Origin of the sequence: Mycobacterium palustre, from assembly GCF_002101785.1 — a bacterium.
Taxonomy (GTDB): domain Bacteria; phylum Actinomycetota; class Actinomycetes; order Mycobacteriales; family Mycobacteriaceae; genus Mycobacterium; species Mycobacterium palustre.
Genome location: NZ_LQPJ01000144.1, coordinates 1 through 55,132, shown reverse-complemented (window position 1 = coordinate 55,132; position 55,132 = coordinate 1). Strand labels below are relative to the sequence as shown.

57 protein-coding genes and 1 pseudogene (1 of these 58 cut by a window edge) are annotated in these 55,132 nt (G+C 70.5%); 25 read left to right on the top strand and 33 right to left on the bottom strand.

From position 1 onward, the window contains the following. The 3 genes in view from AWC19_RS26040 to msrB are tightly spaced (at most 19 nt apart) and all read left to right on the top strand, a layout consistent with a single transcriptional unit that may run on beyond the window. Nucleotides 1-453 carry the 3' portion of an alpha/beta hydrolase gene (locus tag AWC19_RS26040; protein WP_142281425.1) on the top strand. 1,125 nt of this gene lie to the left of the window's left edge, so only the last 453 of its 1,578 coding nucleotides appear in the window; the start codon falls outside the window, past its left edge; the stop codon is at nt 451-453. Between the two features lie 19 nt (nt 454-472). After that, entirely contained in the window at nt 473-1,759 is a 1,287-nt protein-coding gene (aftC, locus tag AWC19_RS26035; RefSeq protein ID WP_372508547.1) for an arabinofuranan 3-O-arabinosyltransferase, read from the top strand. Beyond that, complete coding sequence (gene msrB / locus AWC19_RS26030; RefSeq protein WP_085080969.1) at nt 1,756-2,166, top strand: peptide-methionine (R)-S-oxide reductase MsrB; 411 nt, start codon at nt 1,756-1,758, stop codon at nt 2,164-2,166. Before aftC ends, msrB begins: the two co-directional genes overlap by 4 nt. Before the next feature lie 23 nt (nt 2,167-2,189). Here msrB and AWC19_RS26025 read toward each other — a convergent pair whose 3' ends face one another. The 4 genes from AWC19_RS26025 to hemE are packed head-to-tail and all read right to left on the bottom strand — an operon-like array spanning nt 2,190 to nt 6,070. Further along, nucleotides 2,190-2,897, bottom strand: a complete 708-nt coding sequence (locus AWC19_RS26025; protein WP_142281428.1) for a class I SAM-dependent methyltransferase — start codon at nt 2,895-2,897, stop codon at nt 2,190-2,192. Nucleotides 2,898-2,935: 38 nt separating this feature from the next. Beyond that, nucleotides 2,936-3,631 carry a hydrogen peroxide-dependent heme synthase gene (gene hemQ, locus AWC19_RS26020; protein ID WP_085080967.1) on the bottom strand — a complete coding sequence of 232 codons (696 nt, stop codon included), beginning with the start codon at nt 3,629-3,631 and terminating at the stop codon, nt 2,936-2,938. 4 nt (nt 3,632-3,635) lie between these two features. Continuing rightward, a complete protein-coding gene (locus tag AWC19_RS26015; RefSeq protein ID WP_085080966.1) occupies nt 3,636-4,997 on the bottom strand; it encodes a protoporphyrinogen oxidase in 1,362 nt (453 codons plus the stop codon). After that, a complete protein-coding gene (gene hemE / locus AWC19_RS26010; RefSeq protein WP_085080965.1) occupies nt 4,994-6,070 on the bottom strand; it encodes a uroporphyrinogen decarboxylase in 1,077 nt (358 codons plus the stop codon). Before hemE ends, AWC19_RS26015 begins: the two co-directional genes overlap by 4 nt. Nucleotides 6,071-6,122: 52 nt before the next feature. Here hemE and AWC19_RS26005 point away from each other — a divergent pair, with 52 nt between their 5' ends. From AWC19_RS26005 to AWC19_RS25995, 3 genes are all read left to right on the top strand, one after another. Further along, the gene (locus AWC19_RS26005; RefSeq protein WP_085080992.1) at nt 6,123-6,929 is read left to right on the top strand and encodes an enoyl-CoA hydratase/isomerase family protein; all 807 of its coding nucleotides are present in this window, start codon (nt 6,123-6,125) and stop codon (nt 6,927-6,929) included. Between the two features lie 98 nt (nt 6,930-7,027). Further along, complete coding sequence (locus AWC19_RS26000; protein ID WP_085080964.1) at nt 7,028-7,633, top strand: DUF3000 domain-containing protein; 606 nt, start codon at nt 7,028-7,030, stop codon at nt 7,631-7,633. Nucleotide 7,634: 1 nt separating this feature from the next. Beyond that, nucleotides 7,635-8,903, top strand: a complete 1,269-nt coding sequence (locus AWC19_RS25995) for an HRDC domain-containing protein (protein WP_085080963.1) — start codon at nt 7,635-7,637, stop codon at nt 8,901-8,903. Here the strand turns inward: AWC19_RS25995 and dxs are convergent. From dxs to AWC19_RS25975, 4 genes are all read right to left on the bottom strand, one after another. Further along, nucleotides 8,900-10,813, bottom strand: coding sequence for a 1-deoxy-D-xylulose-5-phosphate synthase (gene dxs, locus AWC19_RS25990; RefSeq protein ID WP_085080962.1), 1,914 nt, complete (start codon nt 10,811-10,813; stop codon nt 8,900-8,902). The two genes, AWC19_RS25995 and dxs, sit on opposite strands and share 4 nt — an antisense overlap. Nucleotides 10,814-10,872: 59 nt before the next feature. Beyond that, nucleotides 10,873-12,336: a cation:proton antiporter domain-containing protein gene (locus tag AWC19_RS25985; protein WP_211285003.1), complete on the bottom strand. Its 1,464-nt coding sequence runs from the start codon at nt 12,334-12,336 to the stop codon at nt 10,873-10,875. A gap of 152 nt (nt 12,337-12,488) precedes the next feature. Further along, complete coding sequence (locus AWC19_RS25980) at nt 12,489-13,694, bottom strand: class I SAM-dependent RNA methyltransferase (protein WP_085080960.1); 1,206 nt, start codon at nt 13,692-13,694, stop codon at nt 12,489-12,491. Beyond that, complete coding sequence (locus tag AWC19_RS25975; RefSeq protein WP_085080959.1) at nt 13,691-15,685, bottom strand: APC family permease; 1,995 nt, start codon at nt 15,683-15,685, stop codon at nt 13,691-13,693. The genes AWC19_RS25980 and AWC19_RS25975 overlap by 4 nt, the downstream gene beginning before the upstream one ends. A 130-nt stretch (nt 15,686-15,815) precedes the next feature. On the opposite strand from AWC19_RS25975, the gene AWC19_RS25970 reads away from it, so the two are divergent. Next, nucleotides 15,816-16,487 (top strand): potassium channel family protein, encoded by a 672-nt coding sequence (locus AWC19_RS25970; protein WP_085080958.1) that lies wholly within the window; start codon nt 15,816-15,818, stop codon nt 16,485-16,487. Nucleotides 16,488-16,575: 88 nt separating this feature from the next. Then, nucleotides 16,576-17,259 carry a potassium channel family protein gene (locus AWC19_RS25965; protein WP_085080957.1) on the top strand — a complete coding sequence of 228 codons (684 nt, stop codon included), beginning with the start codon at nt 16,576-16,578 and terminating at the stop codon, nt 17,257-17,259. On the opposite strand, the gene AWC19_RS25960 is transcribed toward AWC19_RS25965, so the two are convergent. Beyond that, the gene (locus AWC19_RS25960) at nt 17,256-17,909 is read right to left on the bottom strand and encodes a DUF3159 domain-containing protein (RefSeq protein ID WP_085080956.1); all 654 of its coding nucleotides are present in this window, start codon (nt 17,907-17,909) and stop codon (nt 17,256-17,258) included. The genes AWC19_RS25965 and AWC19_RS25960 overlap by 4 nt on opposite strands. Then, nucleotides 17,906-18,274, bottom strand: a complete 369-nt coding sequence (locus AWC19_RS25955) for an OB-fold nucleic acid binding domain-containing protein (protein ID WP_085080955.1) — start codon at nt 18,272-18,274, stop codon at nt 17,906-17,908. The genes AWC19_RS25960 and AWC19_RS25955 overlap by 4 nt, the downstream gene beginning before the upstream one ends. Nucleotides 18,275-18,412: 138 nt before the next feature. On the opposite strand from AWC19_RS25955, the gene AWC19_RS25950 reads away from it, so the two are divergent. Further along, the gene (locus tag AWC19_RS25950) at nt 18,413-19,111 is read left to right on the top strand and encodes a hypothetical protein (RefSeq protein ID WP_085080954.1); all 699 of its coding nucleotides are present in this window, start codon (nt 18,413-18,415) and stop codon (nt 19,109-19,111) included. On the opposite strand, the gene AWC19_RS25945 is transcribed toward AWC19_RS25950, so the two are convergent. Both AWC19_RS25945 and dut read right to left on the bottom strand, forming a co-directional pair. Continuing rightward, nucleotides 19,108-19,842, bottom strand: a complete 735-nt coding sequence (locus AWC19_RS25945) for a DUF3710 domain-containing protein (RefSeq protein WP_085080953.1) — start codon at nt 19,840-19,842, stop codon at nt 19,108-19,110. The two genes, AWC19_RS25950 and AWC19_RS25945, sit on opposite strands and share 4 nt — an antisense overlap. Before the next feature lie 50 nt (nt 19,843-19,892). Beyond that, complete coding sequence (gene dut / locus AWC19_RS25940) at nt 19,893-20,357, bottom strand: dUTP diphosphatase (RefSeq protein WP_085080952.1); 465 nt, start codon at nt 20,355-20,357, stop codon at nt 19,893-19,895. Nucleotides 20,358-20,382: 25 nt separating this feature from the next. Between dut and AWC19_RS25935 the strand changes: the two genes are divergently transcribed. Then, nucleotides 20,383-20,868, top strand: a complete 486-nt coding sequence (locus AWC19_RS25935; RefSeq protein WP_085080951.1) for a DUF3093 domain-containing protein — start codon at nt 20,383-20,385, stop codon at nt 20,866-20,868. 9 nt (nt 20,869-20,877) lie between these two features. Here AWC19_RS25935 and AWC19_RS25930 read toward each other — a convergent pair whose 3' ends face one another. Beyond that, complete coding sequence (locus AWC19_RS25930) at nt 20,878-21,180, bottom strand: DUF4193 domain-containing protein (protein WP_003919098.1); 303 nt, start codon at nt 21,178-21,180, stop codon at nt 20,878-20,880. A gap of 177 nt (nt 21,181-21,357) precedes the next feature. On the opposite strand from AWC19_RS25930, the gene cei reads away from it, so the two are divergent. Then, on the top strand, nt 21,358-22,011 hold the full coding sequence (cei, locus tag AWC19_RS25925; protein WP_085080950.1) for an envelope integrity protein Cei: 654 nt from the start codon (nt 21,358-21,360) through the stop codon (nt 22,009-22,011). A gap of 18 nt (nt 22,012-22,029) precedes the next feature. Here the strand turns inward: cei and AWC19_RS25920 are convergent, their stop codons facing one another. After that, the gene (locus tag AWC19_RS25920; RefSeq protein ID WP_245849340.1) at nt 22,030-22,908 is read right to left on the bottom strand and encodes an inositol monophosphatase family protein; all 879 of its coding nucleotides are present in this window, start codon (nt 22,906-22,908) and stop codon (nt 22,030-22,032) included. A 213-nt stretch (nt 22,909-23,121) separates the two neighbouring features. Between AWC19_RS25920 and ppgK the strand changes: the two genes are divergently transcribed. From ppgK to AWC19_RS25905, 3 genes are all read left to right on the top strand, one after another. Beyond that, on the top strand, nt 23,122-23,931 hold the full coding sequence (gene ppgK, locus AWC19_RS25915; RefSeq protein ID WP_085080949.1) for a polyphosphate--glucose phosphotransferase: 810 nt from the start codon (nt 23,122-23,124) through the stop codon (nt 23,929-23,931). A gap of 177 nt (nt 23,932-24,108) precedes the next feature. Then, entirely contained in the window at nt 24,109-25,668 is a 1,560-nt protein-coding gene (locus AWC19_RS25910; protein WP_085080948.1) for an RNA polymerase sigma factor, read from the top strand. A gap of 107 nt (nt 25,669-25,775) precedes the next feature. Then, nucleotides 25,776-26,183, top strand: a complete 408-nt coding sequence (locus tag AWC19_RS25905; protein WP_085080947.1) for a RidA family protein — start codon at nt 25,776-25,778, stop codon at nt 26,181-26,183. Here the strand turns inward: AWC19_RS25905 and AWC19_RS25900 are convergent. Beyond that, complete coding sequence (locus tag AWC19_RS25900; RefSeq protein ID WP_085080990.1) at nt 26,138-26,461, bottom strand: DUF952 domain-containing protein; 324 nt, start codon at nt 26,459-26,461, stop codon at nt 26,138-26,140. The two genes, AWC19_RS25905 and AWC19_RS25900, sit on opposite strands and share 46 nt — an antisense overlap. A gap of 163 nt (nt 26,462-26,624) precedes the next feature. Between AWC19_RS25900 and AWC19_RS25895 the strand changes: the two genes are divergently transcribed. Next, nucleotides 26,625-26,810 (top strand): DUF7455 domain-containing protein, encoded by a 186-nt coding sequence (locus AWC19_RS25895; RefSeq protein ID WP_085080946.1) that lies wholly within the window; start codon nt 26,625-26,627, stop codon nt 26,808-26,810. An 83-nt stretch (nt 26,811-26,893) separates the two neighbouring features. Continuing rightward, nucleotides 26,894-27,856 (top strand): YihY/virulence factor BrkB family protein, encoded by a 963-nt coding sequence (locus AWC19_RS25890; RefSeq protein ID WP_085080945.1) that lies wholly within the window; start codon nt 26,894-26,896, stop codon nt 27,854-27,856. Here the strand turns inward: AWC19_RS25890 and AWC19_RS25885 are convergent. After that, complete coding sequence (locus tag AWC19_RS25885) at nt 27,843-28,082, bottom strand: DUF3039 domain-containing protein (RefSeq protein WP_085080989.1); 240 nt, start codon at nt 28,080-28,082, stop codon at nt 27,843-27,845. The genes AWC19_RS25890 and AWC19_RS25885 overlap by 14 nt on opposite strands. A 76-nt stretch (nt 28,083-28,158) precedes the next feature. Between AWC19_RS25885 and AWC19_RS25880 the strand changes: the two genes are divergently transcribed. The 3 genes from AWC19_RS25880 (at nt 28,159) to AWC19_RS25870 (ending at nt 30,536) form a co-directional block, all read left to right on the top strand. Continuing rightward, nucleotides 28,159-28,593: a DUF3099 domain-containing protein gene (locus AWC19_RS25880; protein WP_372508592.1), complete on the top strand. Its 435-nt coding sequence runs from the start codon at nt 28,159-28,161 to the stop codon at nt 28,591-28,593. Between the two features lie 118 nt (nt 28,594-28,711). Then, nucleotides 28,712-29,701 carry a sigma-70 family RNA polymerase sigma factor SigB gene (gene sigB / locus AWC19_RS25875; protein ID WP_085080988.1) on the top strand — a complete coding sequence of 330 codons (990 nt, stop codon included), beginning with the start codon at nt 28,712-28,714 and terminating at the stop codon, nt 29,699-29,701. 145 nt (nt 29,702-29,846) lie between these two features. Continuing rightward, on the top strand, nt 29,847-30,536 hold the full coding sequence (locus tag AWC19_RS25870; RefSeq protein WP_085080943.1) for an iron-dependent transcriptional repressor DtxR: 690 nt from the start codon (nt 29,847-29,849) through the stop codon (nt 30,534-30,536). 14 nt (nt 30,537-30,550) lie between these two features. Here AWC19_RS25870 and AWC19_RS25865 read toward each other — a convergent pair whose 3' ends face one another. Beyond that, on the bottom strand, nt 30,551-31,609 hold the full coding sequence (locus AWC19_RS25865; protein ID WP_085080942.1) for a DUF4192 domain-containing protein: 1,059 nt from the start codon (nt 31,607-31,609) through the stop codon (nt 30,551-30,553). A 114-nt stretch (nt 31,610-31,723) separates the two neighbouring features. Here AWC19_RS25865 and sthA point away from each other — a divergent pair, with 114 nt between their 5' ends. Continuing rightward, nucleotides 31,724-33,130 (top strand): Si-specific NAD(P)(+) transhydrogenase, encoded by a 1,407-nt coding sequence (sthA, locus tag AWC19_RS25860; protein WP_142281426.1) that lies wholly within the window; start codon nt 31,724-31,726, stop codon nt 33,128-33,130. On the opposite strand, the gene AWC19_RS25855 is transcribed toward sthA, so the two are convergent. Next, nucleotides 33,131-33,958 (bottom strand): trypsin-like serine peptidase, encoded by an 828-nt coding sequence (locus tag AWC19_RS25855; protein ID WP_085080941.1) that lies wholly within the window; start codon nt 33,956-33,958, stop codon nt 33,131-33,133. Between the two features lie 167 nt (nt 33,959-34,125). On the opposite strand from AWC19_RS25855, the gene AWC19_RS25850 reads away from it, so the two are divergent. From AWC19_RS25850 to AWC19_RS25840, 3 genes are all read left to right on the top strand, one after another. Beyond that, a complete protein-coding gene (locus tag AWC19_RS25850; protein ID WP_085080940.1) occupies nt 34,126-35,100 on the top strand; it encodes a proteasome assembly chaperone family protein in 975 nt (324 codons plus the stop codon). Between the two features lie 69 nt (nt 35,101-35,169). Further along, entirely contained in the window at nt 35,170-36,201 is a 1,032-nt protein-coding gene (locus tag AWC19_RS25845; protein ID WP_085080986.1) for an alpha/beta fold hydrolase, read from the top strand. A 3-nt stretch (nt 36,202-36,204) separates the two neighbouring features. Continuing rightward, on the top strand, nt 36,205-36,891 hold the full coding sequence (locus AWC19_RS25840) for a PhzF family phenazine biosynthesis protein (protein WP_085080939.1): 687 nt from the start codon (nt 36,205-36,207) through the stop codon (nt 36,889-36,891). Between the two features lie 5 nt (nt 36,892-36,896). On the opposite strand, the gene AWC19_RS25835 is transcribed toward AWC19_RS25840, so the two are convergent. The 3 genes from AWC19_RS25835 to AWC19_RS25825 all read right to left on the bottom strand — a co-directional run bounded on the left by AWC19_RS25835 (nt 36,897) and on the right by AWC19_RS25825 (nt 38,450). After that, nucleotides 36,897-37,379, bottom strand: a complete 483-nt coding sequence (locus AWC19_RS25835; protein WP_085080938.1) for a peroxynitrite isomerase — start codon at nt 37,377-37,379, stop codon at nt 36,897-36,899. A gap of 25 nt (nt 37,380-37,404) precedes the next feature. Then, complete coding sequence (gene nrdR / locus AWC19_RS25830; RefSeq protein WP_085080937.1) at nt 37,405-37,869, bottom strand: transcriptional regulator NrdR; 465 nt, start codon at nt 37,867-37,869, stop codon at nt 37,405-37,407. Nucleotides 37,870-37,943: 74 nt separating this feature from the next. Continuing rightward, nucleotides 37,944-38,450 (bottom strand): LysM peptidoglycan-binding domain-containing protein, encoded by a 507-nt coding sequence (locus AWC19_RS25825; RefSeq protein WP_085080936.1) that lies wholly within the window; start codon nt 38,448-38,450, stop codon nt 37,944-37,946. Between the two features lie 290 nt (nt 38,451-38,740). Between AWC19_RS25825 and lexA the strand changes: the two genes are divergently transcribed. Beyond that, the gene (gene lexA / locus AWC19_RS25820) at nt 38,741-39,445 is read left to right on the top strand and encodes a transcriptional repressor LexA (RefSeq protein WP_085080935.1); all 705 of its coding nucleotides are present in this window, start codon (nt 38,741-38,743) and stop codon (nt 39,443-39,445) included. Between the two features lie 6 nt (nt 39,446-39,451). On the opposite strand, the gene AWC19_RS25815 is transcribed toward lexA, so the two are convergent. From AWC19_RS25815 to AWC19_RS25785, 7 genes are all read right to left on the bottom strand, one after another. Continuing rightward, nucleotides 39,452-41,635: an LGFP repeat-containing protein gene (locus AWC19_RS25815; RefSeq protein ID WP_425436916.1), complete on the bottom strand. Its 2,184-nt coding sequence runs from the start codon at nt 41,633-41,635 to the stop codon at nt 39,452-39,454. 436 nt (nt 41,636-42,071) lie between these two features. Further along, nucleotides 42,072-43,232 (bottom strand): acyl-CoA dehydrogenase family protein, encoded by a 1,161-nt coding sequence (locus tag AWC19_RS25810; RefSeq protein ID WP_085080933.1) that lies wholly within the window; start codon nt 43,230-43,232, stop codon nt 42,072-42,074. Between the two features lie 94 nt (nt 43,233-43,326). Next, nucleotides 43,327-44,760, bottom strand: coding sequence for a GTPase HflX (gene hflX, locus AWC19_RS25805; protein WP_085080932.1), 1,434 nt, complete (start codon nt 44,758-44,760; stop codon nt 43,327-43,329). Between the two features lie 46 nt (nt 44,761-44,806). Continuing rightward, a complete protein-coding gene (gene dapF, locus AWC19_RS25800; RefSeq protein WP_085080931.1) occupies nt 44,807-45,679 on the bottom strand; it encodes a diaminopimelate epimerase in 873 nt (290 codons plus the stop codon). A gap of 60 nt (nt 45,680-45,739) precedes the next feature. Further along, nucleotides 45,740-46,666: a tRNA (adenosine(37)-N6)-dimethylallyltransferase MiaA gene (miaA, locus tag AWC19_RS25795; RefSeq protein WP_085080930.1), complete on the bottom strand. Its 927-nt coding sequence runs from the start codon at nt 46,664-46,666 to the stop codon at nt 45,740-45,742. Continuing rightward, nucleotides 46,663-47,355 carry a class III extradiol ring-cleavage dioxygenase family protein gene (locus AWC19_RS25790; protein ID WP_085080929.1) on the bottom strand — a complete coding sequence of 231 codons (693 nt, stop codon included), beginning with the start codon at nt 47,353-47,355 and terminating at the stop codon, nt 46,663-46,665. Before AWC19_RS25790 ends, miaA begins: the two co-directional genes overlap by 4 nt. A gap of 32 nt (nt 47,356-47,387) precedes the next feature. Then, entirely contained in the window at nt 47,388-48,347 is a 960-nt protein-coding gene (locus AWC19_RS25785; protein WP_085080928.1) for a DMT family transporter, read from the bottom strand. Between the two features lie 419 nt (nt 48,348-48,766). Here AWC19_RS25785 and AWC19_RS25780 point away from each other — a divergent pair, with 419 nt between their 5' ends. Beyond that, entirely contained in the window at nt 48,767-50,104 is a 1,338-nt protein-coding gene (locus AWC19_RS25780) for a DUF349 domain-containing protein (protein ID WP_085080985.1), read from the top strand. On the opposite strand, the pseudogene AWC19_RS31695 reads toward AWC19_RS25780, so the two are convergent. The 5 genes and pseudogenes from AWC19_RS31695 to recA all read right to left on the bottom strand — a co-directional run. Next, nucleotides 50,078-50,273: pseudogene (locus AWC19_RS31695) on the bottom strand (gamma-glutamyl-gamma-aminobutyrate hydrolase family protein); the annotation flags it as partial. The gene AWC19_RS25780 and the pseudogene AWC19_RS31695 overlap by 27 nt on opposite strands. Beyond that, nucleotides 50,269-50,865, bottom strand: a complete 597-nt coding sequence (locus AWC19_RS25775) for an Rv2732c family membrane protein (protein WP_085080927.1) — start codon at nt 50,863-50,865, stop codon at nt 50,269-50,271. The pseudogene AWC19_RS31695 and the gene AWC19_RS25775, both read right to left, overlap by 5 nt. Further along, entirely contained in the window at nt 50,853-52,364 is a 1,512-nt protein-coding gene (gene miaB, locus AWC19_RS25770) for a tRNA (N6-isopentenyl adenosine(37)-C2)-methylthiotransferase MiaB (RefSeq protein WP_085080926.1), read from the bottom strand. Before miaB ends, AWC19_RS25775 begins: the two co-directional genes overlap by 13 nt. Before the next feature lie 68 nt (nt 52,365-52,432). Then, nucleotides 52,433-52,951, bottom strand: a complete 519-nt coding sequence (gene recX, locus AWC19_RS25765; protein WP_085080925.1) for a recombination regulator RecX — start codon at nt 52,949-52,951, stop codon at nt 52,433-52,435. Beyond that, the gene (gene recA, locus AWC19_RS25760) at nt 52,920-55,052 is read right to left on the bottom strand and encodes an intein-containing recombinase RecA (RefSeq protein ID WP_085080924.1); all 2,133 of its coding nucleotides are present in this window, start codon (nt 55,050-55,052) and stop codon (nt 52,920-52,922) included. Before recA ends, recX begins: the two co-directional genes overlap by 32 nt. Nucleotides 55,053-55,132: the final 80 nt, after the last annotated feature.

Here is a 55,132-nt window from a genome sequence, read left to right as displayed (position 1 = left end):
CCGCTCAACAACCTGATCGGCCACGCCTTTTCCGTCACCGACTCCGACGGCCAGTTCGTCAACTCCTGCAGCGACGCGGTCAACCGCCCGACCCCCGACCGGGTGCGCGAGCTCGTGGTGGCGTGGGGGAAGCTTTATCCGCAGTTCGGCACGGTCGCCGCGCTCAACATGGTCAAATGCGTGCACTGGCCGGTGGTTTCGCCGCCGGCCCCGCCCAAGGACCTCAAGGTCGACGTCCTGCTGGCGGGCGTGCAGGACGACCCGATCGTCGGCATGGAAGGGGTCGCCGCGACGGCGGCCACCGTGATCAACGCCAACGCCGCCAGCAAGCGGGTGATGTGGCAGGGCATCGGCCACGGCGCCAGCGTCTACTCGCCGTGCGCGGTGCCGCCGCTGATCGGCTACCTCAACAGCGGCAAGCTGCCGGGGACCGACACGTACTGTCCCGCCTGAGAGTTGGCCGCCGGCATCGGTGTACGGTGCGCTGGTGAATTGGATGCTGGCCGCGTTGGGTCCCCGCACCAGTGCGCCGAGCGCGGCGACGGTACTGCGATCCGCGCTGTGGCCGTTGGCGATTCTGTCGGTGCTGCACCGCAGCATCGTGCTCACGCTCAACGGCAACGTCACCGACGACTTCAAGCCGGTCTACCGCGCGGTGCTGAACTTCCGGCACGGCTGGGACATCTACAACGAGCACTTCGACTACGTCGACCCGCACTACCTGTACCCGCCCGGCGGCACGCTGCTGATGGCGCCGTTCGGGTACCTGTCCTTCACGCCGTCGCGGTATTTGTTCATCCTGATCAACACCGTGGCCATTTTGATCGCCTGGTATTTGCTGCTGCGGCTGTTCAAGTTCACGCTGTCCTCGGTGGCCGCGCCCGCCCTGCTGCTGGCGATGTTCTGCACCGAGACGGTGACCAGCACGCTCGTCTTCACCAACATCAACGGCTGCGTGCTGCTGGCGGAAATGCTGTTCTTTTCGTGGCTGCTCGACGGGCGCCCCAGCCGGCAGTGGTGGGCCGGTATCGCGATCGGCCTGACGCTGACGCTCAAACCGCTGCTCGGGCCGCTGCTGTTGCTGCCCCTGCTGAACCGGCAGTGGCGCGCGGTGGTGGCCGCGATCGTGGTCCCCGTGGTGATCAACCTGGCCGCGCTGCCGCTCGTCAGCCACCCGATGGACTTCTTCACCAAGACGCTGCCCTACATCGGCGGGACCCGGGACTACTTCAACAGCTCGGTCGAGGGCAACGGCGTGTACTTCGGGCTGCCCACCTGGCTGATCCTGTTCCTGCGGATCCTTTTCACGCTGCTGGCGATCGGCGCCCTGTGGTTGCTGTACCGCTACTACCGCACCCGCGACCCGCTGTTCTGGTTTGCCACCTCGTCGGGCGTGCTGCTGCTGTGGTCGTGGCTGGCGCTGCCGCTGGCGCAGGGCTACTACTCGATGATGCTGTTCCCCTTCCTGATGACGGTCGTGCTGCGCAACTCGGTGATCCGCAACTGGCCGGCCTGGCTGGGGGTCTACGGCTTCTTGACCCTCGACGACTGGCTGATCTACCGGTACATGAGGTACGGCCGGGCGCTGCACTACCTGAAGATCACCTACGGCTGGTCGCTGCTGCTGATCGTCGTGTTCACGGTGCTGTGCTTCCGCTACCTGGACGCCAAGGCCGAGAACCGGCTGGACGAGGGCATCGACCCGGCGTGGCTGGCGCCCGAGCGCGAGCGCGAAATCGACGCTAGCGTGGATGCATGACCCGACCCAAGCTTGAGCTCTCCGACGACGAGTGGCGGCAGAAGCTCACGCCCGAAGAGTTCCAGGTGCTGCGCCGCGCCGGCACCGAGCGGCCGTTCACCGGTGAGTACACCGACACCAAGACCGAAGGCATCTACCAATGCCGGGCCTGCGGTGCCGAATTGTTCCGCAGCACAGAGAAATTCGAGTCGCACTGCGGTTGGCCGTCGTTCTTCGACCCGGCGAGCTCCGACGCGGTGATCCTGCGCCCGGACGATTCGCTGGGGATGCGGCGCGTCGAGGTGCTGTGCGCCAACTGCCACAGCCACCTGGGGCACGTCTTCGAAGGCGAGGGCTACCCGACGCCGACGGATCAGCGGTACTGCATCAACTCGATCTCGCTGCGGCTGGTGCCGGCGGACGGCTAGCGCCAGCCCGGTCCGGCGGGAACTCAGTCCACCCGCGTGGCGTGGCATTCCCAGAACGGCGCGTGCACGCGCCCGCCGGTCAGCCACGGCTCCATCGCCCGGAAGCGTTCCAGCATCGGCCGCACCTGGTCGGCCATGTCGGGGTTGCGCGCGGCCATCCCCTCGATCGCCTCGGCGCTGAAGTTGACCAGGTACGTGGTCGGGCCCAGGTAGGTGATCTCCCAGCCGCCGGCCGGCAGCACCTGACGGAAGTCGTCCTCGGACAGCGACCGCGGCATCTTGAAGCCGTTGACGTCGTGCTCGCCGAACTCGAACATGTACAGCCGGGCCCCGGGCTTGGTCGCGCGGTGCAGCGCCCGCGCGTAGGAGCGCTGCAGGTCGGGCTCGGTGCTGAAGGTGTGGTAGAAGGCGCAGTCGACGACGGTGTCGAAGCGGTTGTCGAATCCGTCGAGGGTGGTGGCGTCGGCCAGCTCGAAGTTCACCGACACCCCGGCCTTGCGGGCGTTCTCGCGGGCCCGCTCCAGGGCGCCCTCCGACCCGTCGATGCCGGTGGCCGCGTAGCCCTTGGAGGCGTAGTGGATGGCGTGGTGCCCGGGACCGGTGCCCGGGTCGAGCACCTCGCCCTTGACGGCGCCCAGGGCCACCAGCCGCTGGACCACCGGCTGCGGGCCGCCGATGTCCCACGGCGTGGCGGCGGGCAGGCCGTGCGACAGCCGGTCGTCGCGGTACATCTCCTCGAAGCGGGTGGGATCGTTCACGTCGGGAGCGCTCACGGCAGGGCCCCCACCAGCTGCTCGACCGGCACCCGCGGCCCGGTGAAGAACGGCGTCTCGGCCCGGGTGTGGCGGCGGGCGTCGGTGGCGCGCAGCTGGCGCATCAGGTCGACGATGCGGTGCAGCTCGGGCGCCTCGAACGCCAGGATCCATTCGTAGTCGCCCAGCGCGAACGCGGACACGGTGTTGGCGCGGACGTCCTTGTACTCGCGGGCGGCCATGCCGTGCTCGGCGAGCATGCGGCGGCGCTCCTCGTCGGGCAGCAGGTACCACTCGTAGGACCGCACGAACGGATACACGCAGATGTAGGCGCCGGGCTCCTCGCCGGCCAGGAACGCCGGGATGTGGCTCTTGTTAAACTCGGCCGGCCGGTGCAGCGCCACGGCGCTCCACACCGGCGAGCAGGCCCGGCCCAGCGTGGTGGTGCGCCGGAAGTCGGCGTAGGTGGCCTGCAGCGCCTCGACGCGCTCGGCGTGGGTCCAGATCATGAAGTCCGCGTCGGCGCGCAGCCCGGCCACGTCGTACAGGCCGCGCACCACGACGCCGCGCTCCTCCTGCACCTTGAAAAACCTCGCCGCGTCGTCGATCACGGCGTCACGCTTTTCGCCGAGCTCGCCCGGCCGCACGGCAAACACCGAGAACATCAGGTAGCGAAGCTGTGAGTTCAGGGCGTCGTAGTCGAGTTTGGCCATGAAACTATCGTGCCACTTCCGCCCGAAGCGCCTCGACCGCGCGCCCGGCCGCCCCGATGCACGCCGGCACCCCGATGCCGTCGAGGTAGCTGCCCGCCACCGCCAGCCCCGGCGGCAGGCCGGCGCGCACCTCGGCGACCACCTCGGCGTGGCCCGGGCCGTACTGCGGCATCGCGTCGATCCAGCGCTGCACGCGGGCGTCGACGGGTTCGACGGTCAGCCCGAACACGTCGACCAGGTCGCTGAGCGCCCACCCCAGCAATTCGTCGTCCGGGGTGCTGGCCGCCACGTCGTCGCCGAAGCGGCCGAACGACAGCCGCAGCAGCTGCACGTCCCCGCCGCCCAACTTGCGCCCCCATTTCTTGGAAGACAGCGTTACGGCCTTGGCCCGCAACGGCTCCCCGGTGGCCACCAGCACGCCGGAGGCGTCGGGCAGCGGCGTCGAGGCCGGCACCGCGAGCGCCACCACCGCCGACGACGCGGTCGCGATGCGGGCCGCGGCCGCCGACGAACGCGGGGCCACCTCCCGCAGCAGCGCCGCCAGCCGCGGCGCGGGCACGGCCAGGATCACGGCGTCGGCGTGCCAGCGGGCGCCGGTGTCGTCGAGCAGGGACCAGCCGGGCCCGGCGGGGTCGAGCCGCCGCACCGCGGCGCGCACCCACCGCGGGCGGCCCCGCTCGACGAGCTCGTCGAGCAGCACCCCGTAGCCGCCGTCGATGGCCCCGAACGCCGGCGCGCCGGTCGACGGCGGCAACCCCTGCCGGACCGCGTCGGTCAGGCTGGGCGCGCCGCGGTCCAGGGCCGCCGCCACGCTGGGGGCCGCCGCGCGCAGCCCGATCGTCGAGGCCGAGCCCGCATACACCCCGCTCAGCAACGGGTCCACCGACCGGGCCACGGTCTGCTCGCCGAACCGCTCCCCCACCAGGTCGGCCACCGCGGGGTCGCCGCCCGGCTCCCAGCCCAGGGGCCGGGTCGGTTCGGCGTCGATCCACGCGACCGTCGCCTCGTCGACCAATCCGGCCATCGACGCGGCAGACGACGGGATCCCGGCGACGGTGCCCGCGGGCAGCGGGTGCAGCCGCCGCCGGCTGTAGATCAAAGGCCGCGCGCCGGTGGTCGACAGCTGGCGGTCCGACAGGCCCAGCTCGGCCAGCAGCGCCGGCATCTCGGGCCGGCGCCGCACGAACGCCTCGGCGCCGACGTCCATCGGCCGCCCGCCGACCTGCTCGGTGCGCAACACCCCGCCCAGCCGGTCCCCCGGCTCGAACAGGGTGATCGTCGCGTCCGCACCGGCGGCCGCCCGCAGCCGGTACGCGGCCGTCAGCCCCGAAATCCCGCCGCCAACAACGCAATACGAGGGGGTCATAGCGAATGGACCAGCGCCACCACGTCGGCCAGCACGCCGGGATCGGTCTCCGGGAGCACCCCGTGGCCCAGGTTGAAGACGTGGCCCGTCGCGCCCGCGTCGACCGCCCGGCGGCCCTCGGTCACCACCGCGCGGGCGGCGTGTGCGGCGACGTCCCATCCGGCCAGCAGCACGACCGGGTCGAGGTTGCCCTGCAGCGCCGTGCCGGGTTCGACCCGGGCGGCGGCGTCGATCAGCGACGTGCGCCAGTCCACCCCGATCACGGTGGCCTGCCCGGGCCGCATGCCGCACTTCAGCGCCGCCGACATCGCGCCCAGCAGCTCGGAGGTCCCGACCCCGAAATGCGTCATGGGCACGCCGTATTCGGCCAGGGTGGCGAAGACCCGCGAGCTGTGCGGCAGCACGTAGTTGCGGTAGTGGGCCAGCGACAGGGTCCCCGCCCACGAGTCGAACATCTGGATGGCGTCGACCCCGGCGTCGATCTGGGCGCGCAAAAACGCGATGGTCAGGTCGGTGAGCTTGGACATCAGCGCGTCCCAGCTCGCCGGTTCGGCCAGCATCATCGCCTTGGTGCGGGCGTGGTTGCGGCTGGGGCCGCCCTCGACGAGGTAGGACGCCAGCGTGAACGGCGCACCGGCGAAGCCGATCAGCGGGACGTCGCCCAGCTCGCCGACCAGCAGCGACACCGCGTCGGACACCGGCTGAACCGCTTGCGGGTCAAGAGGTTTCATCGCATCGATGTCGGCGTCGGTGCGCACCGGGTGCGCGATCACCGGCCCCACGTCGGCGACGATGTCCAGCTCGACGCCCGCGGCGCGCAGCGGCACCACGATGTCGGAGAACAAAATCGCCGCGTCCACGCCGTAGCGGCGAATCGGCTGCAGCGTGATCTCGCACGCCACCTCGGGCTGAAAGCACGCCTCGAGCATGCTGTGGCGTTCGCGCAGCGCCCGGTACTCCGGCAGCGAGCGGCCGGCCTGCCGCATGAACCACACCGGCACCCGGCCGGGCTTGCGTCCGGTGACGGCGGCCAGATACGGGGAGTCGGGAAGCTCGCGGCGGAAAGTGTCCATCGGCATCAATGCTGCCACGGCGGCCCGCGGGCGCCTGCGTAACATCAACCCGGTGCCAGTCAACTACGACGAGTTTCCCGGCCTGCGGTGCGAACCCGGCGATAACGGCGTTTTGACGCTCGTTCTCGACGCGCCCGGCCTGAATTCGGTGGGACCGCAGATGCACCGCGACCTCGCCGACATCTGGCCGGCCCTCGACCGCGATCCCGACGTGCGCGTGGTGCTGGTCCGCGGCGAGGGCAAGGCCTTCTCGTCGGGCGGCAGCTTCGATCTGATCGAGGAGACCATGGGCGACTTCGAAGGCCGGGTCCGCATCATGCGCGAGGCCCGCGACCTGGTGCTCAACATGGTCAACTTCGACAAGCCCGTGGTCTCGGCGATCCGGGGACCCGCCGTCGGCGCCGGCCTGGTGGTGGCGCTGCTCGCCGACATCTCGGTGGCCGGCCGCACCGCGCGGTTCATCGACGGCCACACCAAGCTCGGGGTGGCCGCGGGCGACCACGCCGCGATCTGCTGGCCGCTGCTGGTCGGCATGGCCAAGGCCAAGTACTACCTGCTGACCTGCGAGACGCTGGTCGGCGAGGAGGCCGAGCGCATCGGGCTGGTCTCCAAGTGCGTCGACGACGACGAGGTGCTGCCGACGGCCACCCGCATCGCCGAGGACCTGGCGCGGGGCGCGCAGCACGCCATCCGCTGGACCAAGCACAGCCTCAACTACTGGTACCGCATGTTCGGGCCCGCGTTCGAAACGTCGCTGGGCCTGGAATTCGTCAGTTTCGGCGGGCCCGACGTTCGGGAGGGCCTGGCCGCGCACCGCGAGAAGCGGCCGGCCCGATTCACCGGCGGTGCCGCGACCTGAGCAGGGCAAACACGGGTCGCGGGGCCGCAATGGGCGCGCGTAACGGCTTGGTCGCGGCGCGCGCGAAAGTCGGCGCGCCTGTTTCGGCGTGTCGGGGGATGGGTCTAGCGTCGAACGCTGTGACCAGTTCAGCTGAACCGGCCCCCTTTCGCGAGGCGGTGGCGGCGATGAACGCCGTGACGGTGCGGCCGGAGATCGAGCTGGGCCCGATCCGCCCGCCGCAGCGGCTGGCACCCTTCAGCTACGCGCTGGGCGCCGAGGTCAAGCACCCCGACCTCGAGATCGTCCCGGAGCGGTCCGAGGGTGACGCGTTCGGCCGGCTGATCCTGCTGTACGACCCCGAGGGCGCCGACGCCTGGGACGGCACCATCCGGCTGGTCGCCTACATCCAGGCCGACCTCGACCCCAGCGAGGCCGTCGACCCCCTGCTGCCGGAGGTCGCGTGGAGCTGGCTGGTGGACGCGCTCACGGCACGCCTCGAGCAGACCACCGCCCTGGGCGGCACGGTCACCGCCACCACGTCGGTGCGCTACGGCGACATCTCCGGGCCGCCGCGGGCCCACCAGCTGGAGCTGCGCGCGTCGTGGACGGCGACCACCCCGGCGGTCGGGGTGCACGTCGAGGCGTTCTGCGAGGTCCTCGAGCACGCCGCGGGCCTGCCGCCGAGCGGGGTCACCAACCTGAGCTCGCGGTCACGCGCCTGACATGGGCGAACCGTCGGCCCACGGGCCCGACAGCACCGCGCCCGCGGCCACCCCGCTGCTCCACCCGGCCGACGGCGTCCCGGCGCTTTCGGTGTCGGCCCGCGAGATCGCCGAGGCGGCGCGGCGGCTCGACCGCGGCAGCGGGCCGTTCGCGGTGGACGCCGAGCGGGCGTCGGGTTTCCGCTACTCGAGCCGGGCCTACCTGATCCAGATCCGGCGCGCCGGCGCCGGGACCGTGCTGATCGACCCGGTCAGCCACGGCGGCGACCCGCTGGACGTGCTGCGGCCGGTGGCCGAGGTGCTCGGCACCGACGAATGGATCCTGCACTCGGCCGACCAGGACCTGCCCTGCCTGGCCGAGGTCGGCATGCGCCCGCCGGCGCTCTACGACACCGAGCTCGCCGGGCGGCTGGCCGGGTTCGAGCGGGTGAACCTGGCCACCATGGTCGAGCGGCTGCTGGGCCTCGGGCTGGCCAAGGGCCACGGCGCGGCGGACTGGTCCAAGCGGCCCCTGCCACCCGAATGGCTCAACTACGCGGCGCTGGATGTGGAGCTGCTCATCGAGCTGCGCGCGGCGATCGCCGACGTGCTGGCCGAACAGGGCAAAAGTGATTGGGCCGCACAGGAATTCGACTACCTGCGCACCGCCGGTTCGCGCGATCCGACGGCGCGGCGCGAGCGCTGGCGCCGCACGTCGGGGATCCACCGGGTGCGCGACCGCCGGGGCCTGGCCGCGGTGCGCGAGCTGTGGGCGGCGCGCGACCTGATCGCCCAGCGCCGCGACATCGCCCCGCGGCGCATCCTGCCGGACTCGGCGATCATCGACGCCGCGCTGGCCAACCCGAAGACCGTCGAGGACCTGGTCGCGCTGCCGGTGTTCGGGGGCCGCAACCAGCGCCGCAGCGCGCACATCTGGCTGGCGGCGCTGGAGGCGGCGCGGCACAACGAGGAACCGCCGGGGGAGGTCGAGGCCGCCAACGGGCCGCCACCGCCGGCGCGGTGGAGCAGGCGCAAACCGGAGGCCGCGGCCCGGCTGGAGGCGGCCCGGGCGGCGCTGGGCGAGGTGTCGGAGCGGGTGAAGGTCCCCACCGAGAACCTGGTGTCGCCGGACCTGGTGCGACGGCTGTGCTGGGACTGGGAGGGCGCGCCGGACCCCCTCGAGGCGGTCGACGCATTCCTGCGCGCCGGCCGGGCGCGGCCCTGGCAGCGCGAACTGGTGGGCCCGGCGCTGGCCCGGGCGCTGCAGCCGCCGGCCGACGGGCCGCGCTAGTCGAGCTGCTCGGTGATCTGCGGCTCGGTCAGCGGGCTGCCCAGCGCCGCCACCCAACCGGTGATCCGGCGGGCCACGTCCTGGTCGGTCAGGCCGAGCTCGGCCAGCACCTCCCCGCGCGAGGCGTGCTCGTAGAACCGCTGCGGCAGGCCGACGTCGCGGCAGGGCACGTCGATCTCCGCGCGCCGCAGCGCGGCCGACACCGCCGAGCCGACGCCGCCGTTGACGCCGTTGTCCTCGCACGTGACGACCAGCTTGTGCTGCGCCGCCAGCTCCACGACGCCGTCGGACACCGGCAGCACCCAGCGCGGGTCGATCACCGTCACGCCGATGCCCTGGTTGTGCAGCCGCTTGGCCGCCGCCAGCGCCATCGGCGCGAACGCGCCGATCGCCACCAGCAGCACGTCGTGGTTCAACCCCGGCGCGGGCATCGCGAGCAGGTCGACCCCCGAGCGGCGTTCGAGGGCCGGAATGTCTTCGCCCACATCGCCTTTCGGGAAGCGCAGGGCCGTGGGGCCGTCGTCGACGTCGAGGGCCTCGCCGAGCTCCTCGCGCAGGCGGGTGGCGTCGCGGGGCGCGGCCACCCGGATGCCGGGCACGATGCCCAGCATCGACAGGTCCCACATCCCGTTGTGGCTGGCGCCGTCGTTGCCGGTGATGCCGGCGCGGTCGAGCACCATCGTCACGGGCAGCCGGTGCAGCGCCACGTCCATCATGATCTGGTCGAAGGCCCGGTTGAGGAACGTCGAGTAGATGGCCACCACGGGGTGCATGCCGCCCATCGCCAGCCCGGCCGCCGACGTCAGCGCGTGCTGCTCGGCGATGCCCACGTCGAACAGGCGGTCCGGGAACTGTTTGCCGAACGCGCTCAGCCCGGTGGGGCCGGGCATCGCGGCGGTGATCGCGACGATGTCGCGGCGCTTCTTGCCGTAGGCGATGAGCGCGTCGGAGAAGGTCGCCGTCCAGCCCGGGCCGGCGACCTTGGTGGCCTGGCCGGTGGCCGGGTCGATCACGCCGCAGGAGTGCATCTGCTCGGCCTCATCGTCCAAGGCCGGGGCGTATCCCATGCCCTTGCGGGTGACGGCGTGCACGATCACCGGGCGCCCGAAGCCGCGGGCGTGGCGCAGCGCGACCTCGACCGCGCGCTCGTCGTGGCCGTCGACCGGCCCGACGTACTTCAGCCCGAGGTCGGTGAACAGCAGCTGCGGTGACAGCGAGTCCTTGATGCCGGCCTTGACGCTGTGCATGAACCGGTAGGCGATCTTGCCGAAGAGCGGCATCGCGCGCAGCGCGTCGCGGCCCTTCTCCAGCATCTGTTCGTACGCGGGCTGCAGCCGCAGCGACGCCAGGTGGTCGGCGACCCCGCCGATCGTCGGCGCGTAGCTGCGGCCGTTGTCGTTGACCACGATGATCACCGGGCGCTTCGACGCGGCGATGTTGTTCAGCGCCTCCCAGCACATGCCGCCGGTGAGCGCGCCGTCGCCGACCACCGCCACCACGTGCCGGTTGCGGTGCCCGGCCAGCTCGAACGCCTTGGCCAGCCCGTCGGCGTAGGACAGGGCGGCGCTGGCGTGGCTGGACTCCACCCAGTCGTGCTCGCTCTCGGCGCGCGACGGATACCCCGACAGGCCGCCCTTCTTGCGCAGGCTCTCGAAGTCGTGGCTGCGGCCGGTGAGCATCTTGTGCACGTAGGCCTGGTGCCCGGTGTCGAAGATGATCGGGTCGTGCGGCGAGTCGAAGACCCGGTGCAGCGCCAGGGTCAGCTCGACGACGCCCAAATTCGGTCCCAGGTGTCCCCCGGTGGCAGCGACCTTGTGGATCAGAAACTCGCGGATCTCGCCGGCGAGATCGCGGAGCTGCTGTTGGGAAAGGTGCTGCAGATCGGCGGGCCCGCGGATCTGTTCGAGCATCTCGTCAGTCTACGCAGCGACCGCGGGGATACCAGCGCACCGGCGGGGGCCCGCCGGGCCTACGAGTGGCCGAACAGGTCGGCCAGCGTGTCGTGAAGTTCGGGATCTGCCAAAAGGACGACCTCGTCGCCGGCCCGCAGTTCGGTGTCGCCGCGCACCGGCACCAGGCCGGTGGTGCGGACCACGATGCTGACCCAGATGTCGCCGACGCGGTCACCGAGGCCCTCGACGGTGCACCCCTCGGCGGCAGACCCGGGGGCAACGCTGAAGCGGTGGACGCCGTGCGGCTCGTCCGCCAGCCGGACCCCTATCTCCCAGGGCCGGGTTTCGACGGTGCGCATCGGGAGGCGCAGCAGCCGAGCGGCGCCGGGCACCGCGCCGCCCTGCACCAGAACGGAGAAGACGACGACCACGACGACGATGCCGTACAGACGTTCGGCGTCGGCGACGTGGGCGGCCCGCAAAAACTCGCCGAGCAGGATCGGCACCGCGCCCTTGAGGCCGGCGAACAGGATGAAGAGGCGTTCGTTTCGCTCGAGTCGCACGCCAAGCAGGCAGGCGCCCGCCGCGGCCGGACGAATCAGCGCCGTCAGGGCCGCTCCGAGAAGGAGCCCGGGAATCCACACGTCGGGATGGAGGAGCACGTCGACGTCGACGGTCAGACCCAGGATGGCGAACGCGACGATCTCGGCCAGGCCGGCCAGGGCGGCGTGGAATCGTTTGATCTCCGGCTTGTAGGGCGCGCGCGCGTCGCCGATCGCGATGCCGGCGACGAACACCGCCAAAAACCCCGATCCGTGCGCAAGCGTGGTGATGCCGTACAGCATCAGGCTGGATGCCAGCGTCCGCAGCGGGTAGAGGCCTTCGCTCGGCAACGCCACGCGGCGCATGAAGACGAGCAGGGCGCGGCCGCCGACGACGCCGAAGGCCAGGCCGATCGCCATCTGCAGGACGAATTGCGCTGCCACGCCGGCGAACCCGGCGGCGCTAAGGCCACCGGCGGCGATGAGGCCGGACATCAACGAGATGCCGACCGGATCGTTGGCACCGGACTCGCCCTCCAGGATGGTGCTGCTGCGGCCCCTGATCTCGCGCTTGCCCAGGACCGAGAAGACCACGGCCGGATCGGTGGGAGCCACCGCGGTCGCGACGAGCACCGCGGGGAACCAGCCGACTTCGCACGCATAGTGCAGCATCAGCGCGGCGCCGGCGGCGGTGAGCGCGGTGCCCACGACGCCGAGCGACAGGATGGGGGCAACCGCCGCGCGGAAACGGGAAGGCCCGATGTGCATTCCGCCGTCGAACAACACCAGCACGAGCGCGATGGTGATGACCTGCTCGACGACCCGCTCGGATGGCGCCCGGACGGCCGGCAGGGCGTGCATCGCCAGCGCGGTGCCCACCAGCACGAGCAGCGGCACCGGGATCTTGACCCGCTCGGTCAGGCGGTTCGCCAGCACCGCAACCAAACCGAGCGCGCTGGAGAACAACACGACGAGCGCGTAGCGAAGGCTGTCGCTCACGGCCGCGGCAATCGGGTGACGATCCGGCACCGCCGTGTGATGGTGCGCACTGGGGCCTCTCGATCGGTCGACGATGACGACAAGGACATCGCCGACCAGACTTCCCGGCACACCGCGAGGCAGTCTAGCCGTTCGGCGCCGCCCGTGTCCCGCTAAGCGCAGGTCAGCAGCGCCACGCATTCGACGTGATGGGTCAGCGGGAAGGCGTCGAACACCTTGATGGCCTCGACGGCGTAGCCGTGGCCGCGGTACAGCCCGATGTCGCGCGCGAAAGACGCTGCCTCGCAACCGATGTGCACGACGCGCCGCACCCCGGCCGCGGCCACCCGGTCGATGACATCCCGCCCGGCGCCGGCCCGCGGCGGGTCCAGCACCGCGACGTCGGCCCTCGAGGCGCGCGCCCGCTGCGACGCCAGCGCCCGCCGCACCGAATCGGTGACGACGTCGACCTGGGGCAGATCGGCCAGCGCGGCGCGGGCGGCCCGCGTCGACGCGCGCGACGTGTCGACGCTCAGCACCCGCCCCGACTCCCCGACCGCCTCGGCGAGCGCGGCGGCGAAAACCCCGGCGCCGCCGTAGAGGTCCCAGACCGTCATGCCCGCTTCGGCTTGCGCCCAGTCGGCGACGAGGCCGCTGTAGACCGGCGCCGCGTCGCGGTGCGCCTGCCAAAACGCCGTGACGGGCACGCGCCAGCTGCGCGCGCCCACCCGCTGCACCGCCTCGTAGCCGCCTTCCACCACCGCGGTGACGGTCCTGTTGCCCCGCCGCAGGGTGCGCACCACGTGGCGCGCGCCGTCGTCGTCGACGGCCACATGCAGCTGGGCGCCCGGCGGCCAGTCCGCCCCCGACGAATCGTGAGCCAGCCCGTCGAGCATTCCCGCCGGCAACTGCGCGCAGCGCAGGTCGGTGACCAGTTCGTCGCTGTGGTAGCGGTGAAAGCCGGGACGACCATCCGCGCCCACGTCCAGCCGGACCCGGGTGCGCCAGCCCGTGGGGCCGCCGTCCGAGAGCGGGTCGGCCTCGCCGCTCCAGCGGTACCCGCCCAGCCGCTGCAATTGGTTGGCCACCACCTCGCCCTTGAGCGCCCGGACCGCCGCCGGCGCGGCGAACGCCAGGTCGCAGCACCCCGCGCCGCCGACACCGGCGATCGGGCACAGCGGCGCGACCCGGTGGTCGGACGGCTCGACCACCTCGAGAACCTCTGCGTGCCAATAGGATCCGCGGTCGGCGGTGACGCGGGCCCGCACCCGTTCGCCGGGCAGCGCGTAACGGACGAACACGACGCGGCCCTCGTGGTGCGCCACGCAGCTGCCCCCGTTGGCGGGGGCGCCGGTGCGAAGCGTCAGTTCGGCGGTCAATCGAAGATTCCGCGACGGGCGTCGCCGGGCGCCGCGTGCGGTTGAAACGCCTTGAGCCGCTCCGACGAATTCAGCTGCCAGGGAACGGAAGTCACCATGACGTTGGGCATGAACAGCAGGCGGCCCTTGAGCCGCAGCGCGCTTTGGTTGTGCAGCACCTGCTCCCACCAATGGCCCACCACGTACTCGGGGATGAACACCGTCACCACGGTGCGCGGCGACTCCTTGCTGACCCGCTTGACGTATTCGAGGATGGGACGGGTGATTTCGCGGTACGGCGAGGCGATGACCTTCAGCGGCACGCTGATGTCGCTTTCCTCCCACTTGTGGACGAGCTCGCGCGTTTCGGCGTCGTCGACGCTGACCGTGAGGGCCTCGAGCACATCGGGCCGGGTGGCGCGCGCGTAGGCCAGCGCCCGCAGGGTCGGCAGGTGCAGCTTGGAGACCAGGACCAGGGCGTGGTTGCGGCTGGGCAGCACCACGTCGTGCTGGGCGGCCTCCTGCTCCTCCAATTCCTGGCTGACGGTGCCGTAGTGGCGGTGGATCATCTTCATCAGGATGAACAGCGCGCTCATCGCGAACAGGGCGATCCACGCCCCGGCCACGAACTTGGTGACCAAAACGACCAGCAACACCGCCCCGGTGGACAGCAACCCGACCGTGTTGACCACCCGCGAGCGCATCATCTTGCGCCGCGCGCGGGGATCGGTCTCGGTGCGCAGCAGCCGGGTCCAGTGCCGCACCATCCCGACCTGGCTGAGCGTGAACGAAATGAACACCCCGACGATGTAGAGCTGGATCAGCGCGGTCACCTCGGCGCGGAACGCGATGATCGCCAGCAGCGCGGCCGCCGACAAGAACAGGATCCCGTTGGAGAACGCCAACCTGTCTCCGCGCGTGTGCAATTGGCGCGGCAGGTAGCTGTGCTGCGCCAGCACCGAGCCGAGCACCGGGAAGCCGTTGAACGCGGTGTTGGCCGCCAGCACCAAGATCAGCGCGGTGACGGTGGCGATCAGCAGAAACCCGATGTGGAAGCTGCCGAACACGGTCTCGGCCAGCTGGGTGACGAGGGTCTTCTGGTAGTACCCCCGCGGCGCCCCCGACAGCTGGGTGGCGGGATCGTCGACCAGTTTGACGCCGATCTTCTCGGCCAGCACGATGATGCCCATCAGCAGGGTCACCGCGATCACGCCCAGCATCAGCAGGGTCGTTGCGGCGTTGCGCGACTTGGGTTTTTCGAACGCCGGCACGCCGTTACTGATGGCCTCCACACCGGTCAGCGCCGCGCATCCGGACGAAAACGAGCGCGCCACCAGAAACGCCAGCGCGAAGCCCACGACCTGCCCGTGCTCGGCGTGCATCTGGAACCCGGCCGATTCCGCGCGCAACGGGTTGCCCAGCACGAAGATCCGGAACAGGCCCCACCCGATCATGACGAGCACCCCGATGATGAACGCGTAGGTCGGGATCGCGAACGCCACCCCGGATTCGCGGACCCCGCGCAGGTTCAGCGCCATCACCAACAGGATCGCGGCCACGCAGAACCACACCTTGTTGTGCGCGACGACCGGGATCGCCGAGCCGATGTTCGACATCGCCGAGGCGGTCGAAACGGCAACGGTCAGAACGTAATCCACCATCAAGGCGCTGGCCACCACGAGGCCGGCGGTGTCGCCGAGGTTGGTGGTGACCACCTCGTAGTCGCCGCCGCCCGACGGGTAGGCGTGCACGTTCTGCCGGTAGCTGGCCACCACGACCAGCATGACCGCCGCCACCGCCAGTCCGATCCACGGCGTCAGCGCGTAGGCGGTCACCCCGGCCACCGAAAGCATGAGGAAGATCTCCTCGGGCGCGTACGCCACCGACGACAGCGCGTCCGAGGCAAACACCGGCAGCGCGATCCGCTTGGGCAGCAGGGTGTGACTCAACCGGTCGCTGCGAAACGGCCGGCCGATGAGCAACCGGCGCGCGGCCGTGGAAAGTTTGGACACGAGAGCCAAGGGTAAGCCCACCCCGGCTTGGTAGCGTTCCGTAGGCGAGAATGTTCGCCGGCGGACCATATCGGCTGGCCAACCCGGTTGCCGATGGGAATAGCGCAGGACGGAGCCGAAGGGACCTCAGGTGCGCGTGGTTGTGATGGGTTGCGGCCGGGTGGGCTCGTCGCTGGCCGACGGGCTCTCCCGCATCGGCCATGACGTGGCGGTCATTGACCGCGACAGCGCCGCGTTCAACCGGCTCAGCCCGGAGTTCGCCGGCGAACGGGTGCTGGGCCAAGGATTCGACCGGGATGTGTTGCTCAGGGCCGGCATCGAGGAGGCCGAGGCCTTCGCCGCGGTGTCCTCCGGCGACAACTCCAACATCATCTCGGCCCGGCTGGCGCGGGAAACGTTCGGCGTGCAGCGCGTCGTCGCGCGGATCTACGACGCCAAGCGCGCCGAGGTCTACGAGCGCCTGGGCATCCCGACGATCGCCACGGTGCCGTGGACCACCGACCGCCTGCTCAACGCGCTGACCCGGGAAAGCGAGACCGCCAAGTGGCGCGACCCGACCGGCACGGTCGCGGTGGCCGAGGTCGACCTGCACGAGGACTGGGTGGGCCACCGGGCGACCGAGCTCGAGCAGGCCACCGGCGCCCGGGTCGCGTTCTTGATCCGGTTCGGCACCGGCGTGCTGCCGGAACCCAAGACCGTCCTGCAGGCCGGCGACCGGGTTTACCTCGCGGCGATTTCTGGTCGCGCGGCCGAAGCGGCGGCCATCGCGGCGCTGCCGCCGAGCGAGGACTTGGAGCCGTGAAGACCGCCGCCGACGAAGACGCCCGCTTGCCTGTTTTTCGAGCCGGGAGCGTGAGGGTAGCGCCCGCTCGCGGGGGAGAGTGGCGCAAATGAAAGTCGCCGTCGCCGGCGCGGGGGCGGTCGGCCGCTCGGTCACCCGCGAGCTGATCGCCAACAACCACGAAGTGACGCTGATCGAGCGCAACCCCGAGCACGTCGACGTCGACGCGATCCCGGCCGCGCACTGGCGGCTGGGCGACGCCTGCGAGCTGAGCCTGCTGCAGTCGGTGCACCTCGAGGACTTCGACGTGGTGGTCGCCGCGACCGGCGACGACAAAGCCAACGTGGTGCTCAGCCTGCTGGCCAAGACGGAGTTCGCGGTGCCGCGGGTGGTGGCCCGGGTCAACGACCCCCGCAACGAGTGGCTGTTCACCGACGCCTGGGGTGTCGACGTCGCGGTGTCCACGCCCCGCATGCTGGCGTCGCTGATCGAAGAGGCCGTGGCCGTCGGGGATCTGGTGCGGCTCATGGAATTTCGTCGGGGCCAGGCCAACCTCGTGGAGATCACCCTGCCCGACGACACGCCGTGGGGCGGCAAGCCGGTGCGCCGGTTGCAGCTGCCCCGGGACGCCGCCTTGGTGACGATCCTGCGCGGGCCGCGGGTGATCGTGCCCGAGGCCGACGAGCCGCTCGAGGGCGGCGACGAACTGCTGTTCGTCGCGGTCACCGAGGTCGAAGAGGAGCTGCGCAAGCTGCTGCTGCCGACCACCGAGCCCACCGACCGACGGGGCTAGGCGGGGTCGGCGTCGGCTTCCTCGGTTGCGGGCATGGCGCGCTGGGCGGCCTTTGCGGCCGCGTAGGTCGCGAGCGCGGCCAAAATCGTCAGCGGCCAGCCCATGCCGATCCGCGCGACACCGAGCCAGCCCGTCTGGTCGGCGTCGTAGAGCAGCCGCTGGATTACGAACCGGGCGGTGAAGACCAGCGTCCAGCACACCGTGGCGACGTCGAACGCGTGGACGGCCCGCGGCACGTCGCGCCAGGCGCGGTCACGGCCGGTGGCCCAGCTCCACAGATGACCGACCAGGGGGCGTCGGACCAGCACGGACACGGCGAACACGATCGCCCACAAAAGCGACATCCAAATGCCCAGCAGGAAATAGCCCTTGGACTGGCCCACCGCGTAGGCGATCAACGCGCAGACGGCGACCCCGATGAACCCGGACACCGCCGGCTGCGTGGATTCGCGCCGGATCAGCCGCCAAAACAAAACCAGCGCGGCCGCGCCCAGCGCGAACCCGATCGCCGGCATCAACCCCGCCAAGCCGGACACCGCCACGAAGACGACCACCGGCACCGACGAGTAGACGACACCACTGACCCCGCCCACCTGGGCCAGCAGGCGATCGGCGCCGACGCGGTTGGTGACGTTGCTGGGCGGCGTCACCGCTGGATTTCGTAGTGGGGGTTGTAGATGGCCTTCGTCCCGTTTTCCAGCTTGCCCATCCGCCCGCGCACCCGCAGGGTGCGGCCCGAGTCGATGCCCGGGATGCGGCGCTGCCCCAGCCAGACCAGCGTGACGGTGTCGGTGCCGTCGAACAACTCGGCGCGAACGCCGCCGGAACAACCCTTGCCGTTGGTCTCGACGCTACGCAGGGTGCCGACCATCGTGACCTCCTGGCCGCGCTCGCAGTCGATCGCGCGCTGCGCGCCGGCCGTCGCGATTTCGCCGGTCAGTTCTTCGGAGTCGCGTTGCTCCGGATCCTCCGTCAACCGACGGGTGAGCCGGCGAAGATAAGCCTGGGCCCCCATGGCCACTCCTGAAAATAGTGGTAAAGCTTCGACGCTTCCATCTATGCCAACGGACACCGTAGACCTGTTGGTTCCCTGGCGCCAACCGACCCAAACTCCGGTGTTAAGGCGCCCCGGACGGCGGGGCAATATCGAGGGGTGGCTGTCGATCTGCGCGGTGTCACGACGGTGTTGTTGGCGGGCACCGGCTCCGACGACGACTACGTCGACCGGGCGTTTCGCGGCCCGCTGGCCGAAGCCGGCGCCGTCCTGCTCGCCCCGCCGCCCCAGCCGGATCGGTTGATCGACGGCTACCTGTCGGCCTTGGACCGGGCCGCGCGACGCGGTCCGATCGGGGTCGGGGGCGTCTCCATCGGCGCCGCGGTGGCGACCGCCTGGGCGCTAAAACATCCCGATCGCGCCGTCGTCGTGCTGGCCGCGCTGCCGGCGTGGGCCGGCGACCCGCACGCCGCGCCCGCCGCGCAGGCGGCGCGGTATTCGGCGGCGCGGCTGCGCGCCGACGGGCTGGCGGCTACGACCAGCCAGATGCGGGCCTCGAGCCCGCCGTGGCTGGCCGACGAGCTGACCCGGTCCTGGCGCGCCCAGTGGCCGCAATTGCCCGACGCCATGGAGGAGGCGGCGGCCTACGTCGCACCGAGTTGCGCCGACCTGGCCGGGCTGCGCGCCCCGCTGGCGGTGGCCGCCGCGATCGACGATCCGATCCACCCGCTGCAGGTGGCCCTCGACTGGGTCGCCGCCGCCCCGCGCGCGGCGCTGCGGACGGTGACGCTGGACGAGATGGGCGCAAACACCGCCGCGCTGGGCGCGGCCTGCCTGGCGGCCCTGGCCGACCTTTAGCCGCCGGTCGTGGTCCGCAGCTGCTGCATGGCCGATCCCTCGGCGCTGCGGCGCGCGGCCGGCTCGCTCGGCGGCTGCGCCCCCTGTTGTTGCTGCGCCTGCTGGGCGGCCGCGGCGGCCCGCAGCTGTTCCACCATCGGCTCGGGCAGCTGCACGGGAAGCGGCGTGCGCACGGGAAGCGGCGTGTCGCCGCGGCGAACCACGGTGTCGACCAACGCCGCGCGCGCCTCCTGGTCGAGCGCGTCGATGGTCTCCTGCGGGCCGTTGATGACGCAGCGGATCATCCAGCGATAGCCGTCGACCCCGATGAAGCGCACGACGCCGGACGCGGTGCCGACCACCTCACGACCCCACGGCCCGTCCTTGATGCTGACCTTGGCCGAGTCCTTGCGCAGCGACTCGGCGAGCTCGCCGGCCACCTCACGCCACAGGCCGCCGGTCTTGGGCGCCGCGTAGGCCGCGATGGTAAAGCGGCCGTTGGGCGTGACCACCCACACGGCGCTGGGGACGCCGGCCTCGGTCAGTTCCACCTGGAGCTGGCCGGTCTCCGGCATCGGGATGAGCACCGAGCCCAGGTCGAGCCGCGCCAGCTCGGCGATCGCGGGGTCGTCGAAGTCGTCGATGTCGAACGGGCCCTCGAGCTCTTCGAGCTCTTCCGGCTCGTCATCGGCGTGCAGGCCGGCGGCCTGGACCTCACCCTCGTCTTTGCCACGTTTACCGAATCCCGCCATCTGCTACGCCACTCCTCCTCATCGCTCCCGCTCTGAATCGTCGCTGGCGGTCACAAGCTCGCGTGCCCTCCGGAGGAACCGTGACCGCCGTCGCCGCGGGACGTCTGGGCCAGCCCGGCCTCGTCGAACGACGACACCTCGACCAGCTCGACCAATTCGACCCGCTGCACCAGCAACTGGGCGATCCGGTCGCCGCGGTGCACCACGATGGGCTCGTCGGGGTCGAGGTTGATTAGCGACACCTTGATCTCGCCGCGATAGCCCGCGTCGATGGTGCCGGGGCTGTTGACGATCGAAAGCCCAACGCGCGCAGCCAAACCCGAGCGCGGGTGGACCAGGCCGACCATCCCGTGCGGGATGGCGACGGCCACGCCCGTCCGCACCAGGGCCCGTCTGCCGGGGTCCAGATTGACGTCTTCGGCGCTGTAGAGGTCGACGCCGGCGTCGCCGTCGTGGGCACGGCTGGGCAGCGGGAGCTCGGGGTCCAGACGGACGATGGCGAGACTGGTTGACACGGGGCCACAGACTACCCTTGACCGCGTGTCTTCCACGCGCGTCGCGCCGCACAGCGTGCGATATCGCGAACGGCTATGGGTCCCGTGGTGGTGGTGGCCGCTGGGGTTCGGGTTGGCGGCGCTGATCGCCTTCGAGGTCAACCTCGGGGTCCGCTCCCTGCCCCACTGGCTGCCGTACGCGACGCTGTTCGCGGTGGCGGCCGCGGCGCTGCTGTGGCTGGGCCGGGTGGAGATCCGCGTCGTCGCCGACCCCGCCGCGCCGGGCGGCGTGGAACTGTGGGCCGGGGACGCGCACCTGCCGGTCAACGTGATCGCCCGGTCCGCCGAGGTAGCGCGCTCGGCAAAGTCCGCCGCGCTGGGCCGCCAACTCGACCCGGCGGCCTTCGTGCTGCACCGGGCGTGGGTGGGCCCCATGGTTCTGGCAGTCCTCGACGACCCGGACGATCCCACGCCGTACTGGCTGGTGAGCTGCCGCCACCCCGAGCGGGTGCTGTCGGCATTGCGCAGCTGACCTTCGGGCTCAGGCCGCGCAATCGGTACAGATCATCACGCCGTTCTTCTCGCTGGCCAGCCGGCTGCGGTGTTGCACCAAAAAGCAACTCGAGCAGGTGAACTCGTCGGCCTGCTTCGGAATCACGCGCACCGACAACTCTTCACCGGACAGGTCGGCGCCGGGCAACTCGAACGATTCGGCCGATTCGGATTCGTCTACGTCGACCACCGCCGACGCCGCTTCGTTGCGTCGTGCTTTGAGCTCCTCTAGCGAGTCTTCTGAGACATCGTCGGTCTCGGTGCGCCGTGGAGCGTCATAATCGGTAGGCATAATTTTTTCGCCTCATCCCCTCGAATGCCCTCTAACCCAAGCAACGCTTTGTACCAGCGTCGAACGCATCCACCAAATGATTCGTGCCCGGATCGCGACCCCATCTGGTGTGATTTACGTCACACATGTGATTTGACCCTTGTCATGCGTCTTAAACAGTGCGTTTAGAGTGCAGCTGTGGTCGCACAAATCACCGAGGGTACCGCCTTTGACAAGCACGGCAGGCCCTTCCGCCGGCGCAATCCGCGGCCCGCGATCTTCGTGTTGGCCTTCCTGGTGGTGGTGACCGGCGTGGTGTGGACCGTGGCGCTGACGCGCCCGGCGAAGGTGCACGAGGCGGTGGTGTGCAACCCGCCTCCGCAGCCGGCCGGGGGCTCGTCGCCGGCCCAGCTCGGTGAGCAGGTGTCGCGCAGCGCGATGGCCGACGTCGCGCCGGCCAAGCTCGCCGACACCAAGGTCCGCGTGCTCAACGCCAGCGGCCGCGGCGGCCAGGCCGGAGACGTCGCGGGCGCGCTGAAGGATCTGGGCTTCGCGCAGCCCACCGCCGCCAACGACCCGCTCTACGCCGGCACCCGGCTGAACTGCCAAGGCCAGATCCGCTTCGGCACGGCCGGGCAGGCGACCGCCGCCGCGGTGTGGCTGGTGGCCCCGTGCACGGAGCTGTTCAACGACAACCGCGCCGACGACTCGGTCGACCTCGTGCTGGGCACCGAGTTCACCGCGCTGGCCCACAACGACGACATCGACGCGGTGCTGGCCGGCCTCAAGCCGGGCGCCACCGAGCCGTCGGATCCCGCGCTGCTGCAAAAGATTCACGCCAGCAGCTGCTGACCCATCGGTCGGGTCGACTCAGTCCGGGATCGCCTCCAGGCCGTTGAACCGCTCGAGCGCCGCCCACAGTTCGTCGGCGATGCCGGGGGCGGCGGCCACCACCAGCCCCGCGCCGTCCGGCGCCGGCAGCTCCACGCGCGCGCCCGCCTCGGCCGCGATCAGCGCGCCGGCCGCGCGATCCCAGACCTGCAGCCCGTGCTCGTAGAAGGCGTCCAGCCGGCCCGCGGCCACCATGCACAAATCCAGCGCCGCCGAACCGATGCGGCGCACATCGCGGACCAGCGGCAGCAGCTGCGCCAACAGCTTCGCCTGTGCGGCGCGGCGCCGGGGTGCGTAGCCGAATCCGGTGCCCAGCAACGACATCGACAGGTCGCCGACCTCGGCGCACCGCAACGGCTCGGCCCCGTGGTCGTCGATGACGTGCGCGCCCAGCCCCACCGCCGCCGAATACACCCGGCGGCCCACGACGTCGGCGACCGCGCCCGCCACCGACACCCCGTCGATCTGCGCGCCGACCGAGACCGCGTAGGCGGGGATGCCGTAGACGAAATTCACGGTGCCGTCGATGGGATCGAGCACCCAGGTGACCGCGTGCGGCGTGGTCGCGGGGTCGGTGGGTCCGCCCCCCTCCTCCCCCAGGATCGGGTCACCGGGGCGCAACCGGGCCAACCGATCTCGCAGCAACCGCTCGGTCTCGGTGTCGACGACGGTGACCGGATCGGTCGGGGTGGTCTTCGACCGCACCGCGCCGCTGGCCGCGCCGGAAACGCCGGCCGCGGCGGCGCCGAACACCTCGGCGCGACGGTGCCGCACGAATTCCGCGGCCTCGGTGGCCAGCGTTTCGGCCACCGCACGCAACCGCGCGGGCTCGACTGACTGAACTGCGGGCCGCGTCACCGCTCTATCGCACCACAGACGGCGCGGCCACGCAGACGCCCCCGAACCCGCATCGTCACCGGGCTCAGCCCATTGCCCGCCTCCTCCTCGCACCGTCCCGGCGCGCATCGTCACCGGGCTCAGCCCATTGCCCGCCTCCTCCTCGCACCGTCCCGGCGCGCATCGTCACCGGGCTAAGGTGGGCGCACAGCCTCATCTCCCGCAGGAGCTCCGATGACCAGCACCGACTCGACCACGGACACGCCCGGCGCCGGACCGGCGGCCGGCACGCCGCAGCGGCGGGGGTTCGGCATCGACGTCGGCGGCAGCGGCATCAAGGGCGGCATCGTCGACATGGACACCGGGCTGTTGATCGGCGAACGCATCAAGGTGTTGACGCCGCAGCCGGCGACGCCGTCGGCGGTCGCCAAGGCCATCGCGGAGGTCGTCAACGGGTTCGGCTGGACCGGCCCCCTCGGGGTGACCTATCCCGGCGTCGTCACCCACGGCGTCGCTCAAACGGCGGCCAACGTCGACAAGTCGTGGATCGGAACGAACGCGCGCGACATCATCAGCGCCGAACTCGGCGGCCAGGAGGTCACCATCCTCAACGACGCCGACGCGGCCGGGCTGGCCGAGGAGCGTTACGGAGCCGGCCGGGAGCAGTCCGGCCTGGTGGTGCTGCTCACCTTCGGCACCGGGATCGGCTCGGCGGTCATCCACAACGGGGCGCTGATACCCAACACCGAGTTCGGCCACATCGAGGTCGGCGGCAAGGAGGCCGAGCATCGGGCGGCGTCGTCGGTCAAAGAAAGAAACGGCTGGAGCTACGAAAAGTGGGCCAAGCAGGTCACCAGGGTGCTGGTGGCCATCGAGAACCTGATCTGGCCGGACCTGTTCATCGCCGGCGGCGGCATCAGCCGCAAGGCCGACAAGTGGCTGCCGCTGCTGGAAAACCGCACCCCGGTGGTGGCCGCCGCGCTGCAGAACACCGCCGGCATCGTGGGCGCGGCGATGGCCGCGACCTCCGACGTGACGCACTGATTTTGGCCGGTAGGCCGGTGTAAGGCCGCGCTGTCGTTACAATGGTCCTCGGCGACCAGCCCGACTGAAAGCGTGCGAGTACACACGCAGTTATCAACGCCGACATTCGACATAGCAGACACTTTCGGTTCACCGTGCCCAAACCCACCGAAAGTGCGTCCGACCGAAGGGGTGTAAGTGGCAGCGAGCAAGGCAAGCACGGCAACCGACGAGCCGGTAAAGCGCACCGCCACGAAGTCTGCATCCGCCCCCGCCAAGCGACCGGCGGCCAAGGCCGCCAACGGCTCCGCGCCGGCGAAACGGGCCGCCAAGGCCGCGCCGCGGGCCAGGTCGACCGCCGAGCCCGCCAAGGCGAGCGACACCGCCAAGAAGACGCGGTCGGCGGCCAAGGGCGCCGCCAAGACGGCGACGCGCGGCACCAAGGCGTCCAAGGCAGCGCCGGCAGAGGCCGACGCCGGCCTGGACGATGCCCTTGACACCGACAGCGTGGTGGAGGATCTCGACGCCGAACCCGACCTCGACGGCGAGCCGGTAGAAGACCTCGAGATCGACGCCGAGGACCTGAACCTCGACGACCTCGAGGACGAGGTGGTGGCCGACGCCGACGATGCCGACCTCGATCCGGTCGACGCCGACGACGCCGTGGACGTCGAGGACGAGCCCGCCGCGCCGGTCGCCGCGAGCGGCGAGTCCGCCAACGAAGACGACGAGGACATCGCCGAGCCCTCGGAAAAGGACAAGGCCTCCGGCGATTTCGTGTGGGACGAAGACGAATCCGAGGCGCTGCGGCAGGCCCGCAAGGACGCCGAGCTAACCGCGTCGGCCGACTCGGTTCGCGCCTACCTCAAGCAGATCGGCAAGGTCGCGCTGCTCAACGCCGAGGAAGAGGTCGAGCTCGCCAAGCGGATCGAGGCCGGCCTGTACGCCACCCAGCTGATGGCCGAGTACGCCGAGAAGGGCGAGAAACTGCCCGCCGCGCAGCGCCGCGACATGATGTGGATCTGCCGCGACGGCGACCGCGCCAAAAACCATCTGCTGGAAGCCAACCTGCGGCTGGTGGTGTCGCTGGCCAAGCGCTACACCGGCCGCGGCATGGCGTTCCTCGACCTCATCCAGGAAGGGAACCTCGGCCTGATCCGCGCGGTCGAGAAGTTCGACTACACAAAGGGTTACAAGTTCTCCACGTACGCCACGTGGTGGATCCGTCAGGCCATCACCCGCGCGATGGCAGACCAGGCCCGCACCATCCGCATCCCCGTGCACATGGTCGAGGTGATCAACAAGCTGGGCCGCATCCAGCGCGAGCTGCTGCAGGACCTGGGCCGCGAGCCCACGCCCGAGGAGCTGGCCAAGGAGATGGACATCACCCCCGAGAAGGTGCTGGAGATCCAGCAGTACGCGCGCGAGCCGATCTCGCTGGACCAGACCATCGGCGACGAGGGCGACAGCCAGCTCGGCGATTTCATCGAGGACAGCGAAGCGGTGGTGGCCGTCGACGCGGTGTCCTTCACGTTGCTGCAGGACCAGCTGCAATCGGTGCTCGAGACGCTGTCCGAGCGCGAAGCCGGCGTGGTGCGGCTGCGCTTTGGCCTGACCGACGGCCAGCCCCGCACCCTCGACGAGATCGGGCAGGTCTACGGCGTTACCCGCGAGCGCATCCGCCAGATCGAGTCCAAGACGATGTCAAAGCTGCGCCACCCCAGCCGCTCTCAGGTGCTGCGCGACTACCTGGACTGAGCGGGGCACGGGCTCTCGACCCGGAGCGGATCCCGTTTAGTCGCAAAGCAATTCGGGTCGGCTGAAATTCGGGTGCGCCGGCCGCCCGGCCGTCGTAGCGTGGCCGCATGCCGAGCAACCGCAGCCTCGTCTCGTCCGGATCCGACTTCGAAGCGGCCGTCGGCTATTCGCGTGCGGTGCGCGTGGGCCCGCACGTGGCCGTGGCCGGAACGACGGGCGCGGGGGCCGCCGACGATATCGCCGGCGAGACCCGAGATGCGTTGCGCCGCATCGAGATCGCGCTCCGCGAGGCGGGCGCGTCGCTCACCGACATCGTCCGCACCCGGATGTACGTGACCGACATCTCGCGCTGGCGCGAGGTCGCGGCGGTGCATGCGGAGGTGTTCGGCCAGATCCGTCCGGCGGCCACCATGGTCGAGGTCTCCGCGCTGATCGCGCCCGAGCTGCTGGTCGAGATCGAAGCCGACGCCTACGTCACCGCCGGGGGGAAGGCGCCGTCGGGCGACGGCCGGTAGGCGGTGACGGCGATCACGGCGCGCGCCGGCAGCGGGCCGTACAAATGCGGAAACAGCATCGACTCCGGATCCGTTGGCACCCCCGGCTCCCATCGCACGGGTGCGTCCAGCCGGGCGGGGTCAACGTGCAACAGCACCAGGTCGTCGCGGCCGCGGTAGAGGCGGTTGGCCGGCAGGTGCACCTGCTCGGGCGCCGACAGGTGGATGAACGCATCACCGGGCGCGGGATCGATCGCGCCGCGGCTGCGGGCGCGCGACCATTCCTCGACCCCGCACATGTGCACCAGCACGCCGGGCGCGAACGTCACAGTCGCCCACCCTAAAGAGGCGCGGCACGCCGGCGCCCAGGGGTCGTGAGAAACGACACACCCGATAACGATCGGGGAACAACGCGAAAACCAGATACGTCTGAGACAGTGAATGTGCGAGAACGGAGAGCCCATGAACGCAACGCTGACCAGTCCCGAGCTGACCAGGGCAGACCGCTGCGACCGCTGCGGTGCCGCGGCTCGTGTCCGTGCCAAGCTGCCTTCGGGACTTGAGCTTCTCTTCTGCCAGCACCACGCCAACGAGCACGAGGCCAAGCTGACCGAGTTGGACGCCGTGCTGGAGGTCAGCGGGCGCTAGGGAGCCAACCGGGCTCACCGAGAGTCGACTCACCCTTAGGCAATGTGGAGCGCGAGAGCAGTCATCGGTAATGCTGGACGCGTATGAGCGCTCAGGCCGCGAAGCCGTCCCGACACCACATCTGGCGGATCAGCCGTAGGACCCTGTCCAAGAGCTGGGACGACTCGATCTTCTCCGAGTCGGCCCAGGCCGGCTTCTGGTCGGCGCTGTCTTTGCCGCCGCTGCTGCTCGGGCTGCTGGGCACCCTGGCCTACGTGGCGCCGCTGTTCGGCCCCGACATGCTGCCCAGCATCGAACGCCAGGTGATCTCGACGGCGCACAGCGTGTTCTCCCCCAGCGTCGTCAACGAGATCATCGAGCCGACCATCCGCGACATCGCCAGCAACGCCCGCGGAGAGGTGGTCTCGCTGGGCTTTTTGATCTCGCTGTGGGCGGGATCGTCGGCCATCTCGGCGTTCGTCGATTCGGTGGTCGAGGCGCACGACCAGACGCCGTTGCGCCACCCCGTGCGGCAACGCCTGTTCGCGCTGTTCTTGTACGTGGTGGGGCTGGTGGTGGTGGTCGCGACGGCGCCGCTGGTGGTGGTCGGGCCGCGCAAGGTCTCCGAACACATCCCGGTCGGGCTGGCCAACGCGTTGCGCTACGGCTACTACCCGGCGCTGATCTTCGGCCTGACGATCGCCGTGATGATCCTGTACCGGGTGTCGCTGCCGGTGCCGCTGCCGTCGCATCGCCTGATCTACGGCGCGGTCCTGGCCACCGCCGTCTTCCTGATCGCCACGCTGGGGCTGCGCTTCTATTTGAGGTGGATCACCAGTACCGGCTACACCTACGGGGCGCTGTCCACGCCGATCGCGTTTTTGCTGTTCGCGTTCTTCGGCGGCTTCGCGATCATGGTGGGCGCCGAGCTCAACGCGGCCATCCAGGAGGAATTCCCCGCGCCCAAGACGCACGCGCACCGGCTGCGCAACTGGGTGCTGGCGCGCACGCGCGGCCGCAGGCCGACGGTGGAGTCGCCGGCGAACAGCGCGATCAGTCCTTCTTGAGCCGCTCGTAGATCCGCTTGCACTCCGGGCAGACGGGCGAGCCCGGCTTGGCCGCGCGAGTGACGGGGAACACCTCGCCGCACAGCGCCACCACGTGGCTGCCCATGACGGCGCTCTCGGCGATCTTGTCCTTCTTGACGTAATGGAAGTACCTGGGGGTGTCGCTGCCGGTCCCGTCGTCGACGCGTTCGTCGGTGTCGGTGCGCTCGATCGTCTGGGTCTGCAAACCTGACATCTCCATGCCTGACATTGTGCCTCGAAACTCATGTGCCTCGAAACTCACTGGTGGCGGAATCCACCCGGTGTGGGACAGTGGAGGTATGAAGCGCCGCCCGAAGACCGACTTCGGCGGCTTTGACGACAGTGGCCGCCCGGTCCTGATCACCACCGCCGCCCCTTCCTACGAGGAGGAGCACCGCGCCCGGGTGCGAAAGTACTTGACGCTGATGGCATTTCGGGTTCCGGCGCTGATCTTGGCCGCCGTGGCGTACGGCGCCTGGCACAACGGCCTGATCTCCCTGCTGATCGTGGCCGCCTCGATTCCGCTGCCGTGGATGGCGGTGCTGATCGCCAACGACCGCCCGCCCCGCCGTTCCGACGAGCCGCGCCGGTTCGACCAGACGCGTCAGCGCACGCCGCTTTTCCCGCGGGCCGAGCGGCGCGCCGTCGAGCCCCGGCAACCGGGCGACCCCGGAACCGAATCGGTCTACCGCACCTACGACGACGGTTCCGGGTAACCGCCCGATCGGCGCACTTCTCAGGACATTCTCAGGTCGTCGGCACATTTCTGCACGTCAAGGCGTGTGAGATCCGGAGGCCGCGGGAACTCCCAAGGCGGATATGTCGTTAGACGACATGACAGTACAAGCCAAACGGGAGGTCGCTATGGCGAATGCCACCACAAGCAGGTTTGACAGCGATCTAGATGCCCAAAGCCCCGCAGCGGACCTAGTGCGCGTATATCTCAATGGCATTGGTAAGACGGCGTTGCTCAACGCGGCAGGCGAAGTCGAACTGGCCAAGCGCATCGAAGCGGGACTGTATGCCGAGCATCTGCTGGAAACTCGTAAGCGCCTCGGCGAGAACCGCAAACGCGATCTCGAGGCCGTAGTGCGCGATGGCGAGGAGGCGCGCCGTCACCTGCTCGAAGCGAACCTGCGTCTGGTGGTGTCGCTGGCCAAGCGCTACACGGGCCGCGGGATGCCGCTGCTGGACCTGATCCAGGAGGGCAACCTCGGGCTGATCCGCGCGATGGAGAAGTTCGACTACACAAAGGGTTTCAAGTTCTCCACCTACGCCACGTGGTGGATCCGCCAGGCCATCACCCGCGGCATGGCCGACCAGAGCCGCACCATCCGCCTGCCGGTCCATTTGGTGGAGCAGGTGAACAAGCTGGCCCGGATCAAGCGGGAGATGCACCAGAACCTCGGGCGCGAGGCCACCGACGAGGAACTGGCCGCCGAGTCCGGCATCCCGGTCGAAAAGATCAACGACCTGTTGGAGCACAGCCGCGACCCGGTGAGCCTGGACATGCCCGTCGGTTCCGAAGAGGAAGCCCCGCTGGGTGACTTCATCGAGGACGCCGAGGCGATGTCGGCGGAGAACGCGGTGATCGCCGAGCTGCTGCACACCGACATCCGCAGCGTGCTGGCCACTCTCGACGAGCGGGAGCACCAGGTGATCCGGTTGCGCTTCGGCCTCGACGACGGCCAGCCCCGCACCCTGGACCAGATCGGCAAGCTGTTCGGCCTGTCCCGCGAGCGGGTCCGCCAGATCGAGCGCGACGTGATGTCCAAGCTGCGCAACGGCGAGCGCGCCGACCGGCTGCGGTCGTACGCCAGCTAGGTTCTCCACGGAGCCATCGGCAGACAAAGCCAGTAGCAAGACGGTATGCCCGCCGCGTCAGCGGCGGGCATACTGCTTGCCTAGGCAGCGTTACACCCATTCACGCAGCTGGCGAAGTAGACTCGGGGTCAACGGAGGGTGCTGAATGAACGACCTGGTTGATACCACCGAGATGTACCTGCGGACCATCTACGACCTCGAGGAAGAGGGCGTGACGCCGCTGCGTGCCCGGATCGCGGAGCGCCTCGACCAGAGCGGCCCCACCGTCAGCCAGACCGTGTCCCGCATGGAGCGCGACGGCCTGCTCCACGTCGCCGGCGACCGCCACCTCGAGCTCACCGACAAGGGCCGCGCACTGGCCGTCTCCGTGATGCGCAAGCACCGCCTCGCCGAACGTCTGCTCGTCGACGTCATCGGCCTGCCATGGGAGGAAGTGCACGCCGAGGCGTGCCGCTGGGAGCACGTGATGAGCGAGGACGTCGAACGCCGGCTCGTCAAGGTGCTCAACCACCCCACCACCTCGCCGTTCGGGAATCCGATCCCCGGCCTGTTGGACCTGGGCGTGGGCCCGGAGTTCGGCGCCGAGGACGCCAACCTGGTGCGGCTGACCGAGCTGCCCGCGGGGTCGCCGGTGGCGGTGGTGGTGCGCCAGCTCACCGAACACGTCCAGGGCAACATCGATCTGATCAGCAGGCTCAAGGACGCCGGCGTGGTGCCCAACGCGCGCGTGACCGTCGAGACCGGGCCCGCCGGGGTGACCATCCTCATCCCGGGCCACGAGAACGTCACCCTCCCGCACGCGATGGCGCACGCCGTCAAGGTCGAAAAGGTCTGAGCCGCTTCGCCCCCCTACCCCGCCCGGCGGCCGAACGCCCGTCGCGGCGGCAGCCGCACCCCCAGTCGCCTGGCCAGGCGATAGCCGGTGACCGCGAGATCGCGGATGCGCTCGGGCCGCAAACCGGACTGCAACGCGCGGTCCAGCATGCCCGCCATCCGATGGTCGGGGTCGCACCGCAGCGCGGCGTCCAGCGACACCCCGGCGAGCGGGCCGTCGCCGCGGGCGTAGGCGCAGAACGCGAGCAACGCCAACGCCTCCACCCGCCACGGCGGCGGCAGGGTGCGCGCCAACAGCGCCCACAGCGACTCGGCGTCGCCGGCGCGGTCCCCGACGGCCAGCGCGTACAGCGTGTCGCGCACCTCCACGTCGCTCAGGGCGCAGGCCAGCTCCGCCAGCTCGCCGTCGGACAACGTCTGGCCGCGGGCGACTTGCGCGGCGGCGGCCATCGCGTTCCGCACGTCGCGGCGCCGGCGCCGCACGAGATCGGCGCCCGGCGCCGCCTCCCGCGCCGCGGCCTGCTTTTTGACCACGTCGCCCAGCGCGGCGCTGTGCACCGGATCCTCGACCGCGATGACGGCCTGCAGGTCGGCGCGGCGCGCGTAGAGCCGCCGGCCGTCCAGCACCGCCGCGGCGGCCAACGGCGAGGCGCACGGGTCCTCCACCGGCCCGCCGGAACCGCAGCCGTCGACGCAATGCCAGCGCCCGCCCAGGGCCACCCGATCGACCACGTGGGCCGCCCACAGCTCAATGCCGTTGCGCGCCAATGATTCTGCGAGCGTGCCGCACAGCTGCCGGTATTCCTCGTTGCACCCGGGACAGCCGGCGCCCTCGGCGTCCACGATCACCGCGATCGCGGCCTGGGGCCGGGCCGCGGCGGCGACGGCCGCCAGGTGCCCCAGCTGCTCGTCCATGTCCTCGGACAGGTCGATTCGCAGCACCGATCCCAGCGCGCCGTCGTCCACCGAGGCGAGGACCAATGAATTTTCCGGTACGAAGCCGAGAACGGCCGGTAGCGCGGCGATCAGCGCTCCGGGGCGGTTGAGGTCGAAATCTCGTCGATGCGTCGTCATGAGCACCCACGCTGACGGCGGGCCCCGTCAAGAGGCGCTCGCGCAACGGGATCGAGCCACTCGTCTGTGGAGAAAGTCTGGACTGTGGGCCTTATCGTCTATCCCATGGGTTCGATGCAGGAGTACGACATCGTCGTCATCGGTTCGGGGCCGGGCGGCCAGAAGGCGGCGATCGCCTCGGCCAAGCTCGGCAAGTCCGTCGCCATCATCGAGCGCGGCCGCATGCTCGGCGGGGTGTGCGTCAACACCGGCACGATCCCGTCGAAGACGTTGCGCGAGGCGGTGCTTTACCTCACCGGGATGAACCAGCGCGAGCTCTACGGCGCCAGCTACCGGGTGAAGGACCGGATCACCCCCGCCGACCTGCTGGCCCGGACCCAGCACGTGATCGGCAAGGAGATCGACGTGGTGCGCAACCAGCTGATGCGCAACCGGATCGACCTGCTGGTCGGCCACGGCCGCTTCGTCGACCCGCACACCATCGTCATCGAGGACCCGGGCCGCCGGGAGCTGACCACGGTCAGCGGGGAATACATCGTCATCGCCACCGGCACCCGGCCGGCGCGGCCGTCGGGCGTCGAGTTCGACGAGGAGCGGGTGCTCGACTCCGACGGCATTCTCGACCTCAAGTCGCTGCCGGCCTCGATGGTCGTGGTCGGCGCGGGCGTGATCGGCATCGAATACGCGTCGATGTTCGCCGCGCTGGGCACCAAGGTGACCGTCGTGGAAAAGCGCGACGACATGCTGGAGTTCTGCGACCCCGAGGTGGTCGAGGCGCTGAAGTTCCACCTGCGCGACCTGGCGGTGACGTTCCGCTTCGGCGAGGAGGTGACCGCCGTCGACGTCGGCTCAGCGGGCACCGTCACCACCCTGGCCAGCGGCAAACAAATCCCCGCCGAGACGGTCATGTACTCCGCGGGCCGCCAGGGCCAGACCGACCACCTCGACCTGCACAACGCCGGCCTCGAGGTCGAGGGGCGCGGGCGCATCTGGGTCGACTCGACGTTTCAGACCAAGGTGGAACACATCTACGCCGTCGGCGACGTGATCGGCTTCCCGGCGCTGGCCGCCACCTCGATGGAGCAGGGGCGGCTGGCCGCGTACCACGCGTTCGGGGAACCGACCGTCGGCATGACCGACCTGCAGCCGATCGGCATCTACTCGATCCCCGAGATCTCCTACGTCGGGGCCACCGAGGTGGAGCTGACCAAGAACGCCGTCCCCTACGAGGTTGGCGTGGCGCGCTACAAGGAGCTGGCCCGCGGCCAGATCGCCGGCGACTCCTACGGCATGCTCAAGCTGCTGGTGTCCACCGAGGACCGCAAGCTGCTGGGCGTGCACATCTTCGGCACCAGCGCCACCGAGATGGTGCACATCGGGCAGGCCGTGATGGGCTGCGGCGGCACCATCGACTACCTGGTCGACGCGGTGTTCAACTATCCGACGTTCTCCGAGGCCTACAAGGTCGCCGCGCTGGACGTCACGAACAAGATGCGCGCGCTCAGCCAGTTCCGCCGCTGATCAGCAGCTGTCGTCGAGGTCGTTGGGGATGGGGTCGCCGGGGCCACCGGCCTCGGCCCGGGCCAGCAGTTGGGCGGTCTGGGCGTCGAACGGCGCCGAGTAGGACACGTTCGTGGCGCAGCCCCCGCGCTCGAAACCGCCGATCAGGCCCGTCAGCGTGGTGCCGCTGACCCAGGGCGCGCCGCTGGTGCCGTCCACCAGGCCCTCGCACGGAAACGACGGGAACCCGGCGTCGTTGACCGACGTGCTGGCCTGGCAGCCGATGGGCGAGCCGCCGACGCCGGCCGGATAGCCCATCACCGTGACGTGGCTGCCCGGAGGGGGCGCGGTGCCCAGGGTCAGGGCCAGGCCGACGTGTGACTCGACCGAAACGCCGGCGTCGTTGCTGACCCGCGCGATCGCGTAGTCGGCGTGCGGGTCCTTGCCGGCGGTCCAGCGCTGGTCGAGGTAGACCGCGTCGGCCTTCCAGGTGTCGGCCGGGGCGGGGGCGGCGTCACCGGCGAATCCCGGGACGAAGACCAGCTTGGCGGCCCCGGCCAGGCAGTGTGCGGCCGTCATCACCAGGTTTCCGGTCGTCGAGTGCACCACCGCGCCGGTGCAGACGTGCAGCGGGCCGTCGTTGATGAAGATCGCGCCGACGCGCCGGTCCGGGTCCACGGGGCCCGCGACCGCCTTCTGCTGGGGCTGGCTGAGGCGCTGGACCACCGGCCCGGTCGCCACCGGAGCGGTGATGGTGGGGCGCGCGGAGGGGTCGGCGGGCCGGATGCACGACGTCAGCAAAGTCGCAACGCCGACCCCCGAGGACAGCAACACGATCCCGATGCGCATTTGGTGTCCATCATGCCTGACCAGGGTGGGACAGGCGGAATCCCACGCGTCGGCGCCGCGTTTCGAACATAAAAGCGGACGCGCATTGCTGTTTCATAATGGGTGCCCGACTGATTCGCGCGACACTTGCCAGGGCACCCTGGAGAGACCTCGAAGGGAGGAGTTCCATGGCCCGCCATCAACACCCAGACGACGCGCACGACCTGCCGGGACAGTTCGGCATCTACGAGCTGGAGTTTCCGGCGCCCCAGTTGTCGACGGCCGACGGCCAGGGCCCGGTCTTGGTGCACGCCCTCGAGGGCTTCTCGGACGCGGGCCACGCCATCCGCCTGGCCGCCACCCACCTCAAGGCCGCGCTGGACACCGAGCTGGTCGCGTCGTTCGCCATCGACGAGTTGCTCGATTACCGCTCGCGGCGGCCGCTGATGACCTTCAGGACCGACCACTTCACCAACTACGACGACCCCGAGCTGAGCCTGTACGCGCTGCGTGACAGCGTCGGCACGCCGTTTTTGCTGCTGGCCGGCATGGAACCGGACCTCAAGTGGGAGCGCTTCATCACCGCGGTGCGGCTGCTGGCCGAGCACCTGGGGGTGCGGCGGACCATCGGCCTGGGCACGGTCCCGATGGCCGTCCCGCACACCCGCCCCATCACGCTGACCGCGCACTCCAACAACAAGGAACTGATCGCCGACTTCCAGCCGTGGATCTCCGAGATCCAGGTCCCCGGCAGCGCGTCCAACCTGCTGGAGTACCGGATGGCCCAGCACGGCCACGAGGTGGTCGGGTTCACCGTGCACGTCCCGCACTACTTGACCCAGACCGACTACCCCGCCGCCGCCCAGGCCCTGCTCGAGCAGGTGGCCAAGAGCGGATCGCTGGAACTGCCGTTGTCGGCGTTGACCGAAGCGGCGGCCGAGATCCGAGCCAAAATCGACGAGCAGGTCCGGGCGAGCGCCGAGGTCGCTCAAGTGGTGGCCGCGCTCGAGCGTCAGTACGATGCGTTCATCGACGCTCAGGAGAACAGGTCGTTACTAACTCGCGACGGGGATCTGCCTAGCGGCGACGAGCTTGGCGCCGAGTTCGAACGATTCCTTGCCCAACAGGCAGAGAAGAAGGTCGACGACGACGACCAGGCGTGAGTGTCCCACAGCGCCTTTGAGATTCACTCCCCCAAGCCCCAAGCTTGGCCCGACACCAAGGTTGGCGAGATGACCGAGCGGAAGCGCAAGAGCAATCTGCGCCCGGTGCGTGAGGTCACGGCGCCCACGCTGGAGTTCCGCACCATCCACGGCTACCGGCGGGCCTACCGCATCGCCGGTTCCGGGCCGGCGATCCTGCTGATCCACGGCATCGGGGACAACTCCACCACCTGGAACACGGTGCAGGCCAAGCTCGCGCAGCGGTTCACCGTCATCGCCCCCGATCTGCTCGGCCACGGCAGGTCCGACAAACCCCGCGCCGACTACTCGGTGGCCGCGTACGCCAACGGGATGCGCGACCTGCTGTCCGTGCTCGACATCGAGCGGGTCACCATCATCGGCCATTCGCTGGGCGGCGGGGTGGCGATGCAATTCGCCTACCAGTTCCCGCATCTGGTCGAACGGCTCATCCTCGTCGCCACCGGCGGCGTCACCAAGGACGTCAACATGGCCTTCCGGGTGGCGTCGCTGCCGATGGGCAGCGAAGCCCTGGCGTTGCTGCGGCTGCCTTTGGTGCTGCCGGCGGTTCAGCTGGCCGGCCGGGTGGCCGGCCTGGCGATCGGGTCGACGGGCCTGGGCCGCGATTTGCCCAACGTGCTGCGCATCCTGCGCGACCTGCCCGAGCCGACGGCCTCGGCGGCGTTCAGCCGGACCCTGCGGGCGGTGGTGGACTGGCGCGGCCAGATGGTGACCATGCTGGACCGATGTTATTTGACCGAGGCCATCCCGGTTCAAATCGTCTGGGGCACAAAGGATGCGGTGGTCCCGGTCCGTCACGCGTGGATGGCGCACGCGGCGATGCCCGGCTCCCGCCTCGAGATCTTCGAGGGCTCGGGCCACTTCCCGTTCCACGACGACCCCGCCCGCTTCATCGACGTCGTCCAGCGCTTCATCGACAGCACCGAGCCCGCCGAATACGACCAGGCCGCCCTGCGCGCATTGCTGCGCACCGGCGGCGGGGCGACGGCCGTAACCGGCCCCGCCGACACCCGCGTCGCGGTGCTGAACGCCATGGGATCCGACGAACGCAGCGCCACCTGAGCCATGGGTATCGACGTCACGGTGCTGCGGGTGTTCACCGATCCGGACGGCGGCTTCGGCAACCCGCTGGGCGTGGTGTCCGCCGGCGGCGTCGACGTGGGCGACCGGCAGCGGCTGGCCGCCCAATTGGGTTACAGCGAAACGGTATTCGTCGACGTGCCGGCCGCCGGCTCCGCGACGGCGCACGCCACCATCTACACCCCGCGCACGGAGCTCCCCTTCGCCGGGCACCCGTGCGTCGGCGCGGCGTGGTGGCTGCGCGACAACGGCCGCCCGATCAAGACGCTGCAGGTGCCGGCCGGCCTGGTGCAGGTCGGCTACGACGGCGACCGCACGGTGATCAGCGCGCGCTGCGAGTGGGCCCCCGAGGTGGCCATCCACGAATTCGATTCGGTGGAGGCGCTTTTGGCCGCCGACCCCGCCGACTTTCCCGAGGGCACCGCGCACTATCTGTGGTGCTGGCTCGACCGGTCCGCGGGATCGCTGCGGTCGCGGATGTTCGCCGCCAATTTGGGCGTGCCGGAGGACGAGGCGACGGGCTCGGCGGCGATGCGCATCACCGACTTCCTCAGCCGCGACCTGCGCATCACGCAGGGCGAGGGATCGCTGATCGAAACCGCCTGGAACGCCGAAGGCTGGGTGGGCGTGGCCGGGCGCGTGGTCCACGACGGCGTGCGCCAGATCGCCTGACGGTTTCAGCTCCGCCGGTGCAACACCGCGGCCAGGTGGTCCTGCAGCGGCTGTCCCACCGCCCCCATCCGCAACGAGTAGGACAGCTCGTCGCCGTCGATGCGCAGCGAACGGCCAAGCGCGGTCACCTCTTTGGCGGTGGGCGCCAGCCCGATGTCCTTCGTGGACAGCTCGACCTCGAGGACGTCGCCGCTAACCGAGTACGTGCCGACCTCGATCTCGGTGATGCCGCTCGGGTGGGCCAAGACCAGCTCCAAATGGCCGGGCCGCGGCACCCGAAGGTATCCCGTCTCGGCGTGCAAAGGTTTGTTATCGGCTGCCGACTTGGTCTTTTGCGCGTAGGCCAGAAACGGCTTGCCCACGTGGGAGAACACGACCTCCTCGGAGTACTCGAAGGGCGCGATCGTCGGGTAATGCCCCGAACCCTCACCGGCCCAGGTGCCCAGCAGGGGGGCGAGCTCCGCGAGATCGGGATGCAGGTCGGGCATGAAAACAGCCTAGCGAGAAGCCGGGTCAGCCTGGGGCCGAGACCTTCCGGTGGGCGCGCAGCGCCTCGATCTCCCGTTCGAAGTCCTCGGCGGACTCAAACGAGCGGTACACCGAGGCGAACCGCAGGTAGGCCACCTCGTCGAGGTCGCGCAGCGGACCGAGGATGGCCAGGCCGACCTCGTGGCTCGCGACCTCCGGCGACCCCGCGGCGCGCACCGTGTCCTCCACCTGCTGGGCAAGCAGGTTCAGCGCGTCCTCGTCGACCTGGCGGCCCTGGCAGGCCCGGCGGACCCCCTTGATGACCTTCTCCCGGCTGAAGGGCTCGGTTACGCCGCTGCGCTTGACGACGGCGAGCACGGCGGTCTCCACGGTGGTGAAACGACGCCCGCACTCCGGGCACGACCGGCGGCGCCGAATGGCCTGGCCTTCATCGGTTTCCCGCGAATCGATCACCCGGGAATCGGGATGGCGGCAGAACGGACAGTGCATGACCGCTCCTTCGCCGTGCCGACATACGGGTTCGCCGAACACTGCGAGCGTACCCGCGCGCCCGCCGCACCGCGTCAGCCGACCGGCGCGATCAGGGTCTGGCCCGCGACGACCCCCGGCGAGTTCAGGTCGTTGAGCTCACGGATGCGGTCGGCCACCTGGCGCGCCGGCGCGTCGGGCGCCACCCGGTGCGCGACGTCCTGCAGCGACTCCCCCGGTTCGACCCGCACGACGGCCAGCCGGTCCGGCACGTGGCCGGACGACCCGGTGGCGTCGCCGTTGACCGCCTGGCCGAAGTTGGCCACCAGCCCGAGCCACAGCGTGATCAGGCCGGCGACCAGGGCCAACCCCACCGTCGTCGCCACCGTGACGGGGCGGCGGCGGTGCGGCGCAACGGACATCGCGACCCCGGTGCCGCCGTAGCGCGGCGGCGCGATCGCCGGCCGGCCCGGGCCCGGCCGGCGGGAGCGGCCCAGCCCGTCACGGCCCGAACGAAAACCGTGCGGCGGTCCACCGGGGAACGAGCCCGGCCGCCGAACGCTGCTGCCGGTACGCGGCGCGGCTGTGTGGATGATGGTCATCTGCGTCCTCCGGTCACCTAGTTCTCGCTCGTGTGTTCGACCATAGTCGCTCGTGTGTTCGAATCCCGAACATTTGAGCGAAGCGTGTCGCACGAGCAAACGCTAGAACACCCCACCGACAAGTTCGCCGGTGCACCGACTGACATGCGGTTGAAGTACCCGATGCGCCGCAGAGTTACACGCCTGTTATTTGCCCGAGTTTTTTCGGCGATCGGGCCGGCACGCCGCCGCGCGACACGCGAGTCGAACACATGTTTGATTCTGTGCCGCGCTGCGGCTACATTCGGTGCATGAGCGACAGCAACGACATCTCATCGGCCGGTCCCGAGGGCCGGTTGCCCGGCACGGATTCATCGCTGACCGAACGGCAGCGCACCATCTTGAGCGTCATCCGCGCGTCGGTCACCAGCCGCGGCTACCCGCCGAGCATCCGGGAGATCGGCGACGCCGTGGGGCTGACCTCGACGTCCTCGGTCGCCCACCAGCTGCGCACCCTGGAGCGCAAGGGGTATCTGCGCCGTGACCCGAACCGCCCCCGGGCCGTCGACGTCCGCGGCGCCGACGACGCCGCCGCGCCGGTGGCGCCGGCGACCGAGGTCGCCGGGTCGGACGCGCTGCCGGAACCCACGTTCGTGCCGGTCCTGGGTCGCATCGCGGCCGGCGGCCCGATCCTGGCCGAGGAGGCCGTCGAGGACGTCTTCCCGCTGCCGCGTGAGCTGGTCGGCGAGGGCACGCTGTTTTTGCTCAAGGTGGTGGGCGACTCGATGGTGGAGGCCGCGATCTGCGACGGCGACTGGGTGGTGGTGCGCCAGCAGCACGTCGCCGACAACGGCGACATCGTCGCGGCCATGATCGACGGTGAGGCCACCGTCAAGACCTTCAAGCGCGCCGGCGGTCAGGTGTGGCTGATGCCGCACAACCCGGCGTTCGACCCGATTCCGGGCAACGACGCGACCGTGCTCGGCAAGGTCGTGACGGTGATCCGCAAGGTCTAGCCGCGCTCAGTCGGCCTTGATGAAGCCGTTGGCCTGCGCGACTTCCTCACTGGCCAGCCAGATTTCGGCGAGCGTGTCGTGGTACAGCTCGCTGCCGGGGGTGTAGTACAGGCCGGACCGGGCGCTGGCCTTGATCGGATAGCCGTCGGGCGCCTGGTAGGGGTCGTCCAGCGGCAGGTGGATGGTCGGGCGCCCCGCCGGTCCGGGCCGGGCCCCGCCCGCTTCGGGGTCGGCGGCCGCGTGCCTGCCGGTTCTCGGCTCGTCACCCGGGATGGCTTCGGCGGCATCGGGTTCCACCACTTCGGCGTCAGCGATTTCGGCCTCCGGGGCGGCGGCCTCCGAGTACGTGACGTCCGGGACGGCAACCTCGGGATACGCCTCCTGCGGTTCGGCCTCCTCCGGGGCGCCGACGTCGGGAGGCGTGCGCGGGGCGACGACATCGCGGTAGCCCGGCTCGGCACCATCGTCGTCGTAGCCGACCTCCGGGTAGTCGTGCTCGCCGGGGCCGCGGCTGGCGACGGCATAGCCGGCCCCGGCCGCGGCGGCCCGTGAGACGACGGGGATGGAATCGGTGTCCACCGCGTCGGGGTCTTCCTCGCCCTGCGCGAAACGGCTTGCGCCCTCGTTGAACTCGGGCGCCGCTTCGGCCGGCGCGGCGGCTGACGCGGCCCCGCGGCCCCAGCTGACCCGGCCGGCGTCCGGCTCGCGCGGGGCCATGCCGCCGAACCGCAGGTGGTCGGTGGCCCCCTCGGCGTCGTCGCGGGACCAATGCCCGTCGGCCGCGGGTTCGTAGCCGGCGTCCGCCGCCGGCTCCCGCTGGTAGCCGACGACGTCCGAGGGGGGCCGCCGCCGGCGGCGCCAGCCGACCGCCCCCAGCGCCGCCAGGGCCAGCAGCAGCACCGGGACGCCGGCCAGCAGCCACCACCAGTGCCAGGTGAACTTCTTGCCGTGCGCGGGCATCGCCGCGGTGCTCGGCTGGTTCTGCCCGGACACCTGAAGGCCGGACAGCAGCGGCGCCAGGTTCGACGGGTCGGTGCTGAAGGTGTTCTTGGCCCGGTTCCAGGAGATCTTGCCGCCGGTGAACTGCTGCGAGAACACGTCACCGGTTACGGCCTGGTCGCCGACGGGGGCGCCCAGCTTGCCGGCCGGACCGCGCAGCTTGTCCCAGGCGGCTTTAATGGCGCCGCGCACGACGAACGCGCCGTGGTCGCGGGTCCAGAAGATCACCGGCTTGTCGGCCGCGGAGAACGCGGCGCTTCGGCTGGACGTCCCGAAGCCGCCGTCGGACTCGTTGGCGATCGGGAACCCGAGGTCGCTGCCGACGGGACCGCCCAGCGACTCGTACTTGGCCAGCACGTCGCTCTCGAGGGCGTTCGCGCCGGTGGCCGGGCTGAAGAAGACCTTGCCGCCGGCGAAGTTCTGCGCGACGCCGTCGCCGCCGATGGGATACGTGCCGCCCTGCTTGGCGCCCAGCGGGCCGCTCGCCCCGCCGGCCGCGCGCCAGGCCAGGTTGATGGCCGCGGTCGGGTCGATCGGCACCTGCAGCCCCTTCAGCTGGTCGCCCAGTGCCGGCGGGGTCGTGGTGAACTCCTTGGTCTTTCGGCTCCAGGAGATTTCGCCGCCGCTGAACTTCTGCGAGGTGACGTCGCCGTCGTAGGTGGCGTCGCCGACCGGGGCGCCCAGCACGCCGCCCGAGCTGCCGAGCTTGTCCCAGGCGGCGTTGAGCGCGCCGCGCACGACGAACGCGCCGTGGTCGGGCGTCCAGAAGATGACCGGCTTGTCGCTGGCCGAGAAGGTGGCCACCCGGCTGTCCGGCCCGGCCAGGCCGGGCACCTCGTTGATGGTCGGGAAGCCCAAATCGCTGGCGGCCGGTCCGCCCTGCGACTCGTATTTGTCCAGGATCGGCCCGTAGAGGAATTTGGCCCCGGTGTCGGTGGTGTAGAACATCTTGCCGCCGTCGAAGTCGAGGGCGAATCCGTCGCCGGCCGGGTAGACGTCGCCCTTGCGGGCCCCGAGCGGCGACGTGTCGCCGCCGGCCTTGTCCCACGCCGCCATCATCGCGGCCTCGGCGTCGCCTATCGGGGACGCGGCGGCGGCCGGCGCCAGCAACCCGGCGGCCACCGCTGTCGTCGCCATGCCGAGCAGGGCACGGCCCACCCGCTTGCGCATCCGACCTCTCTGCCCGTTCACCACGCCTCCCAGCCGACGCATCGGCCCCGATCTGTGGCCGCGCCCGCACCCTGCAGACCCGGCGCGCCGGTCGTAACCCCGCCACGGGACGTAACCCCGTTGCGATCCGTACTATCGCCGGGCCCGCATAACTTTGCTCCCACCGCCGGAAAATGCGAAGTCAAATCGTCAATAGTGCAGAAACGGATACCGCGCCGATGTCGAAATGATGCCGAACGCTGCCCGTCTCGACACCGGCTCTGCCATCGCTTGCCCGGAACGCCCCCGATGCCCCCGCGTGTCAAAGCCGCGGTGTCGAGATATACCGAACGCATGAGCCGACGTTAACCGAAGCCGTTATCTGAGTGGCGATCTACCCGGTGAAAACGCCCAATTGCGCCATTCCCCATTTTCGGGGCCGCCGCGGCATCTTTTGCGCGGCAGCGCGATTGTGCCGCTAAACGCCGAGGCTGCGGCCGATGATCTCCTTCATGATTTCGGTGGTGCCGCCGTAGATCGTCTGCACCCGGGCGTCCAAATACGCTCGGGCGACCGGGTATTCGCGCATGTAGCCGTAGCCGCCGTGCAATTGCAGGCAGCGGTCGATCAGGTGCACCTGCTTTTCGGTGGCATACCACTTGGCCATGGCGGCCTGTTCGGCTGTGAGCTTGTGGTCCAGGTGCAGCCGGACGAACTCGTCGACCATCATCCGCACCACGGTGGCCTCGGTGGCCAGCTCGGCGAGGACGAAACGGCTGTTTTGGAAGCTGCCGATCGGCTTGCCAAAGGCCTTGCGCTCCTTGGTGTATTGCAGGGTGTGCTCTAGCACCTGCTCCATCGCCGCGGCCGCCATGATGGCGATCGAGATCCGTTCCTGCGGCAGGTTCTGCATGAGGTAGATGAACCCCATGCCCTCCTCGCCGAGCAGGTTGTCGGCCGGCACGTGCACGTCGGTGAACGACAGCTCGGCGGTGTCCTGCGCGTCCAACCCGATCTTGTCCAGGTGCCGGCCGCGCTCGAAACCCTGCATGCCCCGTTCGACGACGAGGAGCGAAAAACCCTGCGCCCCTTTGTCGGGGTCGGTCTGCGCGACGACGATCACCAGGTCGGAGTTGATCCCGTTGGTGATGAACGTCTTTGAGCCGTTGAGCACGTAATGGTCGCCCTGCTTGACGGCGCGGGTCTTGATGCCCTGCAGGTCGCTGCCGGTGCCCGGCTCGGTCATCGCGATCGCGGTGATCAGCTCGCCGGTGCAGAACTTGGGCAGCCAGCGCTGCTTCTGCTCCTCGGTGGCCAAAGCCAGCAGGTAGGGCGCCACGATGTCGTTGTGCAGGCCGAAGCCGATGCCGCTGTAGCGCCCGGCGGTGGTCTCCTCGGTGATGATCGTGTTGTACCGAAAGTCCGGGTTGCCGCCGCCGCCGTACTCCTCGGGCACCGCCATGCCCAGAAACCCCTGCTTGCCGGCCTCGAGCCAGACTCCGCGGTCGACGATCTTGGCCTTCTCCCATTCGTCGTGATGGGGCGCGACGTGGCGCTCCAAAAAGCCGCGGTAGGACTCGCGGAACAATTCGTGCTCCGGCTCGAACAGCGTGCGCTCGTACTTGATGGCCGCACTCATAAATGACCTCCGGCAGGTGAGACTCTGCCGCCCAACATATACCAACCGGACGGTTGGTTGGCGCCCCGATCACCGGGCGGACCCGGCGCCCCGATCACCGGGCGGCGAACTCCCGCAGGCTGGCGGCCAGGGCGACGGGCACGCGGGCCCGGATGCGGGTGCCGTCGGCGTTGTGCTCCTCCTGCTGGACGCGGCCGCCGGCGTGCAGGCGGGCCACCAGGTCCCCCCGGTCGTACGGGATGACGACGTCGACGGCGGTGTCGGTGGGCTTCGCCAAATCCGCGAGCTCGGTCATGCGCCGCCGCAGCGCCTCGATGCCTTCGCCGGTGCGGGCGGAGACGAACACCGCCCCCGGCAGGGCGTGGCGGAGCTTGGCCAGCGCCAGATCGCTTGCGGCGTCGACCTTGTTGACGACCAGCAGCTCCGGCGGCGCGTCGCCGCGATCGACCCCGTGGTCGGCGATGACGTCGGACACGACCTGGCGCACCGCGTTGATCTGCGCCAGCGGGTTGACGTCCGAGCCGTCGACCACGTGCACCAGCAGCTCGGCGTCGACCACTTCTTCCAGCGTCGAACGGAACGCCTCGACCAGCTGGGTGGGCAGGTGCCGGACGAACCCGACGGTGTCGGTGAGCACGCACGGCCGGCCGTCGTGAAGCTCGGCCCGCCGGGTCGTGGGCTCCAGCGTCGCGAACAGCGCGTCCTGGACCAGCACCCCCGCGCCGGTGAGCGCGTTGAGCAGGCTGGACTTGCCCGCGTTGGTGTAGCCGACGATGGCGATCGACGGAATGTCGGCGGACAGGCGGCGGCTGCGCTGGGTGTCGCGGGCCTGCTTCATGTCCTTGATCTCGCGGCGCAGCTTGGCCATCCGTTCGCGGATGCGGCGCCGGTCGGTCTCGATCTTGGTCTCACCGGGACCGCGCAGGCCCACCCCGCCGCCGCTGCCGCCGGCGCGGCCGCCGGCCTGCCGGGACATCGACTCACCCCAGCCGCGCAGCCGCGGCAGCATGTACTCCATTTGGGCCAGCGACACCTGCGCCTTGCCCTCCCGGCTGGTGGCGTGCTGGGCGAAGATGTCCAGGATCAGCGCCGTGCGGTCGATGACCTTGACCTTGACGGCCTTTTCCAGCGCGGTCAGCTGCGCCGGGGACAGCTCGCCGTCGCAGATCACGGTGTCCGCGCCGGTAGCCAGCACCACCTGGCGCAGCTCGGCGGTCTTGCCCGAGCCGATGTAGGTCGACGGGTCGGGCCGGTCGCGGCGCTGGATGAGCCCCTCGAGGACCTGGGAGCCCGCGGTCTCGGCCAGGGCCGCCAGCTCGGCCATGCTGGCCCGGTTGTCGGCGGCGCTGCCCTCGGTCCACACGCCCACCAGCACCACGCGTTCCAGCCGCAGCTGGCGGTACTCGACCTCGGAGACGTCGGCCAGCTCGGTGGACAGCCCGGCGACCCGGCGCAGCGCCGAACGGTCTTCGAGGGCGAGCTCGCCGGCGCTCGGCTCGGCTTCGTTGAGAAATTCGGGATATGTCATAGGCAACTAGCAATAGTGCACGCGAAATAGGCGTCGCGCACCCGGTTTAACGCCGCTGGGCGCGCCACCATTCCTCGCTGATGTCGCCGCGGGCCACCAGGACCGACGGCCCGCGCAAGTAGCTGGTGGCGTCGGTGATGGTGACGACGACGTCGCCGCCGGGAACGCGGACGGTCAGCGTGCCGGTGTCGGCGCCGACGTCGGCGAGCGCGGCGACCGCGGCGGCGACCGTTCCGGTGCCGCACGAGCGGGTCTCGCCAACCCCGCGCTCGTGGACCCGCATCCGCACCGCGCCGCCGACGGGCGACGTGAGCACCTCGACGTTGACGCCGTCGGGGAATTGGCCGCGGTCGAATTGCACGGGCGCGGCCACGTCAAGGGCCTCGAGTTCCGCGGCGGTCAGCCGCGGCGCCACGCAGGCCAGGTGCGGGTTGCCGACGTCGACCGCCAGGCCGGTGAACGCCCTGCCGCCGATGATCGCCTGCCCGCTGCCGAGCCGGTTAGCCTTGCCCATGTCGACGGTGACGTCGGCGTCGGTGTCCCCGGCGCGGTGCAGCGTGACCGGCCGCGGGCCGGCCAGCGAGCCGACGACGAACTCGTCGCGGGATTCCAGCCCGCTGGCGCGCAGATAGTGGGCGAACACGCGCACGCCGTTGCCGCACATCTGCGCGGTCGATCCGTCGGCGTTGCGGTAGTCCATGTACCAGTCGCCCGCGGCCACCCCGTCGGGCAGCCGCTCCAGCACGCCGGCCGCCACGGCCGCGCCCGCGGTGGTGATCCGCAGCACCCCGTCGGCGCCCAACCCGCGGCGCCGGTCGCACAGCGCCGCCACGCGGTCGGACGACAGCGCCAGCTCGGCCCCGAGGTCGGGCAGCAGCACGAAGTCGTTTTCGGTGCCGTGGCCCTTGGCGAAGATCATTGCGCCACTCCTTTGATCCCGGCTGCACCGGGATCATCGTCGCCGGCGCGGATCACCAGTTCAGGGTACGTCGCGCCACAGCCGCAACGCCTCGTCGACGAGGCGGGCGCCGTCCGCGGCGTCGAGCCAATGCACCCGGTGGTCGCGGCGAAACCACGACCGCTGCCGGCGCACGTAGCGCCGGGTGCCCAGGTAGGTCTGCTCGCGCGCCTCGCGCAGTTCCTCGTCGCCGCCGCCGGCGTCGAGCGCGGCCAGCACCTGTGCGTACCCCAGGGCCCGCGAGGCGGTGACGCCCTCGCGCAGGCCGCGGCGCAACAGGCCGCGGACCTCCTCGACCAGGCCCTGGTCGAACATCGCGTCGGTGCGCCGGGCCAGCCTGTCATCGAGGATCGTTGTGTCGCAGTCCAATCCGACGATGACCGTGTCCCAGCGGGGGGCGCCGATGGGCGGCGCCGAGGCGGCGAACGGTTGGCCGGTCAGCTCGACGACCTCGAGGGCGCGCACCGTGCGCCGGCCGTCGGTGGGCAGGATCGCCGCGGCCGCCGCCGGGTCGCGGCGGGCCAGCTCGGCGTGCAGCTCGCCCACACCGACCTCGGCGAGGCGGCGCTCCCAGCGCGCCCGCACCTCGGGATCCGTCGCCGGGAACGACCAGTCGTCGAGCAGGGATTGGACGTAGAGCATCGAGCCGCCCACGATCACCGGGACCGCGCCGCGGCCGGCGATCGCTTCGACGTCCGCGGCGGCGGCTCGCTGATAGCGGGCCACGGTGGCGGTCTCGGTGACATCGAGGACGTCGAGCTGATGGTGGGGGATGCCGCGGCGCGCCCCGACGGGCAGCTTGGCGGTGCCGATGTCCATGCCGCGGTAGAGCTGCATCGCGTCGGCGTTGACGATCTCGGCACCCACCCGTTCTGCGAAGTCGAGCGCCAGCTGCGACTTGCCGGTCCCGGTGGGCCCGATGATCGCGACGGGCCGGGCGGTTGTCATAGCTGCCAAAAGCCGGCGAAGTAACCCACGCCGTACGGCGCCCCCCGGTAGAGCTCCTTGGCTGATCGCGGCCCCGGCTCGGCCAGGCCCGCCAGCACCTGGAACGCAACCCGCCCCAGGATCTGCGGCGGCAGCCGGGTCAGGGGGGCCAGGTCGCCGTCGGCCAGCGCGTCGTCGAGGGCCAGCTGCGCGTCGGCGTCGCCGGGGTGGTGGCCGCCGGGGGCGGCCGGGGTCAGCGTGTTCGCGCCGTCGGCCACGACCAGCACCCCGACCGGCTCCGGCGCCCGGTCGATCGCGACGCGCAGCCGCCTGCCGATCGCGAGCGCGGCGTCGGCGTCGTGGCCGCTTCGATAGACGCGCACCTGCACGCTGGCTTCGGGTTGGGCCCGGCCCCGGACCCACGCGGCCAGCAGCGCGCAGACCGGGAACTCGACGGGGTCGTGGGCCCGCGGCGACAGGTGGACCGGCACGTCGACGCCGAAGCCGGCGAAGGTGCCGCTGGAACGGGGGCCGTCGGGGTCGAGAACGAGGTCTGCCGGGCCGGTGCCGACCGCCACCCAGCGCGGCGGCAGCAGGGCCGCGGCGGCCAGCACCGCGGCGCTCAGGTCGGCCACCTCCGCGGCGGCCGCCCCGGCGAGCTCGGGAACGAGCAGCGGCGCGGAGGGAACGATCGCGACGGCGCCCAGCACGCCACCAAACTAACGAGCGCCGAACCGCGGCGTCAGCCCGGCCGGACCGGGCTCTGGGGCACCGGTCCGTGGCCGGGCGGCTCCTGCGCACCGGCGGCGCCCGGCGGCTCGGCCAGGTCTCGGCCAACCTCGGCGACCATCGACGCGGCCTCGCCCCGGGCCAGCGCGACCGTCGCGACGATCACCAGGGCGATCGCCGAGATCAGGACGAGCGCGGCCGGGCCGCTGTTCCCGAGCGTCTCCTGAAGGACGGTCACGCCGAGCACGCCGGCCACCACGGGCTTGCAGACCGTCATCGTGGGCAACGACGCGGTCAGCGCGCCGGCGCGGAATGCGGACTGCTGGAAAATCATCCCGCACAGGGCCACCGCCAGCCAGGGATAGAACTCGGGCGCGGTCAGCACCGCGACCGCGCCCCCCTCGGCCACCTCGACGACCCCCTTGGTCAGCACGGCGAACAGCGCCAACGACGAACCCGCGACCAGCGCCAGCAGCACCGCCGCGACCGGGCGGCCGGACCAGATCCGCGCCCCCAGCACACAGCCCACCAGCAGCGGGCCCAGCACCGCGGCGACGATCAGCCATGTCGCCAGCGGCGCGCGCTCCCGTCCGGAACTCGGATCGCCGACGATGATGACCACGGCCAGCGCCGCGGCCAGGACGACGGCCCAGACCCACTCCCAGCGCGTCACGCGGTGGTTTGTCAGCCGCGCATAGATCGGCAACGCGAACAGCAGGGCGGTGACCTGCAGCGCCGTCACCAGCACCACCGAGCCCCAGGCCAGGGCCCCGGCCTGCAGGCTGTAGTTCGTCACCGCCGCCAGCCCGCCCAGCCACCACCGCTTGTCGCGCAACGACATCCGGAACAGCTCGAGGTGGCCGACTTGTTTGTCGGTGATCTCCTGGGCGGAGCGCTGCCGGATCACGTCGCCGACGGCCGAGGCCAGCGCCGCGCACAACGCGAGCAGCGCTGCGATGTCGACTTTCGACATCGAGACCCCCTTACTGGCGTTCTAAACAGCATCTCCTCGGAGAGCTGCGTGTCACGCGCTGTTCGGTCGCGGTTCAACGACAACTGTAGTGCCGCCGCGCCGGGTCCTCGACCGGCTGCCGCGCCGACGGCCCATCAGACGGCCCATCAAAAGTGCGCCCCCGGCAAACCTTTTTTACAGGCATGTACAGGCGCGCGATCCCCCTTGAGCCGCACCTAAAACAGCAGTCGCTCCCGTCACGCTACCCGCCCACGCGGTGCCGACCGAGGTCCGAAGCGACGGTGGGACCGAACTGTGATGCGCGTGGCCGCCCGGGCGGCCCGGGAAGGTGGCGGCGCTCCGCCGGCCAAGCTGCTTGAATACTGTGGGGGCCGGTTTGGCGGAAAGGGCAGCGAGGCGGAAAGGTGGGTGACGAGCGAATGACGGCCGACGAGCCACGCGGCGGCGATTCACCCAAGCCGGCGCCGCGCCCGGGACCGCGTCCGGGCCCCCGGCCGGCGAGCCCCGGGCCGCGACCCGCCCCCTACGCGGTGGCGGCGCCCCCGCGCAGCGATCCGCACCGCTTCGGACGCGTCGACGACGACGGCACGGTGTGGCTGATCAGCTCGGCCGGCGAGCGCGTCGTCGGGTCCTGGCAGGCCGGTGACCGCGAGGCGGCGTTCGCCCACTTCGGGCGCCGGTTCGACGACCTGGGCACCGAGGTCACGCTGATGGAGGAGCGGCTGGCATCGGGCACCGGGGACGCCCGCAAGATCAAGTCGCACGCCTGCGCGCTGGCCGAGGCCCTGCCGACGGCGTCCGTGCTGGGCGACATCGACGCGCTGGCGAGCCGGTTGACCAGCATCGTCGAGCGCGCCGACGCGGCGATCGCCGCGGACCGCTCCAGGCGCGAGGAACATCGCGCCGCCCAGACCGCGCGCAAGGAGGCGCTGGCCGCCGAGGCCGAGGACCTGGCCGCCAACTCGACCCAGTGGAAGGCCGCCGGCGACCGGCTGCGCGCCATCCTCGACGAGTGGAAGACGATCACCGGGCTGGACCGCAAGGTCGACGACGCGTTGTGGAAGCGCTATTCGGCGGCCCGTGAGACGTTCAACCGGCGCCGGGGATCGCATTTCGCCGAGCTGGACCGGGAGCGCTCGGGCGTGCGGCAGTCCAAGGAAAGGCTCTGCGAGCGCGCCGAAGAGCTGTCGGATTCGACCGACTGGTCCGCCACCAGCGCCGAATTCCGCAAGCTGCTCACCGAATGGAAGGCGGTGGGGCGGACGACCCGGGAGGTCGACGACGCCCTGTGGCGCCGTTTCAAGGCCGCCCAGGACGCCTTCTTCACCGCCCGCAACGCCGCGCACGCGGAGAAGGACGCCGAGCTGTCGGCCAACGCCACCGCCAAGGAGGCCCTGCTGGCCGAGGCGGAGAAGCTCGACACCAGCAACCCGGACGCGGCCAGGGCGGCGCTGCGGTCCATCGCCGACAGGTGGGACGCGATCGGGCGGGTGCCCCGGGAACGGTCCGCCGAGTTGGAGCGGCGGCTGCGGGCGGTCGAGAAGCGGGTCCGCGAGGCCGGCGACGCCGATTGGTCCGATCCTCAGGCGCAGGCCCGGGCCGAGCAGTTCCGCATTCGCGCCGAGCAGTACGAGCAGCAGGCCCGCAAGGCGGAGGCGGCCGGCCGCACCGAGGAGGCCGAGCAGGCCAAGGCCAACGCCGAACAGTGGCGGCAGTGGGCCGATGCGGCCGCCGAGGCGCTGACCCGCAGGCCCTAGTGGCGATCGCGAGCGCGGCGAAGCCGGGCGAAGCGGGTCGCCACCATCGGCCCTAGGGGCGATCGCGAGCGCGGCGAAGCCGGGCGAAGCGGGTCGCCACCATCGGCCCTAGGGGCGATCGCGAGCGCGGCGAAGCCGGGCGAAGCGGGTCGCCACCATCGGCCCTAGTCTTCGGGCCCGTCCTTCTCGTCGGTGTCCAGGCTTTCCAGCAACGTCATCGACTGCCGCTCCGCGGCGACCCGGCGGCGCCGCTCTTCGGCCGCGAGTTGCACGACGGTGCGCGCCCACACCACGCGCGCCCAGTGAAACGTCAACAGCAGCACGGTGATCCACGCGACGATCAGGCCCACCCCGGGCCCGGGATGCCCGGCGGCCACGGTCTGGCGTGACCACACCGCCAGCAACCCGGCGCCGGCGGCGACGCTCGAACCCGTCAGCGCGACCCAGGCCAGCGCCCAGCGCCGCGTCAGCAACGCCAGCATCGAAAAGCCCACCCCGAACACCAGCGCCAGCCAGGTGAACACCCGCGACGGCAGGGCCAGGGCGGCCGTCCCGGCGCCGTGGCTGGCAAACAGCACGTCCCATCCCCGCACCGAGCCGGTGTGGGGCAGCACGAACGACGCCAGCAGCACGAACACCAGGATCGCCACGACCAAAGCCCTTGGGCCCGGGTCGATTTCGCGGGCCACCCGGCGTTCGGCGTCCTCGATCTCGGTCCGCAGCGCGTCGAGGTCGGTGTGTTGTTTCTTCATCGGGCACATCCCTGGGGTTCGAGCGGGTCGGCGGAGGGGCCGACGGTCGGCATGCCCAGGCCGATGGTGCTTGGGCGCTCGCCCGCCGCGTGCGCGTCGCCCGCGCGCGTGCGGCGGTGGGTGAGCACGCCCGCGTCGGCGATCAGGTGGTGCGGGGCCGCCCCGGTGATCTCGGTGGTGACGATGTCGCCCGGCCGGACGTTCGGGTCTGCCGCGAAATGCACCAGCCGGCCGTCGCGCGCGCGGCCGCTCATGCGTGCCGTGCGGGCGTCCTTGCGGCCCTCGCCGGTCGCGACCAGCAATTCGACCGTCCGCCCGATCAACGCGCGGTTGCCTTCCAGCGAGATCTGCTCCTGCAGATCGACGAGCCGCTCGTAGCGCTCCTGCACCACGGCTTTGGGCACCTGGTCGTCGAGCTCGGCGGCGGGCGTGCCGGGGCGCTTGGAGTACTGGAAGGTGAACGCCGCCGCGAACCGAGCCCGCCGCACCACGTCGAGCGTGGCGGCGAAGTCCTCTTCGGTTTCGCCGGGAAACCCGACGATCAGGTCGGTGGTAATGGCCGCGTGCGGCATGGCCGCCCGGACCCGGTCGATGATGCCGAGGTAGCGCTCGGCGCGATACGACCGCCGCATGGCCCGCAGCACCCGGTCGGAGCCCGACTGCAGCGGCATGTGCAGGGCCGGGCACACGTTCGGGGTCTGCGCCATCGCCTCGATGACGTCGTCGGTGAACTCGGCCGGGTGCGGCGAGGTGAACCGCACCCGCTCCAGCCCGTCGATGCGGCCGCAGGCGCGCAGCAACCCGGCGAACGCGCCCCGGTTGCGCGGCTGCGCGGGGTCGGCGAAGGACACCCCGTAGGCGTTGACGTTCTGGCCCAGCAGGGTGACTTCGAGCACGCCGTCGGCGACCAGCGAGGTCACCTCGGCCAGGATGTCGTCCGGGCTGCGGTCGACCTCCTTGCCCCGCAGCGACGGCACGATGCAGAACGTGCAGCTGTTGTTGCAGCCGACGGAGATGGAAACCCATGCGGCGTAAGCGGATTCGCGGGCGCTGGGCAGTGACGACGGGAACTGCTGCAGCGCCTCGGCGATCTCGACCTGCGCGACCCGGTTGTGGCGGGCCCGCTCCAGCAGCGTGGGCAGCGATCCGAGGTTGTGGGTGCCGAAGACGACGTCGACCCACGGCGCCCTGCGCAGCAGCGCGGCCCGGTCCTTCTGGGCCAAGCAGCCCCCGACCGCGATCTGCATGTCGGGGTTGACGCGCTTGCGCGGGGCCAGGTGGCTGAGGTTGCCGTACAGCTTGTTGTCGGCGTTCTCGCGCACCGCGCAGGTGTTGAACACCACCACGTCGGCGTCCCCGAAATCCGAGCCGTCGGCCGCGCGCCGGTAGCCGGCCGCCTCCAGCAGGCCCGCCAGCCGCTCGGAGTCGTGGACGTTCATCTGGCAGCCGTAGGTGCGCACTTGGTAGGTGCGCACCCCCGAAACGCCTCGGGCCACCGTCGAAGTCACGGGCCAATGCTACGGCGAGCCGGCCGCCGCGGATGAACCCGCAGCTCGTGGCGATCGCCGGCGCGGCGCTAGACGCGGCGGCGCTCCCGTTCGGCGGCCAGCTCGGACAGCACCACATCGGCCGCCAGATTCTGGCCGTAGCCGCGGCGGGCCAGCATCCCGACCAGCCGCCGCACCACCCGCGCGTCGTCGCCGCCCAGCGTCTCGCGCCGCAGCTTGGCCCGCACCAACTGCTCGGCGCGGTCCCGCTCGGCCCCGGCGTCGATCCCGCCCAGCACCGCGGTGATCACGTCGTCGTCGACGCCCTTGGTGTGCAGCTCGGCGGCCAGGGCGCGCTTGCTCTTTCCCGCCTTCGCCCGGCGGGACTGCACCCACTGCTGCGCGAAGTCGGCGTCGTCGATCAGGCCGACGGCGGCCAGCCGGTCGAGCACCCGCTCGCGCACGTCGTCGGGGTAGCCGCGCTTGGACAGCTGGCCGGCCAGCTCGGCGCGGGTGCGCGCCCTCGCGGTGAGCAGGCGCAGGCACAACGCCCGCGCCTGCTCCTCGCGGGAGGGCTCAGAAATCGACTGGGGCGGGCAGGACGTCATCGTCGGTCACGACCGCGCCGATGCCGAGCTTTTCCTTGATCTTCTTCTCGATCTCGTTGGCCACATCGGCGTTTTCCATCAGGAAGTTGCGGACGTTCTCCTTGCCCTGGCCGAGCTGCTCGCCCTCGTAGGTGAACCACGAACCGGACTTGCGGATGAAGCCCTGATCCACACCCATGTCGATCAGCGAGCCCTCGCGGCTGATGCCCTTGCCGTAGAGGATGTCGAATTCGGCCTGCTTGAACGGCGGCGACACCTTGTTCTTGACGACCTTGACCCGGGTGCGGTTGCCGACCGCGTTGGTGCCGTCCTTGAGCGTCTCGATCCGGCGCACGTCCATGCGCACCGACGCGTAGAACTTCAAAGCCTTACCGCCCGTGGTGGTTTCGGGTGAATTGTGCACCATCACACCATCAACGAAATAGTTGTGATTGCCCTCGACCTCGATATCGAACCGATTCATCGACCGGGTGTGCGGTTTGACATGCACATCGAGAACACGGGCCGGCACCAACCGCTGCGTGGGTTCGACGAACTGTGGCGTTACCGTCCCTTGACCACGGAACCTGGGCAGCAGCTTGTACTCCATCGACGGTGCCATGAATGGTGCGACCAACTCCTGAAACTTCGCCGTGGCCGCGGTCGAAAACGCCAGCACCGCCTTGCCGGCCGAGCCGGCGGAGCGCAGGCGCACGTCCAATCCGTATGTGTCGCACAGGTAATCGCGCAACCGCACTCGCGTGCCTTCGCTCATGGCCTCGACACAGATCGCGATGCGCCCGCTGCCGCCGGCGGTACGTTCCTGCAATCCCTTGGAACGCAACGTGAATGACCCGTCATCCATGTACCAAATAGCCAGAGCCAGCGGCGTCAGCGCCTTGAGATACTCCCCGGAGAAGAACTTCTTGCCGTCTCCGAGATAGACCGCACGCCGTAATTCGGCGAGCTCCGCCAGTGGGGTGAAGTCGACGAAGGTTGCGCCCTTGGCGTTCGCTCGCACCGAGTGCGGAATGTTGCCCATCAAGGCGGTCTTCCACTGCAGATACTCCGACTGCTCGGCGCCGTGTCCCATCCGGAAACGGACTGCGTTGCGATCGTGGCGATTGGGCGAGAGGTTTCCGTCGCCCATCAGTGATCCCAATACCAGCTGGAACTGCTGGTCGCTGAGCAGATGCGGTTCGGCGGCCAGCACCCGGTCGCCGGTGTTGAGGTCACCCGCTTCCGTCCATCCACCGGGCGTGCGGACCAGGTGGTTAGGTGTGGCGGCGAACTGCGACGTGCCGTTACCGCTCGACTTTTCGACGGTGAACTGCAGGAACTGCTCGGCGGGACCGTTGTTGAACCAGTTGACCACCTTGCGCGGCACAACCCGGTCGGATATCGGGTCGTAGGACAGCACCTCGACGTCCATCTTGTTGTTGACGATCTTGCCGATCTTTTCGGTGGAGCCGTCGGCAAGAGTCACTCGCGTCGAATAGTTCATGCACCCGAACATCACCCCGATCTTTTCGCGGAGCTGGTTGATGAAGATCGCCGTGGTTCCCGAGTTGTTGAGCGCGCCCGTCATCTTCCGCAGCGCCTGGCTCATCAGCCGGGCCTGCAGGCCGACGTGGCTGTCGCCCATCTCACCCTCGAGCTCCGCGCGCGGCACCAGGGCCGCCACCGAGTCGATGACCAGGATGTCCAGCGCGCCGGAGCGGATCAGCATGTCGGCGATCTCGAGCGCCTGTTCGCCGGTGTCGGGCTGGCTGACCAGCAGCGAATCGGTGTCGACGCCAAGCTTCTTGGCGTAGTCGGGGTCCAGGGCGTGCTCGGCGTCGATGAACGCCGCGACGCCGCCGGCGGCCTGGGCGTTGGCCACCGCGTGCAGCGCGACGGTGGTCTTACCCGAGGACTCCGGGCCGTAGATCTCCACGACCCGGCCGCGGGGCAGGCCGCCGATGCCCAGGGCCACGTCCAGTGCGATGGATCCGGTCGGGATGACCGAGATCGGCTGACGCATCTCGTCGCCGAGACGCATCACCGAGCCTTTGCCGTAGCTCTTTTCGATCTGGGCCATCGCCAGCTCGAGGGCCTTTTCGCGGTCGGGGGCTTGCGTCATGGTGCCCTACCTTTCGGACTGTCGGTTGATGGTTCGGGCCAGGAGTGCGGGATGATCAGCCGGTGCTGGTGAGGCAGGTA

What these genes read in the sequence shown, in the direction of transcription:
- recA (WP_085080924.1), bottom strand. Translation starts at nt 55,052, where the DNA reads ATGACGCAAGCCCCCGACCGCGAAAAGGCCCTCGAGCTGGCGATGGCC.
- AWC19_RS25835 (WP_085080938.1), bottom strand. Translation starts at nt 37,379, where the DNA reads ATGCCCGACCTGCATCCCGATCTCGCGGAGCTCGCCCCCCTGCTGGGC.
- miaA (WP_085080930.1), bottom strand. Translation starts at nt 46,666, where the DNA reads ATGACAACCGCCCGGCCCGTCGCGATCATCGGGCCCACCGGGACCGGC.
- AWC19_RS25855 (WP_085080941.1), bottom strand. Translation starts at nt 33,958, where the DNA reads ATGCGCATCGGGATCGTGTTGCTGTCCTCGGGGGTCGGCGTTGCGACT.
- AWC19_RS25995 (WP_085080963.1), top strand. Translation starts at nt 7,635, where the DNA reads ATGGGCGAACCGTCGGCCCACGGGCCCGACAGCACCGCGCCCGCGGCC.
- nrdR (WP_085080937.1), bottom strand. Translation starts at nt 37,869, where the DNA reads ATGCACTGTCCGTTCTGCCGCCATCCCGATTCCCGGGTGATCGATTCG.
- AWC19_RS25955 (WP_085080955.1), bottom strand. Translation starts at nt 18,274, where the DNA reads ATGGGGGCCCAGGCTTATCTTCGCCGGCTCACCCGTCGGTTGACGGAG.
- msrB (WP_085080969.1), top strand. Translation starts at nt 1,756, where the DNA reads ATGACCCGACCCAAGCTTGAGCTCTCCGACGACGAGTGGCGGCAGAAG.
- AWC19_RS25865 (WP_085080942.1), bottom strand. Translation starts at nt 31,609, where the DNA reads ATGACGACGCATCGACGAGATTTCGACCTCAACCGCCCCGGAGCGCTG.
- AWC19_RS26015 (WP_085080966.1), bottom strand. Translation starts at nt 4,997, where the DNA reads ATGACCCCCTCGTATTGCGTTGTTGGCGGCGGGATTTCGGGGCTGACG.
- AWC19_RS25870 (WP_085080943.1), top strand. Translation starts at nt 29,847, where the DNA reads ATGAACGACCTGGTTGATACCACCGAGATGTACCTGCGGACCATCTAC.
- AWC19_RS25965 (WP_085080957.1), top strand. Translation starts at nt 16,576, where the DNA reads ATGAAAGTCGCCGTCGCCGGCGCGGGGGCGGTCGGCCGCTCGGTCACC.
- sigB (WP_085080988.1), top strand. Translation starts at nt 28,712, where the DNA reads ATGACAGTACAAGCCAAACGGGAGGTCGCTATGGCGAATGCCACCACA.
- AWC19_RS26025 (WP_142281428.1), bottom strand. Translation starts at nt 2,897, where the DNA reads ATGTACCGCGACGACCGGCTGTCGCACGGCCTGCCCGCCGCCACGCCG.
- AWC19_RS25930 (WP_003919098.1), bottom strand. Translation starts at nt 21,180, where the DNA reads ATGCCTACCGATTATGACGCTCCACGGCGCACCGAGACCGACGATGTC.
- AWC19_RS25780 (WP_085080985.1), top strand. Translation starts at nt 48,767, where the DNA reads ATGACGGCCGACGAGCCACGCGGCGGCGATTCACCCAAGCCGGCGCCG.
- lexA (WP_085080935.1), top strand. Translation starts at nt 38,741, where the DNA reads ATGAGCGACAGCAACGACATCTCATCGGCCGGTCCCGAGGGCCGGTTG.
- ppgK (WP_085080949.1), top strand. Translation starts at nt 23,122, where the DNA reads ATGACCAGCACCGACTCGACCACGGACACGCCCGGCGCCGGACCGGCG.
- AWC19_RS25785 (WP_085080928.1), bottom strand. Translation starts at nt 48,347, where the DNA reads ATGTCGAAAGTCGACATCGCAGCGCTGCTCGCGTTGTGCGCGGCGCTG.
- hemQ (WP_085080967.1), bottom strand. Translation starts at nt 3,631, where the DNA reads ATGGCCAAACTCGACTACGACGCCCTGAACTCACAGCTTCGCTACCTG.
- AWC19_RS25825 (WP_085080936.1), bottom strand. Translation starts at nt 38,450, where the DNA reads ATGACCATCATCCACACAGCCGCGCCGCGTACCGGCAGCAGCGTTCGG.
- AWC19_RS25945 (WP_085080953.1), bottom strand. Translation starts at nt 19,842, where the DNA reads ATGGCGGGATTCGGTAAACGTGGCAAAGACGAGGGTGAGGTCCAGGCC.
- AWC19_RS25840 (WP_085080939.1), top strand. Translation starts at nt 36,205, where the DNA reads ATGGGTATCGACGTCACGGTGCTGCGGGTGTTCACCGATCCGGACGGC.
- AWC19_RS25905 (WP_085080947.1), top strand. Translation starts at nt 25,776, where the DNA reads ATGCCGAGCAACCGCAGCCTCGTCTCGTCCGGATCCGACTTCGAAGCG.
- AWC19_RS25895 (WP_085080946.1), top strand. Translation starts at nt 26,625, where the DNA reads ATGAACGCAACGCTGACCAGTCCCGAGCTGACCAGGGCAGACCGCTGC.
- dapF (WP_085080931.1), bottom strand. Translation starts at nt 45,679, where the DNA reads ATGATCTTCGCCAAGGGCCACGGCACCGAAAACGACTTCGTGCTGCTG.
- AWC19_RS25810 (WP_085080933.1), bottom strand. Translation starts at nt 43,232, where the DNA reads ATGAGTGCGGCCATCAAGTACGAGCGCACGCTGTTCGAGCCGGAGCAC.
- hemE (WP_085080965.1), bottom strand. Translation starts at nt 6,070, where the DNA reads ATGGACACTTTCCGCCGCGAGCTTCCCGACTCCCCGTATCTGGCCGCC.
- sthA (WP_142281426.1), top strand. Translation starts at nt 31,724, where the DNA reads ATGCAGGAGTACGACATCGTCGTCATCGGTTCGGGGCCGGGCGGCCAG.
- AWC19_RS25845 (WP_085080986.1), top strand. Translation starts at nt 35,170, where the DNA reads ATGACCGAGCGGAAGCGCAAGAGCAATCTGCGCCCGGTGCGTGAGGTC.
- dxs (WP_085080962.1), bottom strand. Translation starts at nt 10,813, where the DNA reads ATGCTCGAACAGATCCGCGGGCCCGCCGATCTGCAGCACCTTTCCCAA.
- recX (WP_085080925.1), bottom strand. Translation starts at nt 52,951, where the DNA reads ATGACGTCCTGCCCGCCCCAGTCGATTTCTGAGCCCTCCCGCGAGGAG.
- AWC19_RS26000 (WP_085080964.1), top strand. Translation starts at nt 7,028, where the DNA reads ATGGGTCTAGCGTCGAACGCTGTGACCAGTTCAGCTGAACCGGCCCCC.
- AWC19_RS25775 (WP_085080927.1), bottom strand. Translation starts at nt 50,865, where the DNA reads ATGTGCCCGATGAAGAAACAACACACCGACCTCGACGCGCTGCGGACC.
- AWC19_RS25900 (WP_085080990.1), bottom strand. Translation starts at nt 26,461, where the DNA reads ATGTGCGGGGTCGAGGAATGGTCGCGCGCCCGCAGCCGCGGCGCGATC.
- AWC19_RS25850 (WP_085080940.1), top strand. Translation starts at nt 34,126, where the DNA reads ATGGCCCGCCATCAACACCCAGACGACGCGCACGACCTGCCGGGACAG.
- hflX (WP_085080932.1), bottom strand. Translation starts at nt 44,760, where the DNA reads ATGACATATCCCGAATTTCTCAACGAAGCCGAGCCGAGCGCCGGCGAG.
- AWC19_RS25890 (WP_085080945.1), top strand. Translation starts at nt 26,894, where the DNA reads ATGAGCGCTCAGGCCGCGAAGCCGTCCCGACACCACATCTGGCGGATC.